At 61.9% G+C, this 57671-nt stretch carries 52 protein-coding genes and 1 pseudogene (1 of these 53 running past the window's edge); 20 read left to right on the top strand and 33 right to left on the bottom strand.

Annotated elements, in window-relative coordinates; translation table 11 throughout:
• The 11 genes from VNX23_RS13365 to VNX23_RS13415 all read right to left on the bottom strand — a co-directional run.
• The coding region (locus VNX23_RS13365; RefSeq protein ID WP_325630816.1) for a response regulator at positions 1 to 178 on the bottom strand (178 nt) is incomplete at its 3' end.
• A 75-nt stretch (positions 179 to 253) separates the two neighbouring features.
• Positions 254 to 970: a phosphate signaling complex protein PhoU gene (phoU, locus tag VNX23_RS13370; protein WP_325630693.1), complete on the bottom strand. Its 717-nt coding sequence runs from the start codon at positions 968 to 970 to the stop codon at positions 254 to 256.
• An 11-nt stretch (positions 971 to 981) separates the two neighbouring features.
• Positions 982 to 1803 (bottom strand): phosphate ABC transporter ATP-binding protein PstB, encoded by an 822-nt coding sequence (gene pstB / locus VNX23_RS13375; protein ID WP_325630694.1) that lies wholly within the window; start codon positions 1801 to 1803, stop codon positions 982 to 984.
• The gene (pstA, locus tag VNX23_RS13380; protein ID WP_325630696.1) at positions 1800 to 2645 is read right to left on the bottom strand and encodes a phosphate ABC transporter permease PstA; all 846 of its coding nucleotides are present in this window, start codon (positions 2643 to 2645) and stop codon (positions 1800 to 1802) included. The genes pstB and pstA overlap by 4 nt, the downstream gene beginning before the upstream one ends.
• 1 nt (position 2646) lies before the next feature.
• Positions 2647 to 3636, bottom strand: a complete 990-nt coding sequence (gene pstC, locus VNX23_RS13385) for a phosphate ABC transporter permease subunit PstC (protein ID WP_325630817.1) — start codon at positions 3634 to 3636, stop codon at positions 2647 to 2649.
• 227 nt (positions 3637 to 3863) lie between these two features.
• Positions 3864 to 4874, bottom strand: a complete 1011-nt coding sequence (pstS, locus tag VNX23_RS13390) for a phosphate ABC transporter substrate-binding protein PstS (RefSeq protein ID WP_325630698.1) — start codon at positions 4872 to 4874, stop codon at positions 3864 to 3866.
• A gap of 121 nt (positions 4875 to 4995) precedes the next feature.
• A complete protein-coding gene (locus VNX23_RS13395) occupies positions 4996 to 6294 on the bottom strand; it encodes an ATP-binding protein (RefSeq protein WP_325630700.1) in 1299 nt (432 codons plus the stop codon).
• 53 nt (positions 6295 to 6347) lie between these two features.
• Positions 6348 to 7403: a lysylphosphatidylglycerol synthase domain-containing protein gene (locus VNX23_RS13400; RefSeq protein WP_325630702.1), complete on the bottom strand. Its 1056-nt coding sequence runs from the start codon at positions 7401 to 7403 to the stop codon at positions 6348 to 6350.
• Between the two features lie 255 nt (positions 7404 to 7658).
• Entirely contained in the window at positions 7659 to 8150 is a 492-nt protein-coding gene (locus tag VNX23_RS13405) for a DinB family protein (RefSeq protein WP_325630703.1), read from the bottom strand.
• A 26-nt stretch (positions 8151 to 8176) separates the two neighbouring features.
• The gene (locus VNX23_RS13410) at positions 8177 to 8503 is read right to left on the bottom strand and encodes a hypothetical protein (RefSeq protein ID WP_325630704.1); all 327 of its coding nucleotides are present in this window, start codon (positions 8501 to 8503) and stop codon (positions 8177 to 8179) included.
• Between the two features lie 2 nt (positions 8504 to 8505).
• Entirely contained in the window at positions 8506 to 9903 is a 1398-nt protein-coding gene (locus VNX23_RS13415) for an OmpA family protein (RefSeq protein ID WP_325630706.1), read from the bottom strand.
• 330 nt (positions 9904 to 10233) lie between these two features.
• On the opposite strand from VNX23_RS13415, the pseudogene VNX23_RS13420 reads away from it, so the two are divergent.
• Together VNX23_RS13420 and VNX23_RS13425 are read left to right on the top strand one after the other, a co-directional pair.
• Positions 10234 to 10640, top strand: a pseudogene (locus tag VNX23_RS13420) (polysaccharide deacetylase); the annotation flags it as partial.
• Between the two features lie 149 nt (positions 10641 to 10789).
• Positions 10790 to 11599, top strand: coding sequence for an SDR family oxidoreductase (locus VNX23_RS13425; protein WP_325630708.1), 810 nt, complete (start codon positions 10790 to 10792; stop codon positions 11597 to 11599).
• A 198-nt stretch (positions 11600 to 11797) separates the two neighbouring features.
• On the opposite strand, the gene boxB is transcribed toward VNX23_RS13425, so the two are convergent.
• The 5 genes from boxB to VNX23_RS13450 form a co-directional block, all read right to left on the bottom strand.
• A complete protein-coding gene (boxB, locus tag VNX23_RS13430; protein ID WP_325630710.1) occupies positions 11798 to 13249 on the bottom strand; it encodes a benzoyl-CoA 2,3-epoxidase subunit BoxB in 1452 nt (483 codons plus the stop codon).
• 84 nt (positions 13250 to 13333) lie between these two features.
• Complete coding sequence (gene boxC, locus VNX23_RS13435) at positions 13334 to 15022, bottom strand: 2,3-epoxybenzoyl-CoA dihydrolase (RefSeq protein WP_325630712.1); 1689 nt, start codon at positions 15020 to 15022, stop codon at positions 13334 to 13336.
• Positions 15023 to 15126: 104 nt separating this feature from the next.
• Complete coding sequence (locus VNX23_RS13440) at positions 15127 to 15633, bottom strand: DUF309 domain-containing protein (RefSeq protein WP_325630714.1); 507 nt, start codon at positions 15631 to 15633, stop codon at positions 15127 to 15129.
• A 21-nt stretch (positions 15634 to 15654) separates the two neighbouring features.
• Entirely contained in the window at positions 15655 to 16473 is an 819-nt protein-coding gene (locus tag VNX23_RS13445) for an alpha/beta hydrolase (RefSeq protein ID WP_325630716.1), read from the bottom strand.
• 206 nt (positions 16474 to 16679) lie between these two features.
• A complete protein-coding gene (locus VNX23_RS13450) occupies positions 16680 to 18236 on the bottom strand; it encodes a benzoate-CoA ligase family protein (RefSeq protein WP_325630718.1) in 1557 nt (518 codons plus the stop codon).
• A gap of 199 nt (positions 18237 to 18435) precedes the next feature.
• On the opposite strand from VNX23_RS13450, the gene VNX23_RS13455 reads away from it, so the two are divergent.
• The 3 genes from VNX23_RS13455 to VNX23_RS13465 all read left to right on the top strand — a co-directional run bounded on the left by VNX23_RS13455 (position 18436) and on the right by VNX23_RS13465 (position 22135).
• Positions 18436 to 19338: a helix-turn-helix transcriptional regulator gene (locus VNX23_RS13455; RefSeq protein WP_325630720.1), complete on the top strand. Its 903-nt coding sequence runs from the start codon at positions 18436 to 18438 to the stop codon at positions 19336 to 19338.
• A gap of 435 nt (positions 19339 to 19773) precedes the next feature.
• Positions 19774 to 20643, top strand: coding sequence for an AraC family transcriptional regulator (locus VNX23_RS13460; protein WP_325630721.1), 870 nt, complete (start codon positions 19774 to 19776; stop codon positions 20641 to 20643).
• Positions 20644 to 20749: 106 nt separating this feature from the next.
• Positions 20750 to 22135, top strand: coding sequence for an FAD-binding oxidoreductase (locus tag VNX23_RS13465; protein WP_325630723.1), 1386 nt, complete (start codon positions 20750 to 20752; stop codon positions 22133 to 22135).
• Positions 22136 to 22602: 467 nt separating this feature from the next.
• On the opposite strand, the gene VNX23_RS13470 is transcribed toward VNX23_RS13465, so the two are convergent.
• From VNX23_RS13470 to VNX23_RS13500, 7 genes are all read right to left on the bottom strand, one after another.
• A complete protein-coding gene (locus tag VNX23_RS13470) occupies positions 22603 to 23322 on the bottom strand; it encodes an ABC transporter ATP-binding protein (RefSeq protein WP_325630725.1) in 720 nt (239 codons plus the stop codon).
• A complete protein-coding gene (locus VNX23_RS13475) occupies positions 23315 to 24082 on the bottom strand; it encodes an ABC transporter ATP-binding protein (protein ID WP_325630819.1) in 768 nt (255 codons plus the stop codon). Before VNX23_RS13475 ends, VNX23_RS13470 begins: the two co-directional genes overlap by 8 nt.
• A 4-nt stretch (positions 24083 to 24086) precedes the next feature.
• Positions 24087 to 25034: a branched-chain amino acid ABC transporter permease gene (locus VNX23_RS13480; RefSeq protein WP_325630727.1), complete on the bottom strand. Its 948-nt coding sequence runs from the start codon at positions 25032 to 25034 to the stop codon at positions 24087 to 24089.
• The gene (locus tag VNX23_RS13485; RefSeq protein WP_325630728.1) at positions 25031 to 25948 is read right to left on the bottom strand and encodes a branched-chain amino acid ABC transporter permease; all 918 of its coding nucleotides are present in this window, start codon (positions 25946 to 25948) and stop codon (positions 25031 to 25033) included. Before VNX23_RS13485 ends, VNX23_RS13480 begins: the two co-directional genes overlap by 4 nt.
• Positions 25949 to 26072: 124 nt before the next feature.
• Positions 26073 to 27266: an ABC transporter substrate-binding protein gene (locus VNX23_RS13490; RefSeq protein ID WP_414642992.1), complete on the bottom strand. Its 1194-nt coding sequence runs from the start codon at positions 27264 to 27266 to the stop codon at positions 26073 to 26075.
• A 451-nt stretch (positions 27267 to 27717) separates the two neighbouring features.
• Positions 27718 to 28890 carry an ABC transporter substrate-binding protein gene (locus VNX23_RS13495; RefSeq protein WP_325630730.1) on the bottom strand — a complete coding sequence of 391 codons (1173 nt, stop codon included), beginning with the start codon at positions 28888 to 28890 and terminating at the stop codon, positions 27718 to 27720.
• A 295-nt stretch (positions 28891 to 29185) separates the two neighbouring features.
• Positions 29186 to 29764, bottom strand: coding sequence for a hypothetical protein (locus tag VNX23_RS13500; protein ID WP_325630732.1), 579 nt, complete (start codon positions 29762 to 29764; stop codon positions 29186 to 29188).
• 106 nt (positions 29765 to 29870) lie between these two features.
• Between VNX23_RS13500 and VNX23_RS13505 the strand changes: the two genes are divergently transcribed.
• Together VNX23_RS13505 and atzF are read left to right on the top strand one after the other, a co-directional pair.
• The gene (locus VNX23_RS13505) at positions 29871 to 31154 is read left to right on the top strand and encodes an NAD(P)/FAD-dependent oxidoreductase (RefSeq protein ID WP_325630733.1); all 1284 of its coding nucleotides are present in this window, start codon (positions 29871 to 29873) and stop codon (positions 31152 to 31154) included.
• Positions 31155 to 31544: 390 nt separating this feature from the next.
• On the top strand, positions 31545 to 33335 hold the full coding sequence (gene atzF, locus VNX23_RS13510; RefSeq protein WP_325630735.1) for an allophanate hydrolase: 1791 nt from the start codon (positions 31545 to 31547) through the stop codon (positions 33333 to 33335).
• A gap of 241 nt (positions 33336 to 33576) precedes the next feature.
• On the opposite strand, the gene VNX23_RS13515 is transcribed toward atzF, so the two are convergent.
• The 8 genes from VNX23_RS13515 to VNX23_RS13550 form a co-directional block, all read right to left on the bottom strand.
• Entirely contained in the window at positions 33577 to 34311 is a 735-nt protein-coding gene (locus VNX23_RS13515; RefSeq protein WP_325630737.1) for a GntR family transcriptional regulator, read from the bottom strand.
• Positions 34308 to 34706 (bottom strand): oxalurate catabolism protein HpxZ, encoded by a 399-nt coding sequence (gene hpxZ, locus VNX23_RS13520; protein ID WP_325630738.1) that lies wholly within the window; start codon positions 34704 to 34706, stop codon positions 34308 to 34310. The genes VNX23_RS13515 and hpxZ overlap by 4 nt, the downstream gene beginning before the upstream one ends.
• 3 nt (positions 34707 to 34709) lie before the next feature.
• Positions 34710 to 36113, bottom strand: coding sequence for an AtzE family amidohydrolase (locus VNX23_RS13525; RefSeq protein WP_325630823.1), 1404 nt, complete (start codon positions 36111 to 36113; stop codon positions 34710 to 34712).
• A 1-nt stretch (position 36114) separates the two neighbouring features.
• Complete coding sequence (locus tag VNX23_RS13530; RefSeq protein ID WP_325630825.1) at positions 36115 to 36294, bottom strand: DUF4089 domain-containing protein; 180 nt, start codon at positions 36292 to 36294, stop codon at positions 36115 to 36117.
• Positions 36295 to 36327: 33 nt separating this feature from the next.
• Positions 36328 to 38190 (bottom strand): ABC transporter ATP-binding protein, encoded by a 1863-nt coding sequence (locus tag VNX23_RS13535; RefSeq protein ID WP_325630740.1) that lies wholly within the window; start codon positions 38188 to 38190, stop codon positions 36328 to 36330.
• A gap of 200 nt (positions 38191 to 38390) precedes the next feature.
• Positions 38391 to 39290 carry an ABC transporter permease gene (locus VNX23_RS13540; protein ID WP_325630742.1) on the bottom strand — a complete coding sequence of 300 codons (900 nt, stop codon included), beginning with the start codon at positions 39288 to 39290 and terminating at the stop codon, positions 38391 to 38393.
• Positions 39287 to 40300 carry an ABC transporter permease gene (locus VNX23_RS13545; protein ID WP_325630743.1) on the bottom strand — a complete coding sequence of 338 codons (1014 nt, stop codon included), beginning with the start codon at positions 40298 to 40300 and terminating at the stop codon, positions 39287 to 39289. Before VNX23_RS13545 ends, VNX23_RS13540 begins: the two co-directional genes overlap by 4 nt.
• A 214-nt stretch (positions 40301 to 40514) precedes the next feature.
• Positions 40515 to 42131 (bottom strand): ABC transporter substrate-binding protein, encoded by a 1617-nt coding sequence (locus VNX23_RS13550; RefSeq protein ID WP_325630745.1) that lies wholly within the window; start codon positions 42129 to 42131, stop codon positions 40515 to 40517.
• Between the two features lie 379 nt (positions 42132 to 42510).
• On the opposite strand from VNX23_RS13550, the gene VNX23_RS13555 reads away from it, so the two are divergent.
• The 12 genes from VNX23_RS13555 to VNX23_RS13610 all read left to right on the top strand — a co-directional run bounded on the left by VNX23_RS13555 (position 42511) and on the right by VNX23_RS13610 (position 55015).
• A complete protein-coding gene (locus VNX23_RS13555) occupies positions 42511 to 43506 on the top strand; it encodes a TRAP transporter substrate-binding protein (protein WP_325630746.1) in 996 nt (331 codons plus the stop codon).
• A gap of 84 nt (positions 43507 to 43590) precedes the next feature.
• Entirely contained in the window at positions 43591 to 45585 is a 1995-nt protein-coding gene (locus VNX23_RS13560; protein ID WP_414642993.1) for a sensor histidine kinase, read from the top strand.
• Positions 45555 to 47297: a DUF3369 domain-containing protein gene (locus VNX23_RS13565; RefSeq protein ID WP_325630748.1), complete on the top strand. Its 1743-nt coding sequence runs from the start codon at positions 45555 to 45557 to the stop codon at positions 47295 to 47297. Before VNX23_RS13560 ends, VNX23_RS13565 begins: the two co-directional genes overlap by 31 nt.
• A 4-nt stretch (positions 47298 to 47301) precedes the next feature.
• A complete protein-coding gene (locus tag VNX23_RS13570; RefSeq protein ID WP_325630750.1) occupies positions 47302 to 48042 on the top strand; it encodes a response regulator in 741 nt (246 codons plus the stop codon).
• Between the two features lie 372 nt (positions 48043 to 48414).
• On the top strand, positions 48415 to 49023 hold the full coding sequence (locus tag VNX23_RS13575) for a sigma-70 family RNA polymerase sigma factor (protein WP_325630751.1): 609 nt from the start codon (positions 48415 to 48417) through the stop codon (positions 49021 to 49023).
• Between the two features lie 230 nt (positions 49024 to 49253).
• On the top strand, positions 49254 to 49949 hold the full coding sequence (locus tag VNX23_RS13580; protein WP_325630752.1) for a cytochrome c biogenesis CcdA family protein: 696 nt from the start codon (positions 49254 to 49256) through the stop codon (positions 49947 to 49949).
• 23 nt (positions 49950 to 49972) lie between these two features.
• A complete protein-coding gene (locus tag VNX23_RS13585) occupies positions 49973 to 50539 on the top strand; it encodes a thioredoxin family protein (RefSeq protein ID WP_325630754.1) in 567 nt (188 codons plus the stop codon).
• Between the two features lie 90 nt (positions 50540 to 50629).
• The gene (locus VNX23_RS13590) at positions 50630 to 52042 is read left to right on the top strand and encodes a cytochrome ubiquinol oxidase subunit I (RefSeq protein WP_325630756.1); all 1413 of its coding nucleotides are present in this window, start codon (positions 50630 to 50632) and stop codon (positions 52040 to 52042) included.
• Positions 52039 to 53052, top strand: a complete 1014-nt coding sequence (gene cydB, locus VNX23_RS13595) for a cytochrome d ubiquinol oxidase subunit II (RefSeq protein ID WP_325630758.1) — start codon at positions 52039 to 52041, stop codon at positions 53050 to 53052. Before VNX23_RS13590 ends, cydB begins: the two co-directional genes overlap by 4 nt.
• Positions 53052 to 53180 (top strand): DUF2474 domain-containing protein, encoded by a 129-nt coding sequence (locus VNX23_RS13600; protein WP_325630760.1) that lies wholly within the window; start codon positions 53052 to 53054, stop codon positions 53178 to 53180. The genes cydB and VNX23_RS13600 overlap by 1 nt, the downstream gene beginning before the upstream one ends.
• A 165-nt stretch (positions 53181 to 53345) precedes the next feature.
• Positions 53346 to 53939 (top strand): L,D-transpeptidase, encoded by a 594-nt coding sequence (locus VNX23_RS13605; RefSeq protein ID WP_325630762.1) that lies wholly within the window; start codon positions 53346 to 53348, stop codon positions 53937 to 53939.
• 38 nt (positions 53940 to 53977) lie between these two features.
• Positions 53978 to 55015: an amino acid ABC transporter substrate-binding protein gene (locus VNX23_RS13610; RefSeq protein ID WP_325630764.1), complete on the top strand. Its 1038-nt coding sequence runs from the start codon at positions 53978 to 53980 to the stop codon at positions 55013 to 55015.
• Positions 55016 to 55060: 45 nt separating this feature from the next.
• Here the strand turns inward: VNX23_RS13610 and VNX23_RS13615 are convergent, their stop codons facing one another.
• Both VNX23_RS13615 and VNX23_RS13620 read right to left on the bottom strand, forming a co-directional pair.
• On the bottom strand, positions 55061 to 56200 hold the full coding sequence (locus VNX23_RS13615) for an acyl-CoA dehydrogenase family protein (protein WP_325630766.1): 1140 nt from the start codon (positions 56198 to 56200) through the stop codon (positions 55061 to 55063).
• Between the two features lie 44 nt (positions 56201 to 56244).
• Positions 56245 to 57429, bottom strand: a complete 1185-nt coding sequence (locus VNX23_RS13620; protein ID WP_325630767.1) for an acyl-CoA dehydrogenase family protein — start codon at positions 57427 to 57429, stop codon at positions 56245 to 56247.
• A 171-nt stretch (positions 57430 to 57600) separates the two neighbouring features.
• Between VNX23_RS13620 and VNX23_RS13625 the strand changes: the two genes are divergently transcribed.
• Positions 57601 to 57671: the beginning of a carboxymuconolactone decarboxylase family protein gene (locus tag VNX23_RS13625; protein WP_325630769.1), read on the top strand. It continues 475 nt past the right edge of the window; the window shows 71 of its 546 coding nt (coding positions 1–71); its start codon is at positions 57601 to 57603; its stop codon lies beyond the right edge, outside the window.

Genomic DNA, 57671 nt, shown 5'->3' on the forward strand with positions numbered 1-57671 from the left:
ACAGGCCGGGCAGCATCCAGTCCAGCACGATCAGATCGGGAACCCGTTCCTTCAAACGGGTGTCGGCGTCATCGCCGCGTCCGACGGTTTCGACGTCGTAGCCTTCGGCGTCGAGGTTGTAGCGCAACAGCGTCGTAAGCGCCTCCTCGTCTTCAACCACCAGAATGCGCGCGCTCATGTCAGTAGCCTTCTTTCGTTGTGTTTTGACGCAGTGTGTTCACGCGAACCGGCTCCCACTTCGTTCAAACCCTGGTCAGTTCCCAGGTACAGTCGTGGCAAAGGTCGTCATGTCGCCCTTGGGGCGCTTGTCGGGTATTTGCTGGCCTTCGATCATGTAAAATACGGTTTCCGCGATGTTGGTGGCATGATCGCCGATCCGCTCGATGTTCTTGGCGCAGAACATCAGATGGATGCAAAAGCTGATATTGCGCGGATCTTCCATCATGTAGGTCAGAAGCTCGCGGAACAGCGAGGTGCAGATGGCGTCGACCTCCTCGTCGCCCTTCCACACCGACATCGCCGCCGGCAGGTCGTGCGCGGCGTAGGCATCGAGCACGGATTTTACCTGGGACTGCACCAGATCGGTCATGTGCTCCAGCCCGCGGATCAGTTTGAGCGGCTGGAAATCGCTTTCCAGCGCCGCGACGCGCTTGCCCATGTTCTTGGCGAGATCGCCGATCCGCTCGAGATCGATGGCGACCCGCATCGCGCCGACGATTTCGCGCAAGTCCACCGCCATCGGCTGGCGCCGCGCGATGGTCAAAACCGCGCGCTCCTCGATCAGCCGCTGCAAATTGTCGATCTCGACATCGGCTTCCACCACACGATTGCCTAGCGCAATGTCGCGGCGGATCAGCGCGTCGACGGAGTCCACGATCATGCGCTCGGCGAGACCGCCCATTTCCGCAACCAGCCGGGTCAGCTCCTGGAGATCGCTGTCGAACGCTTTGGCGGTATGTTCTGAAGCCATCCTTTTTCTCCTTAGCCGAAGCGGCCGGTAATGTAGTCCTGGGTGCGTCGATCGTTCGGCGATGTAAAGATCTTGTTGGTATCGTCGAATTCGATCAATTCACCGAGGTACATGAACGCGGTCTTGTCCGAGACGCGCGCCGCCTGCTGCATGTTGTGGGTGACGATGGCGATGGTGTAATTCTCGGCCAGTTCCTGGATCAGTTCCTCGACCTTGGCGGTGGAGATCGGGTCGAGCGCCGAGCACGGCTCGTCGAACAGGATCACCTCCGGCCGCACCGCCACGGTGCGGGCGATGCAAAGCCGTTGCTGCTGGCCACCGGACAGGCTCAGGCCGCTGGCATTGAGCTTGTCCTTGACCTCGTTCCAGAGCGCGCCGCCGCGCAGCGCCTTCTCGACGCGGTCATCCATTTCCGAGCGGGAAATCTTCTCATAGAGGCGGATGCCGAAGGCGATATTCTCGTAGATCGTCATCGGGAACGGCGTCGGCTTCTGGAACACCATGCCGACCCGCGCCCGCAGCAGATTAAGGTCGAGCTTGGGATCGAGAATATTGGTCTGGTCGAGCATCAGCTGCCCGGTGGCGCGCTGCCCCGGATAGAGATCGTACATGCGGTTGAAGATCCGCAGCAAGGTCGACTTGCCGCAACCGGACGGGCCGATGAAGGCGGTGACGCGATTGGTGCCGAGCGTGATGCTGATGTTCTTCAGCGCGTGGTGCTCGCCGTAGTAAAAATTCAGGCCGCGCGCCGTGACCTTGGCCGGCGGTTCCGTGCTTGGCATCGACGGCACCGGTGCGTTGGGAACACTCACGGATACGGAAACGTTGTTCATTTTGCGGTCCTCTCGGCGCCGAGAATGCGCGCGCCAATGTTGAGAGCAAGTACGGTGAGCGTGATGAGCAGGGCCCCGCTCCAGGCGAGCTGCTTCCAATAGGCGTAGGGGCTCTGCACGAAATTGTTGATGGTCACCGGCAAGTTGGCCATCGTCTTGGTCAGGTTGAGGCTGAAGAACTGGTTGGACAGCGCGGTGAACAGCAAGGGGGCGGTTTCGCCGGCGACGCGGGCGGTCGCCAGCAGCACGCCGGTGATCAGGCCGGAGCGCGCCGCGCGGTAGGCGATGCGCTTGATGACCAGCGAGCGCGGCAGGCCGAGAGCGGAGGCCGCCTCGCGCAGCGGGTTGGGGACCAGCAGCAGCATGTCCTCGGTGGTCCGCAGCACGACCGGGATCACGATCACGGCGAGCGCCAGCGATCCCGCCAGCGCCGAGAACCCGCCCATCGGCACCACGATCGCGCCATAGATGAACAGGCCGATGATGATCGACGGCGCGCTCAAGAGGATGTCGTTGATGAAGCGGATCACCGAGGTAAGGCGGTCGTTGCGGCCGTATTCGGCCAGATAGGTTCCGGCGAACAGGCCAAGCGGCGCGCCGATGCCGACCCCGATGAAGGTCATGATGACCGAGCCGATGATCGCGTTCTTGAGGCCGCCTTCGTTCGATCCGGGCGGCGGCGTATTCTGGGTGAAGACGTCAAGGTTGAGGCCGGCGAGACCGTTATAGAACAGCGTGAACAGGATCAGCGCCAGCCAGGTGACGCCGAACAGCGCGGCGCCGAAGCAAAGCGCGCGGATGATGATATCGTTGCGGCGGCGGCGGACATAGATCGGGTTCATGTCACTTGCCCGCCTTCTGTTCCAAATGCAGCAGCATCAGCCGCGCCGCGGAGAGCACCATGAAGGTCAGCACGAACAGCAACAGGCCAAGCAGGATAAGCGCGGATTGGTGCAGGCCGTCGCTTTCGGCAAATTCGCTGGCGATCGCCGCCGATATCGTGGTGCCGGGCGCGAAGATCGAGGACGAGATGCGGAAGGAATTTCCGATGATGAAGGTCACCGCCATGGTCTCGCCGAGCGCGCGGCCGAGCGCCAGCATGATGCCGCCGATGACGCCGACGCGGGTATAGGGGATCACCACGTTGCGGACGACCTCCCAGGTGGTGCAGCCGACGCCGTAGGCGGCCTCTTTCAGGACCGGAGGCACCGTCTTGAAGACGTCGACCGAGATCGCGGTGATGAAGGGAAGCACCATGATCGCCAAAATCAACGCGGCATTGAACAGGCTGAGATAGGACGGCGGGCCTCCGAAGATCGAACCGAGAACCGGGACGCCGTCGAACAATCCGATCATGAACGGCTGGAACGTATAGGCCAGGAACGGACCCAGCACGAAGAAACCCCACATGCCGTAGATGATCGAGGGGATGCCGGCGAGCAATTCGATGGCGATGCCGATCGGCCGGCGCAGCCATTGCGGACAAAGCTCGGTCAGGAAAATCGCGATGCCAAGACCGACCGGAATGGCGATCAGCATCGCGATAAAGGAGGTCACCAGCGTGCCATACATCGGGCCGAGCGCGCCGAGCACCGGAGGATCGGCCGACGGCGCCCAGCGCTGCGTCCACAGGAAGGCGATGCCGTATTGTTGAATCGCCGGCCATGCGCCGACGATCAGGGAGAGGATGATGCCGCCGAGGATGAGCAGAACCGAGATCGCGCAGGCGCGGGTGATCCAGTAGAAGGTGGCGTCCCCGAACTTGAAAGCATTAAGTGCCTTGGCGCGATCGTAAGGCCCGGTAGCTTCCATCGCATCGCTTTGAACGGCCATGTCTGCCACGCCATTTCCCTCTGTCTGGTTCAAAGCCTGGTGACCATTTGGTCCCGGAGCGTCTTTTGCCGAACGGTTTAACCGCGTCATTCGGACCCGCGTTTTTGGGGGCGCGGTCCCGGAATCCGGCCTCACTACCGCGGTACTGGGGATTCCGGGCCTTGGGTTGTTCATCTTACCCGCCGGCCCGGACGCGATGCATCCAGGCAGGCAGGTTATGCAACGCTTTAGCTCTTGATGTCGGCCGACCAGGTCTTCTCGATCAGCTTGACCACAGGCTCCGGCATCGGGATGTAGTCGAGTTCCTCGGCCATCTTGCCGCCGTTTGCGAAAGCCCATTTGAAGAATTTGACGGCTTCGGCGGAGGCCGCCTTATCGGCTGGTTCCCTGTGCATCAGGATGAAGGTCGACGCCGTGATCGGCCAGGACTGCTCGCCCGGCTGATCGGTGAGGATCACGTAGTAACCGGGAGCGTGCGCCCAGTCGGCGTTGGAGGCGGCGGCCTGGAACGCGGCCACCGTGGGCTCAACGGTCTTGCCGGCCTTGTTGACGAGCGCCGTATAGGTCAGCTTGTTCTGCTTGGCATAGGCGTATTCAACATAGCCGATCGAATTCTTGGTCTGGCTGATATTGCCCGAGACGCCTTCGTTGCCCTTGGCGCCAACGCCCGCCGGCCATTCCACCGCGGTGCCGGCACCGACCTTGGTCTTCCACTCCGGACTCACCTTGGAGAGATAGTCGGTGAAGTTGAACGTGGTGCCCGATCCGTCGGAACGGCGAACCACGGTGATGGCATCGCTCGGCAGCTTCACTGTCGCATTGAGCTTCTTGATCGCCGGATCGTCCCATTTGGTGATCTTGCCGAGATAGATATCGGCAAGCGTCGCTCCGTCGAACACCAACTCGCCGGGCTTCACGCCCTCGAGATTGACCACCGGAACGATCGCGCCCATCACCATCGGCCACTGCACCAGGCCGTCCTTTTCGAGCTGCTCGACCTTGAGCGGCATGTCGGTCGCGCCGAAGGTCACGGTCTTGGCCTCGATCTGCTTGATACCGCCGCCCGAGCCGATCGACTGATAGTTCAGCCCGTTGCCGGTCTCCTTCTTGTAGGCGTCAGCCCATTTTGAATAGATCGGGAACGGGAAGGTCGCGCCCGCTCCGGTAATATCGGCGGCGAATGCCGACGTCGACGCGGCGACCAGACCGGCTGCCACGATCGTTTTCATCAAATTCATTGCTGGTCTCCATCTCGTAAGCCAAGCGCTCACGAGGATCGTTTAGAAGCGGTCAATGCTGCTTTTACGAAGCTTTGATGACAGTCGGATGACACCACCAAGCTATTGAAAATGCTTGGCTTCAGGTCAAAACCGGAGTCCTGGCGTGGGGAAAACAGGTGGTGAAGGTGGCGCCGTTTTTCAGCGCGCTTTCGATCAAAAGCCGGCCGCGATGGCGATTAACAATATGTTTGACCAGCGATAATCCGAGCCCGGTTCCACCCTGGGAACGGCTGTCGCCGACATCCACCCGATAGAACCGCTCGGTGAGCCGCGGCAAGTGTTCGGGCGCGATACCGGGGCCGAAATCGCGCACCATCACGCGCACCTCGGGCACGCCCTCGCCGGAAACCGCCATGGAGAGCGAGACGATGACCCTGCCGCCCGAGGCGCCATATTTCAGCGCGTTTTCGATCAGGTTCTCGAACACCCGCAGCAATTCCTCGCGGTCGCCCGCGATCCAGACCGGTGCTTCCGGCAGATCGACATCGATGACGACCTGTCGCTCGCGGGCCAGCGGCTCCAGCCCGTCTGCGACGGTACGGATGATCGGAACGATATCCACCAGCGTATCGGGGCGAACATGCGCGGAAAGCTCGACCCGCGACAGCGACAACAGGTCGTCGATCAAACGCGCCATCCGCGTCGCCTGGATATGCATGATGCCGAGGAATCGCTCGCGCGCCCTCGGATCGTCCCGGGCGGGTCCTTGCAGCGTATCGATAAAACCGGACAGCGCCGCCAGGGGCGTGCGCAGTTCGTGACTGGCATTGGCGACGAAATCGGCGCGCATTTCCTCGACCCGGCGCAGCGGTGTCAGGTCGTGAAAGGTCATCAGCATGCATTTGTCGGTGCCGCCGAACAGCGTCGGCACCGGAACCGGGGTGATGATCAGTTCCATCCAGCGATCGACCGGCACGTGATCGAGGTAGGTCGCGCGGCGAGCCTCCGTGGTTGCGATCGCTTCGCGCAACGCGCTGATGATCTCGGGCGAACGCAACGCAAACTGGGCGAGCTCATTCTTGCGTAACGCCGGAGCCAGCTGCGCCGCAGCCGCGTTGAGATGAACGACGCGACCGGCCCGATCGAGCAACACGGCGGGATCCGGCATGCCGGAGACGATGGCGCTGACGGCAGCGGTCTCGATCGGGTTGACGCCCCTGACGTCCTCGCGAGATGTCGCGGCATCGTGCAGGCGCCACGGCACCAGAGCGGCGGCGGCGATGCAGATGAAAATGGCGGCGGCGCGGACCGGCGACAATTCACCGAATATGACCACCACCGCAAGCGCCAGGCCGGCGGCGAGCAGAATGATGGCCGCATGCCTCAGCCGGTCCGGCCACGGCGAAAAAAAGAAAGAGGGAGAATCGTCTATTGCCATCAGACCGGAGCTCCGATTCCGAAGTGCCTCTTCGTCCCATCCGGGTCGCGACCTCAGGAGCCGGTGTCCTTCCGCTCCCGAACGTAGACGGCTTTACGCTGCGGCTCCGCCGGGGCTGCCGGCGCCGCCTGCTGCAACCGCTTGAGCCGCGCACCCAGGATAACCTCCCGAAACGTCAATAAGATTACAGATATGACGAACGGCGCAATATAGTAGAGGACGCGGAACAGCAGCATTCCCGCCAGCAGGTCTTCCCGGTCCATCTGCCACAGACCGACCAGCATGGCGGCATCGAACACGCCGAGCCCGCCCGGCGAGTGGCTGGCAAAGCCCAGCAAGGTCGCCGAGACGAAAATCACCGCCACGACGACGAAACCGAGGTTGGGGTCATCCGGCACGAGCACGTACATCGCAAGCGCACAGAAGCCGAGATCGACGATGCCGATCATGATCTGCAGCAGCGTCAGCGGTCCGCCAGGCAGGACCACCGACCAGGGGCCGCGGCCGACTTGGCGCGGTTTCACCCAGACCCAGGCTACATATGTCAGCAACGCGAAGATGGTGGCGACCGCGGCCGTGCGGTTCAGCCACGGCGGAAGCTGATCGATCGAGGCGGCGGCTTCCGGATGGTAGGCAATGCCCAGCCCCAGGACCGCGGCGTTGCCGAGCCAGAAGGTGAGACCGGCGAGAAAGCAGATCTTGGCGACGTCGATCGCGTTCAATCCCCAGGCCGAATAGATGCGATAGCGCACCGCGCCGCCGGTAAAGACGCTGGCCCCGACATTATGGCCGATCGAGTAGCTGGTGAAAGCTGCCAGCGCGTTGATACGATAGGGGATGTCTTTTCGGCCGATCGCGCGGACCGCAAACAGGTCATAGAAGGTCAGCGTGAAATAGCCGGCCGCCACGAACACCGCCGCCAGTGCGATCGAGCGCGGCTCGGTGCTCTTGATGGCCTCGACGACCTCGTTGACGTCGATGCCGCGGAGCATGTGGTAAAGCACGTAGCAAGCGATCCCGATGACCGTGACGCTGATCGCAACGCCCATCTTGTGCAGGATTTGCCTATGGCGCAGAAACGAGATCGCTCTGCGTAGTGATTCCAGCATCTGGACCTCGAATGACGATCCTTCGATCATGGCGCCGGCGCGGTCATTGCCGCCGACGGAACTAGGCTCGCGCTCCGGCCTCCTGTGGTAGCTTGTTTTGAGGCTGAGTGGAATTCGGTTGATAGGGATAAGGCACGCTCCTTCAATATATTAGAGGGATCGGCAATGGCGGAATGCGCCCTTTTGCTGCATTCGCTCCGGCAATGGCGAATTCCACCTCCGCGAGCGCTTGTTGAAAGGAAGGTGCTCACGATTTCACGCCGCCGGTTTTGAGGTCAGACGCTGGAAAAACAGCAGGTCAAGCGCCGGCGCCTCGCCGACGAGGCCAGTCAGCAAGGCATGGACCTGGCCACGGTGATGGGTCTGGTGATTGAACCAATGCGCCAGTGCCGGGGCCAGTTGCTGCTCGAACCACTCGGGCGCGGAGACGCGTCGGTATTTGATCGTGCCCGAGATGCGCGCATCATCGAGGCGATCGACAAAATCGACGATCCGTCGGTCCTCGACCTGGCGCGCGGCGCGCAGTTGGTCAAATGTCTCGAACAGGATTGCGTCCAGCCGGTCCGGCGCGTCGCCCTCGCCGGTGAACCGCCGCATCCAGATCCGGTCGGTTGCGAGCAGATGGTTGAGGGTACCGTGGACAGATTTGAAAAAGGCGCCGCGATCGGCGCGGTACTGCTCGGGCGTGAGCCGCGCCACGGCCGCGTATAGCTGCAGGTTGGCCCACTCGTTGTACCGGCCGAACATGCGGTAGTGAGCTGTCGCAGTGATGGTCATGTCAGTTGCCCGCGATCATCCGAAATTCCGGCTCCCTTCGCATGGCCGGAAAGCACCCGATCACGCAGCCACGATCCCGCCGAACAGCCGACCAGGTAAAGTGCGAACATGATCAGGCCGAGGTCGAGCCAATAGCCGGGGCGGCCGGGGACGATGCGCCCCAGCGCCGCTCCGATCAGCGCCGCCACCAGGACCGCCAGCAGACGCGCGATCCGTTGCGATACGCCCTGGCCACGATGGACCACCGCGATCCAGCCCATAGCAAAACCCAGCAACAGCGATCCCACGAGCCAGCCCCAAAAAAATGTCGCCAGGTAGACCATCGCTATTCCTTCACCACGAATTCGATGCGGCGGTTCTGCGCCTTGCCCTCTTCGGTGTCGTTGCTCGTGACGGGCTGCGTGCTGCCATAGCCGACCGCGGTGAACCTGCTCGCGGGCAATCCGGCCTTCACCAGATAGTCCACGACCGCCTGGGCCCGCTTTTCGGACAGCGACTGGTTGGCCGCGGCGTCGCCCGCGGCGTCGGTGTGTCCCTCCACCTCGATATTTGCGGTCGGACAACGCAGCGCGGTCTCGATCAGGCGATCGAGCAATCCGCCGGAATCCGGGTCGAGGGTGGAGCGCCCGGTCTCGAACCGGATGGTTCCCTTCCCGAGCAGTTCCGAAAACAGCTGCTGGCAAACGGTCGCATCGACCGGGGCAGCCGCAGGCTTCACCGAAATGTCCGCCTTCACCTGCCAGCCCTGCGGAAAATCCTTGAGCAGATTGTTGCGTATCTGGGCCGGCGCGGCATCGTAGAGTGCATCGCCTGCAAGTTTCACTTCGCGATCCGAGACGACCAGAGTGCCGGTCGACAGGCGCGACAGCGCGGCGAGCGCCGGCACCACGGCGCCGGCGAAACCGGAAGGCGCCCCGACGCTGGTCTTGAGACTGTCGACGACTTTTTCGCTGAAGAATTTGCGGCCCGCCGCCGCGACGATGGTGCCATGGGCATTGTTGTCGGGCACGTAACCCGTGAGCGTCAGCGTTACCGCGACCGGGTCCTTGTAGGCCTGGAAGATGTAAGGGGGCGCCTTGATGTCGTTGGCGGCGACCGAATATCCCTCGGGGAGATTTTTCAGCGCCGCCGCAATCGCTTCCCGCCCTCCGAGGTCGCGTGCCATCCCGGAAAGGCTGACCTTGTCGTCGGAAATCGTGATCTTGCCGTCCTTCAGCTTGCTGACCTGATCGACCAACAGCAGAGCCGCATTGTCAAAACTTTTCGGCGCCCCGCGGGCAAGGTTCATCTGATCGACAACCTCGACGCCGCCAAGGGATACGCGCGCGGCCTCCATCAACCTGCCTCTGGTTGCGGGCAGCGGTGAACTGCCCGACAGCGTCACTCTTGCGACGTCACGTTCGGCCGACCAGACGAACGGCGTGGCTTCGGGAACAAGACGGGTCTCATCATTGACGAACCGTACACCGGGCACGGCCTGCACCGAAGCCACCGCGCCGCGCCGGCCCTGTTCGGAGAAGGCATCCGCGGCAAGGGTGACGTCACGTCCCTCGACCGCGATCCTGCCCTTGTCGAGTACGGTATCCTTAAGGGCGGCGATGGAACGGGCGGCGAGGTCGGTTTCCAGCGGGGCGGTGCTCGACCATGCCGCGAGAGCCCAAAGGATGAACAGCGGAATGAGGCCCGGCCACCATTTGCTGCTCCACCTGAAAAGTCCGCCCATTCGATGTCCCGCGGAGCCTTAACGCCCCATTTTCCGAAGTTTTAGCGAAGACATCCCCGACCAGAACTTCGTAAAACGGGGGCGCTGGCAACACTATGATCCCGTGCCGTTTTTCCGGTCCGAAGCACCACGCTATTCGGCGAAAAGGACGCCCAAGGACTTCCGACCGGCAGCACCGGAAACAGAGAGAAAACAAACCCTTGGGGGGCTGTCAAACCCGAAATCACCGGGAATGGTAAAGCAAGGCGATAGCGCAAATCGGCGTTTGTTACGGGACACCGGCAACTCCATGATTCGAGTGTCCTGCCCAAACCGGCAAAACCCTCACCGATGAAGCAGTTACGCAACAACGTCATCCGCGCCGGGCTGGAAGCATTTTATCTCACCGGTGCGCATCATCTGCGTGGCCCGATCTTTGCCGGCGTCGGCACCATCTTCACGCTGCACCATGTCCGGCCGCCCCGGGACGGCGAATTCCAGCCCAATCGGCATCTCGACGTTGCGCCGGAATTTTTCCGCGCGCGCTGCTTGCGCATCTTCACGCGCGCGACATCGACATCATCACGATGGACGAATTGCACGCGCGACTTTGCCAACGCAATTTCGCGCGGCGCTTTGCCTGTTTCACCTTCGACGACGGCTATCGCGACAACAGGGATTTCGCGCTTTCGATCATGAGGGAATTCAAGGCTCCGTTTACGGTGCATGTTGCGAGCGATTGTCTCGGCCCCTTATGGTGAGGAGCCGCGTGCGCGGCGTCTCGAACCATGAGGCCTGGATCCGATCTTGGTCGGTCGACCTCTGCATATCCCTTCGCCTCGCAGCGATTCTTGACTTGACGTCTCCGCGCGCTCAGAACCAGAGGCCGAATGCAAGGGAGGAGTGCATGTTCAAGGATCTGTTTTCGCTTCACGGCCGCGTCGCGCTGGTGACCGGCGGATCGCGGGGCATCGGCAGGATGATCGCCGCGGGATTTCTCAGCGAGGGTGCAGCCAGGGTCTATATCACGGCGCGGAAGGCGGGGCCTTGCGAGGCCACCGCGAAAGAACTTGCGGCCGAATATGGCGGCGAATGCATCGCGCTGGGAATCGACATCTCCACCATGGCCGGAATCGATATGCTCGCAGGCGAAATCAAAAAGCGCGAAGCAAAACTCGACATTCTCGTCAACAATGCGGGTGCCGCATGGGGTGCGGATTTCGACGAGTTCCCGGAAGGCGGCTGGGACAAGGTGATGAACCTCAACGTGAAGACGCCGTTCTTCCTGACCAAGGCGCTCGCAGGACCCTTGCGCGCTGCCGCCAGCGCCGAAAAGCCCGCCAAGGTGATCAACATCGCCTCGATCGACGGCATTTTCGTCAATCCGCTGGAGACCTATTCCTACGCCGCCAGCAAATCGGGGCTGATCCATCTGACGCGCAGAATGGCCGCCAAATTGATCGGCGACCACGTCGTGGTGTCGGCGATTGCGCCCGGGCCGTTCAAGTCGGACATGAACCGCGCAGCCCGCGACCACGCCGAGCAGGTGGCACAGAACGTGCCCGCCGGGCGCATCGGCACCGACGAGGACATGGCGGGGGCTGCGATCTTTCTTGCCTCCCGCGCCGGAGATTACGTGGTCGGCGCCACCATCGCGGTCGATGGCGGCATCGTCTATGCAAATCCCGGTATCAAGGGGGAGGGATGGGATAGTTGATGTAGGCGCGATGTAGACCGGCTGCTCATCTTTGGGCCCTCTCCCCTTGCGGGAGAGGGCAACGCAACTAGCAAACACGGTTACTTTCGGGTGAGGGGTTCGGCTCCAGGGCCAAATCACTCGCGGAAAGAAATCCTCATGCGTCACGCTTCGCGCGACACCTTCTCCCGCAAGGGGAGAACGCAGGCGGCCGGCACCTCAACTCTCGATCTTCACATATTCGAAATCGCCCGGCTTGTTGTCGATCCCGACCTTGGGTGGCGAAATCCAGGGCGCGAATTCGCCGACGTCCCGCACCGGCTTCATCAATGAGGCAATGAAGTCGCCGTCACCGATGGAGGGCAACCACTCGTTCCTTCGCCCGTTCCAGGTCGCATCGTCGACCAGCACGCCATCCGGCGAGGCGTGGACGTCCTTGAATTCGCCGATGGCGCGGTGGAACGCCACGTTCGGCAGCGTCAGCTTGAAGTCGTAACCGGCCAGCGAAATGATCTTGTTCCAGCGCAGCAATCCCTTGACGCAATCCTGCGTGTAATCGTCGCGCAGGCGCATGTTGAGCGCGGTGAGCGCCGGTTCGTCGACCCGCGTGATCTTGCCGTCCACGAGCTTGAGCACCGGATAGGTGTCGTGCTGCAGGCGGTGATCGTCCTTGATCTGGGTCTCGTGGTAGCGGCCTTTGATGCCCGCATTGAAGGAATTTGCCGCATTGGTGGAGACTTCCGAGCCGAACAAATCGAGCGAAAGCGAATAGTGCAGGTTCAATTTCTTCTGGATGGTCGGAAGATCGATCACGCCCAGCGCGCGGACCTTCGCGATATCGTCGGGATCACCGATGCCGGCGGCCTTCATCGCCTCGCAGGTTCGCTGCACCACGCGGCTGATGCCGGTCTCGCCGACGAACATGTGATGGGCTTCCTCCGTCAGCATGAAACGGCAGGTGCGCGACAACGGATCGAAGCCGGACTGCGCCAGCGAGTGCAACTGCATCTTGCCGTCGCGGTCGGTGAAATAGGTGAACATGAAGAACGACAGCCAGTCCGGCGTCGCCTCGTTGAAGGCCCCCAACATGCGGGGGCTATCGGCATCGCCGGAACGGCGACGCAACAATTCGTCGGCCTCCTCGCGGCCGTCGCGGCCGAAATATTTCTGCAGCAGGTAGACCATCGCCCAGAGATGACGGCCCTCCTCGACGTTGACCTGGAACAGGTTGCGCATGTCGTAAAGCGACGGCGCGGTCTTGCCGAGATGGCGCTGCTGTTCGACGGATGCGGGTTCGGTGTCGCCCTGGATCACGATCAGACGGCGGAGCATCGCGCGATATTCGCCGGGCACTTCCTGCCAGGCCGGCTCGCCACAATGTTCCCCGAACGGAACGACGCGATTCTCTTCCTGCGGCGCGAGCAGGATGCCCCAGCGGTATTCCGGCATTCTCACATAGTCGAACTTGGCCCAGCCGCGCGGATCGACCGAATAGGCAGTGCGCAAATAGACCAGCGACTGCTGGAAGCCGGCAGGCCCCATGTCGCTCCACCAGTTCATGTAACCGGGGTGCCAGCCCTCGAGCGCCTTGAGCACCTGCCGGTCCTCACTGAGATTCACGTTGTTGGGAATCTTGGTCGAATAATCGACATTCATGATGTTCACGTTCATGGCGGAACTCCTTGGATGGCGAATAGCGAATAGGGAATAGCGAATTGAACCACTCGCTACTCGCTATTCGCCACTCCCTATTCGCTACACTCGCGTCGTATCGAAATGCGCCTTCTGGCCGGTGCCGTAGCGGCGCAGCGCGCCGTCCTCACCGACCGCGTTGGGACGCTGGAAGATCCAGTTCTGCCATGCGGTCAGGCGCGAGAAGATCTTCGATTCCATGGTTTCGGGTCCGACAAAGCGCAGATTGGCTTCCATGCCGGTAAGGCCATCGGGCGAGAAGCTGGTGCGCTCCTCGAAGAACACCCTGATCTCGTCATCCCAGTCGATGTCATCGAGCGCAAAGGTGACAAGGCCTGCCGCCTCGGCCTCCTCGGCGTCGAGCGTCTCGCCGATCCGCGCTCGCGCGCGCTCCAGGTCAGACGGCTGCGCCTGGAAGCGCGATTGCAGCCGCGTCAGGCCGTGGCTCATCGGGTAGGGACCGAAATTCATCGCCGTGAGTTCGATGGTCGGCGGCGGGCGGTTGTCGCCCTGGCGCGAGCCGATCAGCATGTAGGAGCGGTCGGCCGCGAACACGAGTTCCGCCAGCGTGCCGACAAAGCACGAGCCCGGTTCGACCAGCGTCACCAGCGTGCGCGAGGTGACGTCGATACGCTTGAACACACGCTTGAGGTATTGCCTGATCTCGTTGACCAGCCAGTGCGACTTGTTGGCTTCGAGAAATGCGTCGCAGGCGAGCACGTTGGCGCGCTCGCCATGCGATTTGAACACCAGCATGCCGATCTCGAGCTCGTTGAGGCGCAAATGCAGGATGGCGTCGTCGAGTTCGCGCGCCACCTGCAGCGGCCAGAACGAGGCGCCTTGCGCGATCATGCCGTCAGTATCGGCCGGCGGCGGCGCGTCTTGCGCCTTGATCGAAACGGTGGCGATGCGCGCCGCACGGTCGATATCGACGCTAACGAAGCCATAGCGGATGCCGCTCTCGTCGACGCTGCGCGCGAGCGGCGTCAGCGAAATTCCCTCTCCCTCACCGTTGCGGCCGGAGGCGGCGGCGAATTCTTTTGCGCGTTCGGCGACTTTCGCCTCCAGTTTGCTGTTCGGTACGATCTCATCCACCAGCCGCCATGCGACAGCCCGCTTGCCCTTGATGCCTTCCTCGATGGTGCAGAAATAATCGGCGTGGTCGCGCCGGACCTTGCGTTTGTCGACCACGCGCGTCAGCCCGCCGGTACCAGGCAGCACCGCCAGCAGCGGCACTTCCGGCAAGGCGACCGCGGCCGAGCCGTCGTCGGCAAGGATGATGTGGTCGGTGGCAAGCGCCAGCTCGTAACCGCCGCCGGCCGCGGTGCCGTTGACCACGGTGATGAAGCGCTGCCCGGAATTTTCCGACGAATCCTCCAGACCATTGCGGGTCTCGTTGGTGAATTTGCAGAAATTGACCTTGTGGGCGTGGGTGGCGCCGGCCAGCATGCGGATGTTGGCGCCTGCACAGAAGACGCGGTTCTTGCCCGAGCGCAGGATCACCACCTTCACTTCAGGATGTTCAAAGCGCAGGCGCTGCACCGCATCCGCAAGTTCGATGTCGACGCCCAGATCGTAGGAATTGAGTTTTAGCTGATAGCCCTCGAACAGGCCGCCATTCTCGTCGACGTCCATGGTCAAGGTCGCAACCTCGCCGTCGACATCGAGCTTCCAATGCCGGTAGCGCGACGGATCCGTCTGAAAATCGATGAAGCTGGCGCCGCCAGCGAGAACGCGATCTTCACCGGCCATAGACCGTTCCCTGTGCACGGACTTGGGTTAAGAAATTTATGCACAATAATGCATATTAACCTCGGCGTCCAGAGCCTTTTGGCGCCAAAAATCTGCATTTTGCTTCATATTTTGGCCCCGAGCGCGATCCAGTCGGCTTTGGACAGCGATGGCTGCGCCAGTTTGGCTTTCAGATGCGCCGCCAGCGCGGGAAGCGGAAAGCTGTCGGCAAACCCGCCCCTGCCAGTGGCCGTGCGCGCCAGCAATGGTTCGACCTCGGCCAGCGCTTCACCGAAGTGCCGCGCTGCCGCGCGCGGCTTTTGCGTCCGCAGTTTCAGATTGGCGTTGGCGACCTGGATGCAGGCGCGCAGCAGGATCCGCTCGCGCCCGCCTTGAGGCGCTGCTGCCCACACCGCTTCCAGAACTTCCTTCGCTTCCCAGAAATAGCCGGCGTCGTTAAGCGCGATGCCGTAGCGCAGCGCCGGATGCCGCGCGGGGACGAAGTCGCAAAATCGCGACGGCACCAACGCCTTCGCGCGCCACAACGCATCGTGGTCGGCCTCGGTGGTTTCGCCAGGCACATGGGCCCAGCCGGGCAGCGGCAAATCGGCCGCACTCGCGGAAATGGCCATTGGCGAGAATGCCGAAAAAAATCAGGCGGCTCGGCCTTCCGAGCCTTCGTGCAAAAACAGAATATTTTTAGCAAATTCAGCGATGGAATCGAGAGTCACCTGTGGTGCCTCGCGATGCGGCGAATGTCCGGCGCGGGGAATCATCGTCACCTCGACGGGACAATAGCACTCCTCCTTCGCGATCTCGATCTGGCGAATTGTCCCATACTGATCGTCGGAGCCTTGCACGATGGCGACGGGAACGCGGATATAGGCGAGATAATCGGAGATGTCCCAGTGGCGAAACTCCGGATCGAGCCAGGCGCCGTTCCAGCCGTAGAAGGCGTTGTCGACGTCAGAATGCCAGCGCGAAAGCTTTGCCTTGAGGCCCAGGGTCTCGTAGGCCTTTCGGGCTTCTGCGATCGCCGCCAGCCCCATGTCTTCAACGACGAAATGCGGCGCGATCATCACCACGCCACGCACCCGGTGATCGGCCTTGCCGCCGGCATAGATCGCCGCAATCGATGCGCCATCGGAATGCCCGAGCAACAAGCCGCGGCGAAAACCGATTGCCTCGAGAACGGCGGGCAGAACCTCGAGCGCCTCGATGCTCATATAGTCAAGCGGGCGCGGCAACGGCACGGATGTCGAAGCGCCATAGCCGGCGCGCGAATAGACGAAAATGCCGGCGCCGGTCGCACCCTGCAGCCGGTCGGGAAAGTCCCCCCACAGCGCCGCCGAGCCGAGGCCCTCATGCAGCATGACGATGGTCGGCGCCTCAGAGGGCGCAGGCCCGATCATCCGGTATTCGAGCTCTGCGGTCCCGATGCGCAGGAAGCCCGAGGGCGAAAGCGTGGTCATTTCTCCCTCCGCACTTGCCGCACGATGTGGTGAGCTCCCTTCCGGCTCGCTCGACCGTTCCCTCCCCCTTGTGGGGGAGGGTCAGGGAGGGGGTAAGCCAAAAGCGCTGGAGTTCGTGATACCCCCCTCTCCACCTCTCCCCCACAAGGGGGGAGAGAGCCGAGCCTGGTTTGTGGTGAATCCTCGAACTTCAATCGACGAACGCATCACGACTTGGAGGAATGCTCCTCCCGCAACTTGAATCGCTGAATCTTTCCGGTTGCGGTTTTCGGCAAGGCATCGACGATTTCGATCCAGCGCGGATACTTCCAGACGCCGATCTTCTGCTTGACGTGCTCCTTGAGCGCGTCCTGCAAGCCGGAATTGTCGGCGTTGGCGCGCAGCACCACGAACGCCTTGGGCTTGAGCAGCCCTTCGCCATCGGCCTCGGGCACGACGGCTGCTTCCAGCACCGCCGGGTGGGTGATCAGCGCGCTCTCGACCTCGAACGGCGATACCCAGATGCCGCTTACCTTGAACATGTCGTCGCTGCGGCCGCAGAAGGTGTAGCGGCCTTCCGCATCGCGCACATATTTGTCGCCGGTGCGGGTCCAGTGTCCCTCGAAGGTCCGGCGGCTTTTGCTGCGCTGGTTCCAGTAACCTTCGCCGGCCGAAGGCGCATCGACCAGAAGCTCGCCGACCTCGCCATCGGCAACGTCCGCGCCGGCCTCGTTGACGAGCCGGACCTTGTAACCCGGGACCGGGCGTCCGGATGTGCCGTATTTGATGTCGTCGGGCGCATTCGACAGAAAGATATGCAACAGCTCGGTCGAGCCGACGCCATCGAGGATATCGACGCCGAAACGCGCCTTCCAGGCGTTGCCGACCGACTCCGGCAGCGCTTCGCCGGCCGACGTGCAGATCCGCAAGTGGCTGCCGGCGCGTTCGGCCTTCAGCGTCTCGTCATGGAGCATCGCGGCGAACAGCGTCGGCACGCCGTAGAAGATCGTCGGATTGTACTTGTTCATCAGCGCGAACATGGTCGCGGGCGTCGGCCGTTCGGGATTGAGAATGGTGGTGGCGCCGACCGACATCGGGAATGTCAGCGCGTTACCGAGCCCATAGGCGAAAAACAGTTTTGCGGCCGAAAGACACACATCGTCCTCGCGAATGCCGAGCACCTGCCTGGCGTAGGTGTCCGCGGTTGCCGCGAGACTGGAATGCAGATGACGCACGCCCTTGGGCATTCCGGTCGAACCCGAGGAATAGAGCCAGAACGCCGGCTCGTCGGGATGCGTCGGCGCGGTCGCAAACGCATCGCTCTCGCCCTTGAGTTCGTCGGACAGTTTTCTGTGGCCGTGCGCATCATGGCCGGAAACGACGACGTGATCGAGATCGGACATCCGCCCGACCATGTCCTTGACCACGGGCAACAGCGCTTCGGAAATAAACAGCACCCGCGCGCGGCAGTCCGCCAGCACATAGGCGTATTGGTCCGGGGTCAGAAGCGTGTTCAGCGGCACCGGCACGATGCCGGCGCGGATCGCACCGAGAAACACCGCCGGGAAGTCGACCGTGTCGAGCATGATCATCGCCACGCGCTCTTCGCGGCGGACGCCGAGGCGGCGCAGCATGTTGGCGACGCGGCGGGTCTGTTTCTGCAGTTCGCCATAACTGACTTCGGAAACAGTGTCGTGATAGGCGAGCTTTCCGCCGCGGCCTTCATCGACATTGCGGTCGAGCAGAACGGTCACCGCGTTGTAGGAACCGGATGTGTCGCTCATGCCGTATTCCCCAGGCCACTTCCCTCACGCGAACGCATGCTACGACGTTTCTCCCGATTATCAAGAATTATAATGCATAGAGAGCCATCGACCGCGCTTGCTGTCAATCCTCATCGGCATTATGTTTCCTCCGAGGCGTTTTCTGCACCATCCATTTTGCCCAAAAAAGCTTTGGACGCGCGCTCTTCAAACGAGGACCATGACCAGAGATAGCGAAGCCGGCTTTCTCGAACAGCTCGGCCAACGTGTTCGGACCATGCGCGCGCTTCGCGGCATGTCGCGAAAGGTGCTCGCCAAGGTCTCCGGCATTTCCGAACGCTACATTGCCCAGCTTGAAGGCGGCAAGGGCAACGTCTCGATCGTGCTGTTGCGGCGGGTCTCGAACGCGATGGGCGCGCATCTGGAAGATTTGATCCCTTCAACCGAACCCTCGCCCGACTGGGCTGTGATCCGCGATCTCCTGCGCAAGGCTTCGCCGGGCCAGATCGTGCAGGCCAAGGACATTCTCGCGGGACAATCGGGCCTCGTACATCGACGCAAGTCGTTTGCCGGCATCGCCCTGATCGGCTTGCGCGGCGCCGGCAAGTCGACGCTCGGCAAGATGCTGGCCAATAAAATCGGCTGGAAATTCGTCGAGCTCAACAAGGAGATCGAGGCCGAGAACGGGCTGTCGGTCGCCGAGATCATCGCGCTCTACGGCCAGGAAGGTTTCCGCCGCATGGAACAGGCGGCACTCGGACAATTGCTGGCTGACAACGGCCTGACGGTGCTCGCCACCGGCGGCGGTATCGTTTCCGAACCGCTGACCTTCGACCTCGTCCTGTCGTCGTTCTACACGATCTGGCTCAAGGCCGAGCCGGAAGAACACATGGCGCGGGTGCGCGGCCAGGGCGACCTGCGGCCGATGGCGGATGACCGTTCGGCGATGACGGAATTGCGCAACATCCTGGTGAGCCGCGAACCGCTCTACGCGCGCGCCAACGCGGTGGTCGATACCGCGGGTCTTTCGGTGGAGGATGCTGGTGCGCGCTTGATCGAAGCTGTTGCGCCGGTGCTGCACAACGAGGCGCAGGCGTTTGGCTTGCGCAGCGCGGCGCGTTGATCGGACCTTCTTGTTCCAGACTTACCGTCACCGGCGGATGGCGTCGAGCGAAGCCGCATGATCAGTGCAACGTGATGCCGGCGTAACTTACCCGGAAGAGACATCGCGAGGCTACGGAGATTCCCTTTTCCCGCTTGCGTTCGAGATGGCAAATTGTTGAGCAAGGTACGTCTGGAGAGCCGCAACGGTCGCGCGTGACGATCGTGCGAGGACGCGGCCAAGTTTAGTGTTGTGCCCCTGGTCGCCGATGTCCAGCATCTGCTTGGACGTGCAGGAGTCGGCGCCATTCGCATTGTGCGGCGTCAATTTCGTGTGATCGCCTGCCGCACGCGAAGGCCGATCGACCAGCATCGCACCTTGCGTCTCGGAACGATCGGCACCATCTAGCCCGCTGGCGCAAACTTGGCCCCTTCCTTGCGCGGAGGTTCAGAAGTTATGTTCAAGGAAGTATCGGAGCTTTGCCTGACGCAGATGGACGATGGTTCGCCGACGGCTTTGGCTGCCGGCAGCGCGCCAGGCGAGAGCGGCGTCTTTGTGCTTAGCGCGCGGTTCAAAGGTGGCGCACATATCAGCGCGACGCCGCGAAGGCATCATGTCTGCTTTCAGCTCACCCCTAGTGCTCATTTTGAATGCCGCATCGCCGGTAAGGCGCTTTCGCACAAGCCGGAGGCAGGGTCGCTTGCCATCTGTCCCGCAGGAGCCGACTACGCGGCAGATGCGGAAGTCAGCGTCGATGCAATCCTTGTGGCAATCGAGCCCGGCCAGTTTGCGCTCGCCGCTGCCGAGGGCTCAGCGCTTGACGCACAGTTGATCGCGCGTTTTTCCGGTTGCGATCATGAACTGCTCGAACTTGCGCGCGGCCTGGCTCATGAAAGTGCCGACGGTTATCCTAACGGCCCGCTTTTCTGGAACGGAATGGCAGGCGCCTTCGTTGACGGCCTACTCGTTCGTCACACTTCAAAATTCGAAAAGGTGGTGCGCGGCAAGCTGGGCAAGGACGTACTCGGTCGGCTCAGGGACTATGTCATTGCCCATCTCGACGAGCCAATCGAGGTTGGCGCGCTTGCTAGAATTGCCAGCCGCAGCCCGTTCCACTTTACGCGCGTGTTCACCCGATCGGTCGGCATGACTCCATACCGCTATGTCGTGCATCTGCGCTTGCAGCGCGCCCTCGAGCTTGTGCGCGACGGTCGCCATGGACTGGCGGAAATCGCGGCCACCACAGGCTTCGCCGACCAGAGCCACCTCTCGCGCTGGATTCGGCGCGTCCACGGTGTTCCGCCGACACACCTTGCTGCCTCGTAGGTAAAAAGCAGGAATCTTCACGACCAGCTGCAGCCCTCTCCCCTAAACCACGGTCGAGACATCGTGGAATCGCGATGTTCCCATCGCGACATCGGAAGAGGCAAACATGACGGATCCGATTGGTAGACGGTTGCAGCGCCTTGGTGAGCAAGTGCAATGCCGCGTCTCGTTACCGGGTGATGACGGATACGCCGCGGCAACGGCAATCTGGGCGAAGCCGGCGGGCCGAATGCCCAATGCCGTCGTGCACTGCCTCAAGGCCGAACATGTTCGATGGGCCATTCGAACCGCACGCGATCGTGATCTTCCGATCTCGGTGCGAGGAGGCGGCCATGATTGGGCCTGTCGCTCCCTATGCAACGGAATCGTGCTCGATCTGAGCGCGATGAACGGCGTGATCGCCGATCCTCATGAACAAGTGGCGCAAATTTCGGGGGGTGCGCTGATCGCCGACGTTCTCAATGTGACGGAGCCACACGGCCTGGTTGCCGTGACGGGCTCGGTCGGCAGCGTTGGCATGGCCGGCATCACCTTGGGCGGTGGTTATGGGCCGTTGATCGGTCGCTTCGGGCTGACCCTCGATAATCTTGTTGGTGCAGAGGTTGTTCTTGCGGACGGACGCGTCGTTGCAACGGACGACCACAACGAAGCCGACCTGTTCTGGGCATTGCGAGGCGGCGGCGGAAACTTCGGCGTCGTGACCATCATGCGGCACCGTCTTCACGAAATGTTCGCTGTCTGCTCGGGCATGCTCATTTATCCGTTCGTCGAAGCGAGGACGGTTCTCCGCGGCTGCGCCGAGCTTGCGGATCTGATGCCCGATGAATTTTCGGTCCAGGTTGGCATCGTCGGCGGCCCGGACGGCATGCCTGCTGTGATGGTCGTGCCGACGTGGTGCGGTGCGCCGGCAGAGGGCGAAGCGCGAGTCGCGCCCTTTCTCAAACTTGGAACGCTGCTTGCCGGCACGGTTAGTGCGATGCCTTATAGGGCATTGCTGACCGCGTTCGACCCATACATTGTGAATGGACGAAGAACTTTCATGGAGACGTGCTGGCTGCCCGAGCTTGGAAGCACGGCCATCGATATTTTCATCCATGCTATGGAGGCTGCAGTCTCGCCGGGCTGCGCCATCTTCACCCACGAGTTCAAGGGCGCGGCTTCCCGCGTGCCTGAGGAGGCGACCGCGTTCGGTCTGCGTCGCGATCACCTGCTCGTCGAAATTCTCGCCGCGTGCGACGGCCGGGCTGACAAGTCAGAGGAGGAGCATCATTGGCAATGGGCTCGCGCCACACGTCACGCCTTCGATGCTCTGGCTCTTCCTGGCGCGTATCCCAATTTGCTCGCCGCGGGCGAAGAGTCGGACCGTGTGATGCAAAGCTACGGCCGCAATGCGCGACGGCTCATCAGGGCCAAGCGCCACTACGATCCTGACAATATCTTTCAATCGGCCATTCCGTTGCCGGTCAGCCGTGCGTTGGCCGACATCGCGTGACCCTCAAGCCTCACAGAGACACCGGGGCGGCACTGCCTGACCGTCCGGCAGCGGTATCGGACCGGTATCCGAGAGGCTGCCGGTTGCCCGGGAAGCGGAGCGATCGAACATGATCATAATCTTTTTCCTAGTTTTTCTCAGGGCGGTTCACCGTCGCAAACGAGCTCCCGGGCCGTTCGTCGCAGGCGTGCGCAACACCGCTCGTCCACCACGCCTCCAAGAATGTGAAGGAGCAAGCAGCCATGATTGCGCCCGACTTCGAGTGAGGAACTGCCGATAAGGTTGTAGCGATATGAAGAACGAAGAAACAGAAATTGGCTTTTCAGAGCAGATTCGCGTCAACCAGCGGAAGCTCTCTTGCTCATGCGCATCTCGGATGTCCGCTTTCGGATAGCAGCGCTCGCGAATGGCTCGGTCAGGGTTTTCATTCCGCTCCCTTGATTTTGTTGCGCAATAGACAAGAAAATTCAAATCCCGAGATATTTGTGCTGCAAATCGGGCTCGGCGATCAACTGCTCGGACGTGCCGCTCCAAACCGCGCGGCCGCGCTCGATGATGAAGTGGCGATCGGCGATGCGGGTAAGATGTTCGACGTTCTTGTCGATTACCAGCACCGACTGGCCCTGAGCCTTGAGCATCGACAGGCAGTTCCAGATTTCCACGCGGATCAACGGCGCCAGCCCCTCGGTGGCCTCGTCCAGGATCAACAGCCGCGGATTGGTCATCAGCGCGCGGCCGATGGCGAGCATCTGCTGTTCACCGCCGGAGAGCTGGTTGCCCATGTTGGCGCGGCGCTCGGCGAGCCGCGGAAACAGGGCATGGATCCTGTCGATGGTCCAGGGATTGGCGCCGCCAAGCCGGTTGGCAGAAGCCGCCACCAGATTTTCGTGGACAGTGAGATTGGGGAAAATCTGTCGTCCCTCGGGGACGAGGCCAATTCCGAGCTGCGCAATCCGGAACGGAGGCATACCACGAACCTCCTTTCCACCGAGGCGGATTTGGCCGGCTCGCGCCGGCGTCAATCCCATGATGGAGCGGATGGTCGTGGTCTTGCCCATGCCGTTGCGGCCCATCAGCGCCACCATCTCGCCGGCGCGAACTTTGAGCGACATGCCGAACAGCACCTGGCTCAAGCCGTAGCAGGTCTCGATTGCCTCGACCTCGAGCAGCAGCGATCCTTCAGCCATGGCGCGTCACCACATGCTGATCGCCGAGATAGGCGCGCTTGACCTCTTCGTTCAGGCGGATCGCCGCAGGCAGGCCGGAGGCGATGACGCGCCCGTAGACCAGCACGGTGATGCGGTCGGCGAGCGCGAACACCGCGTTCATGTCGTGCTCGACCAGGATGATGGTGACCTCGCGCCGCAAATCGGCGAGAAGTTTTACCATGCGCGCCGACTCCGTTGCGCCAAGGCCCGCCATCGGCTCATCCAGCAACAGCAATTGCGGTTGGCTAGCGAGCGCAACCGCGAGTTCAAGCTCGCGCTGTTCGCCGTGGCTCAATTCCGACACCAGCGCCTCGGCGCGATGGCCGAGCCCGACCCTGGCGAGCGCCGAATGCGCCGCGTCGCGGAGCGGTTTTTCCTTGCGCGCATTGCCCCAGAAGCGAAACGAGTGGCCTTCGCGGGCCTGTACGGCGAGCGCGACATTGTCCGCGGCGGTGAAGTCCCGCAACAGCGAGGTGATCTGGAACGAACGCGCCAGGCCAAGACGGCTGCGCCGCCACGCCGGCACGAAGGTGATGTCCTCGCCGGCAAAACGAATGCTGCCCCCGCTCGGGCGCAATTGCCCGATCAACTGGCTGATCAGCGTGGTCTTGCCGGCGCCGTTCGGACCGATGATCGCGTGCAGTTCGCCAGCCGCGAACTCGAGCGAGAGATTGTCGGTCGCGATAATGCCGCCAAACCTGCGGACCAGATTTTCGACACTTAGTAGGGGTTTTGGCAACGGTTCAGGCACGCGAAAGCCTCCCGACCAGGCCCATGATGCCGCCACGCCCGAACAGCACAACCAACAGCAAGAGCGGGCCCATGATCATCGCCCAGTATTCCGTGAACTGCGACAGGAATTCTTCCAGCACGAGATAGAAGATCGCACCGACCACGGGCCCAAACAGCGTGCCCATGCCGCCGAGGATGACCATCACCATCAGGTCGCCCGAGCGCGTCCAGTACATCACGGCCGGGCTGATGAAATCGGTATTGTTGGCGAGCAGCGCGCCGGCGAGCCCGCACATCGTGCCCGCAATGACAAAGCAAACCAGCTTGTAGCGGTTGGCGGGAAAGCCGATGGCTTGCATGCGCTGTTCGTTGGAGCGCAGCCCCTGCACGACCATGCCAAAGCGTGAATTGATGATGCGCCAGACCAGGTAAATTCCGCCGAGCAAACAGCCGAGGCAGAGATAATAGAACTGCACGCGGCTCGACAGGTTGATCAGGCCGCCGAAATCGCTCCGCTTGTAGATGGTCAGGCCATCGTCGCCGCCATAGCGGGAAAGGCCTGAAGCGACGTAATAGGCCATCTGCGCAAAGGCGAGCGTGATCATGATGAAATAGACGCCGCGGGTGCGCAAGGAAAGCGTGCCGATGGCGAGCGCAAACAGCGCGGATGCCAGCAGTGCCACCGGCCATTGAACGAAACCGGAGCCGATGCCTTCGGCCGCGAGGATGCCGACCGCATAGCCGCCGATGCCGAGATAGGCGGCGTGACCGAAGCTCATCATGCCGCCATAGCCCATGATGAGATTGAGGCTGACGGCAGCGAGCGCGAAGATGACGATCCGGGTGAACAGGGTCAGGACGAAGACGTTTCCGGTCGCATGGGAAAATAGCGGAAGCAACAAGAGACCGGCAACGACCAGGCCTGCGACGACGTTGCGGGAATTGAGCAAGGCGATCATCGGCGGCTGGCCGGGAACAGCCCCTCCGGCCTTGCCACCAGCACGATCGCCATCAGCAGATAGATGAGCATCGAGGACAGCGCAGGCGCGGCGGTAGACGCCGCGGACGAACTCAACACCTGCCGCAACAGGTCGGGCAGGAAGGCGCGGCCGAGCGTGTCGATCATCCCGACCAGGATGGCGGCGACGAAGGCGCCGCGGATCGAACCGATCCCGCCAATCACGATGATGACGAAGGCAAGAATGAGGATGTTTTCGCCCATCCCGATCTGGACGGTGAGGATCGGCGCCTGCATCAACCCGGCGAGGCCCGCGAGCGCGGCGCCGAGCCCGAATACCAGAGTGTAGAGCAGCTGGATGTTGATGCCGAGCGCGCCGATCATTTCCCTATTGGATGCGCCGGCGCGTATCAACATGCCGATGCGCGTTCGCATCACAACGACATACAGCATCAACGCGACCGCGAGCGCCACCGCGATGATCGCCAGCCGGTATGCAGGATAAAACACGCCGGGCAGGATCTGCACCGGCACGGTGAGCCAGGCGGGCAGCGGCAGCGATAGCCCTGCCGGTCCCCAGACCAGGCGCACCATGTCATTGAAAAACAGGATCAGCCCGAACGTGGCCAGCACGTGATCGAGATGATCGCGGCCGTAAAGATGCCGCAGCGCGACCAGTTCCAGCACAATGCCGAGCAGGAGCGTCGCGCCGAGCGCCATCACTATGCCGAGGATGAAATTGCCGCTTGCTGCCACGAACGTCGCCGCGAAATAGGCGCCCATCATGTAGAGCGAGCCATGCGCGAGATTGACGAGGTCCATGATGCCGAAAACCAGCGTCAAACCCGCTGCGAGCAGAAACAGCAGGAGACCGAACTGCAACCCGTTCAAGAATTGTTCGACGACAAGCAGCATCTGTGTTCGAGACGATCCTCGTTTGTCGGTCTTGTCGACCTATCCCCACCCTCCCCCTCCAGGGGAGGGTAAGAAAAAGCGGCGGCCTTTTAGCGCCGCCGCATTCCCCAAGCAAAATCCGTGCTCATTTCATCGGACACTTCTCGTGAAAACGATCCTGGTTGTCTTCGATGATCGTGGCGACGGTTTTCAGCGAAAGCTCTCCGTTTGTATCCTTCACCACGTCGATAAGATAGAAGTTCTGGATCGGAACGTGGTTATTGCCGTACTTGTAAGAGCCGCGAACGGATTTGAAATTTGCCCTTTCCATCTCCGCTTTCATGGCGTCCTTCTGGCTCAAATCGCCCTTCACCGCAACCACCGCGCTATTGATCAACTGCATTGCGTCATAAGCTTGCGCGCCATAGAAGCTCGGACGCAAGCCGGGGTGTTTCTTGCGGTAGTCGGCGACAAACCGCCTGTTTTGCTCGTTGGGGAGGTCGTTCACCCATTCCAGTGCGCCGAGAATGCCGAGCGCGTTCTCTTTCTGCGTCGGCAGCGACAATTCGTCGATCATACCATCCGTATAGAGCGGAATCTGCTGCCTCATCCCTGCTTGCACATATTGATTGAGGAATTGAACGCCCGCTGCACCGGGAAAGAATGCGAAGATCGACTCCGCCTTCGAGTTGCGCGCCTTGGTCAATTCGGCCGAGAAATCGAGCTGGGTCGGCCATACCGTGTATTCCTCGCCGAAAACCTCGCCTTTGAACGTGCTCTTGAAGCCAGCCAGCCGATCCTTTCCGGCGGCATAGTTGGGACCGATCAGGAACGCCGATTTGATGCCCTTCTGGTTCATGTAGAGGCCCATCACCGCCGGCGTCTGGTCGTTCTGCCACGAGGTCAAGAACACGTAAGGGGAGCACAATTCGCCGGCGAGCTGCGACGGCCCGGCATTGATACCGATCAGGAAGGTCTTCGAATCGACGGCAGGCTTGAGCGAGGCGAGCAGCACATTCGACCAGTTATAGCCGGCGAGGAAATCCACATGATCGGACTGAATCAGCTTTTCGGTCTTCTGCTTGCCGACATCCGGCTTCTGCTGGTCGTCCTCGTAGATCACCTCGACCGGTCTGCCATTCATTTTGCGACCGATGTGGTCGAGCGCGAGTTCAAAGCCGTTGCGCGCGTCGTTGCCGATCGCCGCGCTGGGACCGCTGAAAGTGTTGACGAATCCGATTCTAATGGTGTCCGCCGCGATGGCCGACCCGGCAAACGCGACGGCCATCGCTGCCGCCAGTGCCGCCGCTTTGAAGTTCCTGCGGTGCAAGCGGCACATTCGATCCAGGAACTTCAAATCGAAAAGCGGCACTGGAATCATGAATTTGCTAGTGCCCATGACTTTCCGAAGTTCGTGAAAGGTGGGCGCTGAGGTGGAGCACGAACTTCGGAAAGTCGGCACTAGTGCCGCCGATTTGAAGTTCCTGCGGTGCAAGCGGCACATTCGATCCAGGAACTTCAAATCGAAAAGCGGCACTGGAATCATGAATTTGCTGGTGCCCATGGCTTTCCGAAGTTCGTATCACTATGCGGCATACTCATCTACGAGCTTCGGAATCGAAAGGACACCAGGAAATCCATAGTTCTAGTGTGGCTTTTTGGCTCAGAAGTCCGCATGACGAATGCGCGGTAATAATCATGCGGACTTCTGGAATGCCGTTCTCATATGGACCCCCTCGACAAAGCAGCGGCGAGGCCAGCGCCACCGCTGCCGTGGGTAATGCCCGCGATCACTTCATCGAGCATTTGTCGTGGAAGCGGTCCTGATCGTCCTTGACGATGGTGGCGACCGTCTTCAGCGACAGCGTCCCGTCGGCATCCTTGACCACGTCCTGCAGGTAAAAATTCTGGATCGGGATGTGGTTGTTGCCGTATTTGTACGCGCCGCGCACCGATTTGAAGTTGACCTTCTCCATCTCGGCCTTCATCGCGTCCTTCTTGCTGGTGTCGCCTTTGACCGCCACCACCGCGCTGTCGATCAATTGCGCGGCGTCATAGGATTGCGCGCCATAGAAGCTCGGGCGAAGGCTCGGATATTTCTTGCGGTAATCTTCGACAAAACGCTTGTTCTGCTCGTTCGGCAGGTCGTTCACCCATTCCTGCGCCCCGGGGACTGAAAGCGCGTTGTCCTTCTGCAGCGGCAGCGACAATTCGTCGATGGTAAAGGCCGTGTAGAGCGGGATCTGCTGCTTGAGGCCGGCCTGGGTATATTGATTGAGGAACTGCACCCCGGCCGCGCCCGGATAGAACACGAACACGGCTTCCGCCTTCGAATTGCGCGCCTTGGAGAGTTCGGCCGAGAAGTCGAGCTGACTCGGCCAGACCGTATATTCCTCGCCCATCACCTGGCCCTTGAACGTCATCTTGACGCCGGCCAGCATGTCCTTGCCTGCCGCGTAGTTCGGGCCGATCAAAAACACCGACTTGACGCCCTTCTGATTCATGTAAAGGCCCACCGCCTGCGGCGTCTGGTCGTTCTGCCAGGAGGTCGAGAACACGTAAGGCGAACACAATTCGCCGGCGAGCTGCGAGGGACCGGCATTGGCGCTGATCAGGAAGGTCTGTGAATCGACGGCGGTCTTGAGCGAGGCGAGCAGCACATTCGACCAGATATAACCGGCGATGAAGTCCACATGATCGGACTGCACCAGCTTCTCGGTCTTCTGCTTGCCGACATCAGGCTTTTGCTGGTCGTCCTCGTAAATCACCTCGACCGGCTTGCCATCCATTTTGCGGCCAAGATGATCGAGCGCAAGCTCGAAGGAATTTCGCATGTCGTTGCCGATCACGGCGGTCGGCCCGCTGAAGGTGGAGACGAAGCCGATTTTGATGGTATCGCCCGCATGCGCCGGGCCTGCCAGCGCCAGAGCGGTCGCGCCCGCAAGCCAGAATGCCGTTTTCATATTCGTGTCCCTCCTCTTGCATTTTCTTGATCCCGCCGACCGATCGGCGCACGCCGTTTCAAAATGCGCCTGGGCGTTGGATGCCTCGTTTTGTGCGCGAAACGGCGCTTGCCCAGCAAGCGCGAACCGAAGGCCTCCTCTTAGAACCTTCGGCTCAATGCCCATGGAGCTGCACCATAATTCGTATGCCTTGCGCATGGCAAGAATTATAGTGCCGAATTACGTTCGAGAAGCGCCTCAGCAAGACCGGCGAGATGTACCGCCGAACGCCTTTCCAAGCTGAGCTAATCGAACGTCATTCGCCTCTGTGAATCAGCGATTCACCACTGGCAACCGCCTTGCCCACGTCACAAAGCGTGACGTTGGGATTTGTCATGTAAGCGGCTTTTGCGGTGTTGAGAACGACGAACGCATCGTCGAACTTCCTGTAGTCGGCGCCGGGCGAAAGCGTGGTGTTCACACCCCCGGCAACCGTCGCAAGGATCGCCGCCATGGTTTTCCATCTTGCCCACCAAGCCTCGCCATCCTGCAGCGCTGTAGCCAATGCGCCAAACAGGATGACGGCAATCGAGACGCCAAAATACAAGCCCTTGTACCACTTCGAGTAGCTGAGCCAGGCTTCCAAGAGCTCCTGTATCGGCATCGGAATTTCCCGCTTGAAATTTTTAACGTCCGTTGCCACGTCACTTGCTTCGGCGGTTGTAGCTTCTGGACAACTCCTCGACGTAATCTGCACAAGGATGGGTGTGAGTACCTCTTTAGATTGCTGTTCGGCCGCGGTCGTTTTCGGGTTATCGGCGAACGCGACAGCGCCAAAATTGACCACACCAATAAATGCAACAACCAGCACAAAACGGACAAAGGAATGCATCATTTTGCGCGCTCCCGTAAAAATTGTATCTCAACTTGAGGACCACCCGCCTGTCAACGAAAACTCTTGAATGGTGTTGCGCAGCGAACATTCCAAGACGAGAGGCTCGATGACGATGGAAGCGCCCAGACCAGTAACGGCCCATCGCGTGGTGATCGTCGGCGCCGGCTTCGGCGGGCTGGAATGCGCATATCGGCTCAAGGGCGCGCCGGTCGCGATCACGGTGATCGATCGCCGCAACCATCATCTGTTTCAGCCGCTGCTCTATCAGGTCGCCACCGCTTCGCTGGCGACCTCCGAGATCGCCTGGCCGATCCGCTATCTCCTGCGCGACCGGAGCGAGGTCACGACCTTGTTCGCCAACGTCAACGGCGTGGACGCCACCAACAAACGCGTGGTGCTCGAGGACGGCGACACAGTGCCCTACGACACCCTGGTGCTCGCAACCGGCGTGCGTCACGCCTATTTCGGCCACGACGAATGGGAGCCCTTCGCGCCTGGCCTGAAGACGCTGGAAGATGCCACCACGTTACGGCGCCGTATCCTGGTCGCCTTCGAACGGGCCGAAAAAGAGACAGATCCGGAGCGGCGCGCGGCGCTTTTGACCTTTGTGATCATCGGCGCCGGACCGACCGGCGTCGAACTCGCCGGCACCATTGCCGAGCTTGCAAAGGACACGCTCGCGCCCGACTTCCGCAATATCGATACCCACAAGACCCGCGTCGTCCTGGTCGAGGCGGGACCGCGCGTGCTTGCGGGCTTTGCCGATGATCTTTCGGCCTACGCGCAGGCCTCGCTGGAAAACATCGGCGTCGAGGTCATCTTGAACCAGGCCGTCACGGAGTGTTCGGCCGACGGCGTCGTCTATAACGGCACACGGCTGCAGGCGAAGACCTTGATCTGGGCCGCCGGCGTGCGCGCCTCACGCGCGGCCGAATGGCTGGATGCGCCCGCCGACCGCGCCAGCCGCCTGCAAGTGTTGCCCGACCTCACCGTGCCCGGTCATCCCGACATCTTCGCGATCGGCGATACCGTCACCGTCGCGGCTCCGGACGGAACGCCGGTGCCCGGGATTGCGCCGGCGGCCAAGCAGCAGGGCCGGTACGTCGCCGCATCGATCAAGGCGCGGTTGCAAGGCAAAGCGCCGGCGCCGTTCCGCTATCATCATTCCGGCAGCCTTGCGCAGATCGGCAAGCGCAAGGCGGTGATCGATTTCGGAACCATCAAACTGCGCGGCACCATCGCATGGTGGATCTGGGGCGTAGCCCACATCTACTTCCTGATCGGTCTGCGCAACCGGCTCAGCGTCGCCATCAGCTGGCTCTGGAATTACATTCGCGACCAGCGCGCTGCGCGGCTGATCACGCAAGGCTCAAGCAAGGTCGCGCGCTGACGAGAGGGCCGGAAAAGGCTGCCCAGATCATGATGCGAGCTAAGTGGAATCGCATCATGATCTCATCTCTTTGTTTGAGCATGATCTTTTCGGAAAACCGGTTTCCACTTTTCCGGATCATGCTCCAGGGAAACGGCAACGCGGCGCCTGCGATTTCGCAAATACGCCGTCCTTGACGCTCCAAACCATTGATAAGTTGATGCGATTTTCCCAATTGAAGATCGCGCAAGCGATGTACACAATGGCACACTGCTTGCTTCAAAAAGAACAGGAATTCCGCTGCTTCGGAGTGCAGTCAGTCATGGCGAACCCACCCTCCCGGTTCAGAGTTCAAGCGCCGCCTCGGCCGCAATTGCCGAGCGAGCGGTGTCTTCTCAAGCGGGGCGGCGCGTGACCGAAACCATTGCTGCGATTGTCGCCGCACATCGTGCCGGCGAGCTTTCGCCAGCGCAAACGATCGCGCGGAGTTTTCGGCGGATTCGCGATCACGCCGATCCCGCCATTTTCATCACGCTGCGCGACGAAAAGGATGCGATCGCGGAGGCCGAGGCATTGGCTGCGAAAGACGCGACGCAGCTTCCGCTTTACGGCATTCCGGTCGCGGTCAAGGACAATATCGACGTCGCCTGCCTGCCCACCACGGCCGCGTGCCCGGCCTATGCCTACACGCCATCGCTCGACGCCACGGCGGTCGCGCGGCTGCGAGCCGCCGGCGCGATCGTGATCGGCAAGACCAACCTCGACCAGTTCGCAACCGGGCTCGTCGGCGTGCGCTCGCCTTACGGCATTCCCAGGAATCCGATGCGCGGCGATCTTGTTCCGGGCGGATCGAGCTCGGGCTCGGCGGTCGCGGTGTCGGCAGGGCTGGTACCGCTCGCACTTGGCACCGATACTGCTGGTTCCGGCCGCGTGCCGGCAATGCTCAACAACATCGTCGGCCTGAAGCCGAGTCTCGGCCTTGTTTCGACCGCGGGCGTGGTGCCGGCGTGCCGTACGCTGGATTGTGTTTCGGTGTTCGCGCTCACCGTCGACGATGCGGCAACCGCGCTCCAAGCCATGGCCGGTCCCGACGGGGCCGATCCGTTTTCGCGCAACCGCACCTTCGCGGGTGCCGGTGCTTTTCCGGCCGACTTGCGGCTCGGCGTGCCGCGCGACGGGCAATTGATCTTTTTCGGCGACAAGGCGCAGGAGGCCGCTTACGAGGCGGCACTGAAGCGCTGGAGCGGGCTCGGTGCGACGCTGGTCGGATTCGATCTCGAGCCGCTCTACGAAACCGCGCGACTGCTTTACGAAGGTCCGTGGGTCACGGAGCGTTATCTCGTGATCCGAAACCTTCTGGCTTCCTCGCCCGACGCCATCCATCCCGTCACCCGCGAGATCACGATCGCTGGCAGCAGGATTTCCGCCACTGAGACTTTCGCCGCACTCTACCGCTTGCAGGCTCTGCGCCGGATCGCCGAGCGCGCCTTCAATGGCATCGATGCGATGGTGCTGCCGACCACGCCGACCGTGTACACGACGGCACAGGTGCTCGCCAATCCGATCGAGCTCAACGCCAGGCTTGGGACCTACACCAATTTCGTCAACCTGCTCGATCTTTGCGCCCTTGCGTTGCCCTCCGCGATCAGAGGCGACGGCGTGCCATTCGGCATCACGCTCGTGGCGCCCGCCGGCCACGACGCGCAGCTCGCCGGCATGGGGCGGGTTTTCCACGCCGAAACCAGGCTGACGCTCGGCGCCAAAGGCGTGGCGCAAACGCCGCTGCGAGAGACGGCGTCAGGCCTGAGTGGTGACGAAATCCCGATCGCGGTGGTCGGCGCGCACCTCTCGGGCATGGCGCTCAATGGCGAGTTGAAGGCGCTGGGCGGACGTTTACTGGAAGCGACCGTCACCGCGCCGGACTACCGGCTTTATGCGCTCAAGACCACGCCACCGAAGCCGGGCATGTTGCGCGTGGAGACGGGAGCCGGTGCGTCGATCGAGCTGGAAATCTGGGCGCTGCCGGCAGCCTCATTCGGGAAGTTCGTCGCCGCTATACCGCCGCCGCTGTCGATCGGCACGGTGCGCCTCAAGGACGGTCGTGGGGTGAAGGGCTTTCTGGTCGAAGCGGCCGACATCAACGGCGCGCGCGAAATTTCTGCATTCGGCGGCTGGCGCGCGTTTGTGGCGAAGGCGGGGTAATTACCCTCCGTCATTCCGGGGCGAAGCGAAGCTTCGAACTATGATGTGCAATTGCGCATCAGAGAATCTCGAGATTCCCCGATGCGCAATTGCGCATCTGAGGTCTGGTGCTAGAGCCTATTCGGTTTTGATAGAATCAAAACCGGGCTCTACTCTTTTGTTTTGACGCGTTTTCTTCACGCGAACCGGTCTCCACTTCGCTCGAAAACGCTATAACGCACCATCCCGGAATGACTGGCATCTACACCGACACCGCGTAGAGTTCGTATTCGTCGCGCACGAGCTCGATATGGGCGCGCATCGCGGCCGCAGCGCCTGCGCGGTCGCCGCGCAGGATCGCCACCACGACGCGGTCGTGCTCGGCATGCGATTTCGCGAGCCTGCCAAGATTGCGGAACTGGGCGCGGCGGAACGGTTGCACGCGCACCCGCGTGGCCAGGGTGATCTCGGCGATGTAGCCGTTGCGCGAGCCGGCATAGATCGAGTTGTGAAAACGTTCGTTGACCTCGTGAAACCGCTCGGGATTGCCGGCATAACTGAGAAGTCGCAGCTCTTCGTGGACGGCCTCGAGCCGGTAGCGCTCCGCCGGCGCCATTCGTTCGGCGGCAAGACCTGCGCACAGCGCTTCCAGCTCCGCCATCGCCTCGAACATCCCGGTCAACCGCTCGATCGAGGGCTGCGCCACCACCGCGCCGCGATGCGCGCGCGCCTCGACCAGGCCTGACGCCACGAGCTGCCGCAACGCCTCGCGCACCGGCGTACGTGACACGTTGAAGCGGCGCGCAATATCGGTCTCATCAAGCGCGGTTCCCGGCTTGAGGCCCCCGCGCACGATCTCGTCCGCCAGTTGCAGGCGCAGCTCCTCGGCGCGCGTGACCTTGTCCCGAAAGGGCGAAGGGCGGTCGACGCGGCGAACCAGCGGCACGTTCCCGCCGGGACTTAAGGGCGTCTCGGTCGGAAGATCGTCAAGACTCATGTCTTTTGATCTTTCGGTTCGTCGATGACGCTGACATGCGCGGCGACGATCTTCCATCCTTGCGGAAATCGCACCCATGTCTGCATCTGCCGCCCGACCTTGCCGGGCGCTGTATCGCGGTAAAACAGCGTAGATGCTACCGCCGTGTCGCGGCCATAGGCCGTGATCACGGTCTTCTCAGTCCTGCGCATCAGGCCAGCCGGCGAGCGCGCCGCGCGAAACGCCATGATGGCGTCATAGCCGTAGAGATTTTCGCCCACGCCATAGCGCAGGGTGCGGGAATCGGCGCGGAACAACTCGTCGAGCACGGCGACGTCGTTCGTCACCAGCGCCTTTTCATAGCGCGCGAACTGCTGCTTCACCTCGGCCACCACGTCGGGAAGATCGATCTCCATCTCTCAAATTCCTCTCGGTCGCGGCGCGGCCACCGCGCCAAGGCGCTCGAGCGCGTGAGCCACGCGAAAAACCATGTCCTCCCGCCACGGCGCAGCAATGATCTGCACTCCGATCGGCATCGGCTCGAGCGGAACGGGAACGGCGATCACCGGAAGTCCGACAAAGGAAATTGGCTGGGTGTGGATGCCGATATTGGCGCGCACCGGCAGCTCGACGCCGTCGAGCACGAAGTTCACCTGTCCGAGTTTCGGCGCGATACAGGGCGTCGCCGGGGCGATGATGACGTCGACCGAGCTGAACAATTCCAGCACCCGCTCGCGATACCAGCGGCGGAATTTTTGCGCGCGAACGACGAGCGGCGCCGGAATCATGGCGCCCGCGATCAGGCGATCGCGCACTGCCGGGTCGTAGTCGTTCGGCTGCTTGCGAAGGCGGTCGAGATGAAGCGCCGCGCCCTCGCAGGTGGAAATCACATAGGCGGCTGCGCGGGCGCGCCCGGCTTGCGGAATCTCCACCGTCCGCGTCACGCCAAGCGCCTCGGCGATGTGATCAACCGCTTGCGTCGCTTCCGGGAAGAGGTTGTTCTGGAAATATCCGCCAGCTATGGCGATCCTCAAATTGTCGGCGCCCTGCGCCAGCAGCGGCGAGACCGGTTCGCTCGGCCTCATCGTACACACCGGATCGTCCGGATCATGTCCCTGCATCGCATCGTAGGCGAGCGCGAGATCGGTGACGTTGCGCGCCAGCGGGCCGACATGGTCGAAGCTCGAGACGAAAGGAAACGATCGCGCACGGGACAGCCGTCCGTAGGTCGGTTTCAGTCCGAAGATTCCGCAAAACGAGGACGGCACCCGGATCGAACCGTTGGTATCCGATCCCAATGCCAGCGGCACGAGCGCGCCGCCGACCGCGCTGCCGGAGCCGCCAGAGGAGCCGCCGGTCATGCGCGTGACGTCGTGCGGATTGCGGCTTGGGCCGTCGTGAATATTCTCGCCGGTGAAGTCGTAGGCGTATTCGCCCATATTGAGCGCACCGACCAGCACGGCGCCGGCCGCCTCCAGCCGCTCGATCAGCGTGGCATCGCGAGAAGCCGGCGGACAATCGCGGTTGATCTTCGATCCCGCGCGGGTAGGCAATCCCCTCACGTCGAACAGGTTCTTCACCGCGAACGGCACGCCGGCAAGCGGTCCGGGATTTTTGCCGGCGGCGACGGCCGCGTCGACCTTGCGGGCGCTTTCGCGCGCACGTTCCGCCGTGATGTCGGTGAACGAGTTCAGGATGGAATCGTATCTTCCGATTCGCGACAGCGCCGCCTCGACCGCGCCGAGCGCGGAGAGCTTTCCGCTCTTGACGGCTTGCGCGATCTCGGAGGCCGAGCGACCGTCGTGCCCTGGGCTTGCTCCCATGTCAGGCTGTGAAGACACTGGCCGGCTCGGCTTCGTCGGGTAATGCAAACTCGTCCACCAGGCGTGCCAGCCTCAGCGACACTTCGAGGTTGGCCCGGATGGCAGGCCGCCAGGCGTCTTCGACCGGCAGGCCCAAGGCTTTGGCGACGGCATCGATATAGTCATCAAGCGGATCAGGCAGCATGGCTATTCCAGAATTTCTTGTTCTTCCAAATCAATGTACCGGCAGCGGCGGATGAGGAATCGCCGTCAAGAGCTCCCTTGTATAGGCATCCTGCGGATCGCCCAAGACCCGTTCGGAGCAACCTTGTTCGACGATTCGCCCCGCCCGCATCACAATGACACGATCGCACAACAGCCGCACCACGTTCAGATCGTGGGAAACGAACAAATAGCTCATTCCCAGCGATCGCTTGAGGTCCTGCAGCAAATTGAGCACCACCGCCTGCACGGAAACGTCGAGCGCCGCCGTCGGCTCGTCGAGAATCACGAGCTTGGGGCGCAGCGCAATCGCACGCGCAATACCGACGCGCGCCTTTTGTCCTCCCGACAATTGATGCGGAAACCGATCGAGCAGATTGACGGGCAGGCCGACCTCACCGGCGAGTTCCTCGCACCGGGCGCGCAACGCGTCGCGTCCCTTGAGGCCGCCGAGTTGAGAGAGCGGATCGGCAATCGCGCGAGCGGCAGTGAAGCGCGGATTGAGGCTGTCGGTCGGATCCTGGAACACCATCTGGATGCTTTTGCGCAGCGGCAGTCGCGCGAAGGCGCTCGGCAGGACGCTGCCGATCTCCTCGCCGTCGAACATGATGCGGCCCGATGTCTGGTCCAAAAGCCGCATCACCATCATCGAGGTGGTGGATTTACCGCAGCCGGATTCGCCGACGAGGCCGACGCTCTCGCCCTCGCTCACCGCAAAGCTGATGCCGTCCACCGCGCGGAACATCTCCGGTACGACCGGCGGCTTGCGGCCGAACAATTTGGCGAGCGTTCCGCCTGCGCCCTGTCGCGGATATTCCTTCACCAGCTTTTCGACGAGAAGAATTGGTTTAGTGCCCTTCTCCCTCTCCCCGCTTGCGGAGAGAGGGTCGGAGTGAGGGGCAGTCTTTACAAACCGAACTTGCGACGAATCCCCCTCACCCGGCGCGCTTTGCGCCGTAGCCGAGGCTCCGCCTCGGCGTTCTTGTTCAAGAACGGCCGCCGAAGGCGGCCTATGCTCTCCCCGCAAGCGGGGAGAGGTTGAAGGGAGAGCTTCCTCCTCCGGCAACAGATCGCGCAAGGCGATGCCGAGGCGCGGCGTCGCCCGCATCAATTTCCTGGTGTAAGGGTGTGCCGGCCTCGCGAAGATATCGACGGAGGAGGCGGTCTCGACCACGCGGCCTTTCTCCATGACCACGATGCGGTCGCAATAGGTCGCGGCAAGGCCCAGATCGTGTGTGATCAGGATCGTCGACATGCTCCGCCGCCTGGTCAGTTCGACGACCAGGTCCATCACCGCCTTCTGCGTCGTCACGTCGAGGCCGGTCGTGGGTTCGTCGGCGATCAGAAGCCGCGGATTGCAGGCCAGCGCCAGCGCGATCACGACCCGCTGGCACATGCCGCCGGACAATTCGAACGGATAGGCATGATAGCGCTCACGCGGACGCGCGATTCTGACCTGCTCCAGCGCTTCGATCGCCTTCTCGCTGACCTGCGAGCGGTCGACCTGGACATGCTGCAGCAGCACATCCTCGATCTGGTGACCGATCTTGCGGATGGGATTGAGCGCAAGGCGCGGGCTCTGGAAAATCATCGACATTTCGCGGCCGCGCAGGTCCCGCATCTCCACTTCGCTGGCGGCCTTGACGTCGATGCCGGAGAATAACACGGAACCTTCCGCGATCTTGCCCGCGCGATCCAGAATCCGCATCACCGCATACGACATCACCGACTTTCCGGAGCCGGATTCGCCGACGATGCCGAGCGTCTCGCCTTTCGCCACGGCGATATTGACGCGCTGCACCGCTCTTACGATGCCGCGGCGGGTGGCAAATTCCACCGTGAGGTCGCTGACCTCGAGCAGCGGCAGCGCGGTCATCTTTGTCTCCGCGGGATCGCTGCGCTCCCTCGCCCCGCTTTTGCGGGGAGAGGGCAGGGGTGAAGGGCAGCTATTGGCGCATCGAGGAGATCGAGGACTGCGCAAAGCCTCCCCATCACCCGGATCGCCGGCGATCCGACCTCTCCCCGCAAGCGGGACGAGGTGAAGTGAGAATAACAGCCTGGCGCCGTAACCATCGCTCACGTCCTCCGCTGCGGATCGACCAGATCGCGCAGGCCGTCGCCGAGCAGGTTGAAGCAGAACACGGCGATCATCAGCGCGCCGCCGGGAAAGAAGGCCACCCACCATTCGCCCGAAATGATATTGGTCGCGCCTTCCGCCACCATGATGCCCCACTCCGGCGTCGGCGGCTTGACGCCGAGCCCTATGAAGGACAGGCCGGCGGCGTTGAGGATGGCGTAACCCATGGTCAGCGAAATCTGCACCATCATGATCGGCATGATGTTCGGCAGGATATGCACCAGCAGAATCCGCAAGTCGCCATTGCCCGACAGTCGCGCCGCCTGCACGAAGCCCGCCTCGCGCCGCACATTGGCTTCGGCACGCGCGACGCGAACGTAAAGCGGAAAATTGATGATTGCGGTGGCAATGACGATGTTGGTCACGGTATTGCCGAGCGCGGCGACGATGCCCATCGCGAGCACGAACAACGGAAACGCCATGATGGTGTCGGAGATGCGTCCGACGATGCGGTCGGTCCATCCGCCGAAGAAGCCTGCGGCAATTCCGGCGAGCCCGCCGACCACGAGCACGAGCGCGACCGAGGCGACCGCGATCGCAAAGTCGAGGCGGGTCGCCGCCACCACGCGGCTGAAGATGTCGCGGCCGAGCAGATCGGTGCCGAACCAATGCTGCAGCGAAGGCGGCTGCAGCGTTGCCGAGGTGTTGCTGGCGAGCGGGTCGTAGGGCACGATCAAAGGGCCGAACAATGCGCCAAGCGCGATCAGGACAAAGAGAGCGAACGCCAGTCCCGTGACCGGATTATCCCCCACCACATAAACGGCGTGGCGGAAAATCGAATTGGTCGGGGGCTTCGGCTGAAGCTCGGCTACTGGCGCGCTCAGGCTGGCTTCGGTCATGCCTCCAGCCTCACGCGCGGATCGATGACGCCATAAAGCATATCGATGAAGAGATTGAGCGCCACATACATCACGGCCATGGTCAGTACGAAACCCTGCACTGGCGCGAAGTCCGATTGCAGCAGCGCCTCAACCGCGTAGGAGCCGATGCCCGGCCAGGCAAAGACTTTTTCCACCAGCACGTTGGCGCCGAGCAGGAACGAGAACACCATGCCCAGGGTCGTCACCACCGGCAGCATCGCGTTCCGAAACGCGTAGGTGAGGATGACGGTGCGGCCGTCGAGGCCGCTGGCGCGCGCGGTTCGAATGAATTCCGACGCAAGTACCGCCAGCATCGAGGCGCGGGTCATGCGTGTGATCGGGGCCAGCGAGAAGATCGCAAGCGTCACCGCCGGCAGGATCAACTGGCTGAGCGCGGCGCGAAAGGTTTCGAAATTCCCGGCAAGGAGGCTGTCGATCAGATAAAAGCCGGTGATATCGGGTGGGGTGCTCGCAAAGGCATCAAGCCGACCGAGCGGCGCGGGCGCCCAGCCAAGCCTGAAATAGAAGAGATAGACCGAGAGAAGACCGGTGAAGAACACCGGAAGCGAAACTCCTGCGGTTGCGATGATGCGACACAAATGATCGATGAGCGAACCCTGCTTGACTGCAGCGAAGATGCCAAGCGGCACCGCGATCACGATCGACAGAAGTAAACCGGAGAGCGTGAGCTCGGCCGAGGCCGGCAGGCGGCTGGAAATTTCGGTAGCTACCGGGCGGCCGGTGGACAGCGAATTGCCGAAATTGCCGTGCGCGAGATCGTTCACATAGCGCACGAACTGATCCGGCAGCGGGCGATCGAGCCCGAGCGATTTTCGGATTTCCGCGATCGATTGCGGCGTGGCGGCGGGGCCTGCGAAATACACCGCCGGATCACCCGGCAGGACTCGGGTGAGCAGAAAGGTGACGATCACAACCCCGATCAGCGTCGGGATCACGGTCATCAGCCGCCTGGCGATCGTCAGCATCATCCCAGTGCCCTCAGATCATGATGCGATTAAGTCGAATCGCATCATGATCTCATCTCTTTGTTTGAGCATGATTTCCACGCAAACGCGTTCCGCGTTTGTCGCGAGGGAAAACCGGTTTCCATTTTTCCGGATCATGCTCTGGAATTCTCCGAGCCGCGTTTCGGTTTTGAAGCCTGAAAGCTTCAGCAGGCGGCAAGCCTGCCTGCCTCTCGCTTCAGGCCTTGACGATCGAGCGGTAGTCGAGCTGCCGGTGGAACCAGTAGACGTAGCCCGAGATGTTTTTCTGCGTGGCGACGTTGAGATACGGCTGAAACAACGGAATGCGCGGGACTTCGTTGTAAGCCTTGGAGATGAAGCCTTCGACGTCTCTGGCGTATTTTTCCTTGTCGCCGATCGCAGCGGCGGCACGCGCCCCGTCGATCAGGGCGTCCATGTCCGCGTTCACGTAGCTCGGCGTATTGAAGATGGCATTCTGCCCGGAATAGCACCAGAAGAAGAAATATTCGGGATAGTCGAGCCAGCCCGAGAAGAAGTTGAGCATCAAGGGCATCGTCTTCTTGGCCATCTCGCTGCGCCAGTTGGCGCCCGGCACCTTGTTGATCGTGGTCTTGATGCCGATCTGGGCGAGGCTCTCCTGCACCAGCACCGAAGTCGGCTCCGAGACGTCGCCGGCCCCGAGATCAAAGGACAGCGTCGTTTCGATTTCGGACACGCCGCTTTCGGCCATCAATTTCTTGGCCTTGGCCATGTCGTTGACGTAACCGGTCTTTGCCGGCCAGGTAAGATCGGCGACGTTGTTCGAGGGCCCGCCGTACAGCGGATTGGCGAGACCGAACATCGCCGCATCCATGATCTTCTGGTAGGGCAGCGCGTAGGCCACTGCCTGACGGACCTTCGGGTTGTCGAACGGCGGGTTCTTCACGTTCATATCGACGGAATACATGCCGTTGCCGATCGGGTGGGAAACGATGACGAGCTTGCCGTCCTTCTTCATCTCCGAGGTGTCCTTGCTCGAGAGATCGAAGGAAATGTCGGCATCGCCGCGTTCCATCAGGGCACGGCGGTTGCCTTGCGAGGGGACGGTGCGCCAGATGACTTTCTTCAGCTGGGGCAACTTGCCCCCGACCCAGTCGTCGTTTCGCTCATAGACCACTTCGACGCCGGGCTTCCAGCTCGTCACCTTGTAGGCGCCGCTGCCGGCCGTGTTGCTCTTGGTGTAATCCAGCGCCCAGGGATCTTTTTCCGTTGCCTTCTTCTTCAAAAGATCGGAATTGTAGATGCTCGGCACGATCACCGCGAGATCGGGAATCGTAAGCCGGTCCTTTTTCGCAAAATCGATGCGAACGGTACTGTCGTCGACAAGGACGAATTGCTCCTTGTCGGTGAGCGAGCCGGCCTTCATCTGCACGGTCGGGAAGCCGCCGACGGTCACTGCGCGATCAAGCGACCATTTGACATCTCTGGCGGTGACCGCTGCGCCATCATGGAATTTGGCATTCTTCTTCAGCCTGAACGTGACCGACATGTCGCCGATGTTCATGTCTTCGGCGAGTTCGGATTTGAACTTGTCGCGATCATACGACACCGTGCCGTCGGCCAGCGTTTTGGTCTCGTGGGTGATCAGCCGGTCGTAGCAATTCCACGAGGTCTCGTAGCCCGCCCGGTTGGTGCCGACGCCGTGAATGTCGAGATTGTTGGGGCCGTTTTCCGTGACGACGAGGAGCGTCTCCGAACGGGCATCGGCTTTCGCCGGGGACCAGATCGCAGGCGCCGGCATCATGGCGCCCGCAGCGATACCTGAGACGGATTTGAGAAAATCACGGCGCTTCATCGGACGCTCCAAACGCGGAAGAGGGTCGGCTTCGTGGGAAGCGCCGTCGCAAGGTTCGTGCCAGATCCTAATTGACCCTTACTCCGGCATTAAACCCATGATTTGGCTCTCGATATGCCACCCGCGCGGGTGAATTTGACGGCCACATCGCAAGACCTCTTGCATACATCAAACTAAAATTGCCTAATGAATGAGCATCAGCTCAAACCGCTTTTCATTGAGCCTGACCCCGGTCATCGGAAAGCCATTGGGAGGCATGAATTGAAACCCCTGTTCCCCAAGAAGGCGGCTGCAACCCCATACCTGCAGACCGAAGGCCTCACCCGGATTCGTTGAACCTTTTTTTCCACCCATAGACTCCATCACAGGGGGTATCAAATTGCCTGTGTTCAGCCGCGCCGACCTTTTGCGGACCGTAGCCGTTGTCGGTGCGCTGTTGGCGATGGCAGTGACGACGAATGCGTCCGCGCGCGAATTTCGTGCCGCCGATACACAGAGCGAAGATTATCCCACCGTCCAGGCGTTGCGTTATATGGGCCGCTTGATCGAGGAAAAGACCGACGGCCGCCTGCAGATCCGGGTGTTCCATTCGCGCCAGCTCGGCGAGGAAAAGGAAACGATCGAGCAAACCCGCGCCGGCGCCATCGATCTCAATCGCAGCAACGTGGCCCTGATCGGTACCTTCGTGCCGTCCATGAACGTTCTGGCGATGCCCTTTCTGTTCCGCTCGATCGAGCATTTGCAAAAGGTGCTGGACGGCCCGATCGGCGAGGAGATTCTCGACAGCTTCGAGTCGTATGGATTTGTCGGCCTTACTTTCTACGATTCCGGGGCGCGATCGATCTATAACTGTGTCAGGCCGATTCGCTCGATCGCGGACGTGAAAGGATTGCGGATCCGCGTGCAGCAATCCGAACTGATGTCCGACATGGTCAGGGCGCTCGGCGCTGAGCCGATCGAGTTGCCCTATGGACAGGTTCGAACCGGACTGGCCACAAGGCTGATCGACGGCGCGGAAAACAACTGGCCGTCCTTCGTCACCACCGACCACTACAGATATGCGAACTTCTATACGCTGACCGAACACACGATGAGCCCCGAAGTGCTGATCATGTCCTGGAAGGCCTGGGCTAGTCTGTCGCCCGAGGACCGCGTGATTTTTCGCGACGCAGCGCTGCAATCGAGCCGCTTCATGCGCGAAACGTGGCGCGATCTCGAGGAGAAATCGCGCCGACAGGCCGAAGGCGCGGGCGTGACGATCGTGACCGATTTCGACCGCAAGCCGTTCGAGGCGGCAATGGCACCGATTTACGAGAAGATCCGGCGCGACCCGGCGGCCGCGGCGCTGATCGAACGAATTCGCAAGGTGAATTGATTGATCTTCGCAACACGCCAGAGCGACGATGCTGCGGAACAGCCGGCGAGCCTGGCTTCGAGAATCGTTGCGCTTTTACGCGCGGTGCCGATCCGCTGGCGCATCCTTTCCATTGCAGCCCTCAATTCGGCGGTGGTCGTCGTGCTGGTTGCGTTGATCTGGAACGGCGTGCGGGTGCTCGGTTCCGCCTGGGAAGACGTGAGGCAGGTGCGCGAATCCGACAAGATCCTGGCGCGGCTGGAGAGCGAGACCGGCCACCTGCAAAACCTGATCCACCGCTACATCAATCAGCCGAGCCCGGAACTGTTCGGCGAGATATTGCATTTGCGCGAAGCCGTTCTTGAAACCCTGACCACGCGCGCCTCCACCGACCCGATGTTGTCAGGATCGGTGCAGCAGCTTGAACGCGTCACCGAACGCTTCCTCAGCGGCTTTGGCGAACTGCGCCGCGTTCAGGCCACCATCGCAAAGACCTATCAGGACGAGGTGCTTGCGCCCGCCAGGGACATGGCCGGGCTCTATTCGATCATTGAAGGCGCTACCGGACACCGCGATGCCCTGATCTGGCCTTCGCTCGGGAAATCCCGCGAGGCCTTTACCGCGATGCTGGTCGCTGCCAATGCCTATTATCTTTCGCTCGCGAGCGCGTCGGCCGAGGAAGCGCGCCGCAATACCGACACCATCGAAACGACGATTCCGGTGATGGCCGATCTTGCCGACAACGACCTGCAGCGCATGGCGCTGCAGCGCTTGAGTGCGCGGACCAAGGCACTGCGCAACGGCTTTGCGAAATTGTCCGAGCAACTCGCCAACCGGACCGAATTGCTGCACAACGCGATCGACGCCAACCAGGCCGAGGCCTCGAGCGCGATCGACGAATTGTCGGTCAAGATGCGGCAGCGCCAGCAAAAGGCGCAGGAGACGTTCGACCAGACGCTGGCGGACATTTCACGCAAGGTTTTGTCGATCGCGGTGATTTTTCTCGGCATCATCATCACCGCCGGCGTCCTGATCGCGCTCTCGATCCGCCTGCCCCTGCAGCAGATCATGGCGGCGATGCAGGCAATCACCTCAGGCGATCTCAACCGGAGCGTCCAGGGTACCGGCGCAAGCGACGAGGTCGGCGAAATGGCGCGCGCGGTCGAGGTGTTTCGCGAGAACGCCATCGCCAAGCGCAAGACCGAAGACGAACTTCGTGCTGCCAAGGAAAGGGCCGAGACCGCCTTGAACGAACTCAACGCCGCCCAGCAAAATCTGATCGATGCCGAGCGGCTGGCGGCGCTCGGTGGCCTCGTCGCCGGCGTTGCCCATGAGGTGAACAATCCGATCGGCATCAGCCTGACGGTCGCCTCGAGCTTCGCGCGCCGCACCGAGATGTTCGAGGCCGAGTTGAGATCGGAAACGGGATTGCGGCGCTCGCAGCTGGAGGATTTCGTCCGGACCTCGCAGGATGCCGCGCATCAACTGGTCGGGAACCTGCAGCGCGCGGGCGAGCTGATCCAATCCTTCAAGCAAGTCGCGGTGGACCGTTCGCACGCCGAGCGGCGGATCTTCAACCTGAGCGAGGCGACCGACCAGATCATCGCAAGCCTGCGGCCGGCGTTGAAGAAGGCATCCATCCTCCTGTCGGTCGAGGTGCCGGAAGGCCTGGTCATCGACGGCTATCCCGGCGTGTATGGTCAAATTCTGACCAATCTGTTCCTCAACGCTGCCAATCACGCGTTTCCCGACCGCCGTTCCGGCGCCATCGCGATCTCGGCAAAACACCGCGGCAGCGACGACGTCGAGATCATCTTCTCCGACAACGGTGTCGGGATGACGCCGGACGTGCAGCGTCAGGCCTTCGACCCGTTCTTTACCACGCGCCGGAACGAGGGTGGCACGGGGCTGGGCCTGCACATTGTCTATAATCTGGTGACCCAGCAACTGGGCGGCCGGATGATGCTGGATTCAAGGCTGGGACAAGGCACCACATTTCGCATTATCATGCCGAGGGCCGCCAGGGGCGGTAACACGACCATAGACCAAGATCGCGACGGGGCAGCTTCATGGCCGAACAGGACGATGTCCTCCACCTGATCGACGATACCGGTACTGCTCCGGATACGACGGCTGCGCGCAAGTGGAAGATCGCGGTCATCGACGACGATCATGCCGTGCACGAAGGCACCCGATTTGCGCTGAGCGACTACAGCCTCAACGGGCAGACGCTCGAAATACTTTCGGCCTATTCGGCCGCGGAGGGGCGGGCCTTGATGCGCGCCCATCCCGATGTCGCTGCCGTATTGCTCGACGTCATCATGGAAACCGATGCGGCCGGCCTCGACCTCGTCGAATATATCCGCAACAACTTGAGGAACGAGACCGTCCGCATCGTTCTTCGTACCGGACAGCCCGGACAGGCGCCGGAAAGACGCATCATCGTTCAATACGACATCAACGATTACAAGGCCAAGACCGAGCTTACGGCCGACAAGCTGTTCACGTCTCTGACGGCAGCGCTGCGAAGCTATCAGCAACTCGAACGCATGGTCCAGACCCGCCGCGGGCTCGAGATCATCATCGACGCCGCCTCGACGCTGTACGATTTCAGGTCCATGCAGCGCCTGGCCGAAGGCGTGCTGACGCAGATCGCCTCGCTCCTCAATGTCGACTGCGCCGGAATACTGGTGCTGCGCGACGGCGGCGCGGTCGGCGACGATTTCGCGGTGCTTGCCGGATCGGGCTGCTACAGCCGCTTCATCGGCGCTTCCGGTACGAGATCGCTCGACCCCGACCTGCGGGCGATGGTCGAGGCCGCGTTCAAGCGGCGCAAGAATGAATTCGCCGATCAGCGCACCGTCCTTTACATTCGCACCGGCAGCGGGCGCGAAGTGGTGGTGCTGCTGCAGGCCGAGCGCCCGCTTTCCGAGACCGACCGTTCGCTGGTCGAGATTTTCGGCAGCCGGCTTTCGATCGCGTTCGACAATGTCATTCTCTATCAGCAGCTCAACGAGGCCAACACGCAGCTGGAGGACCGCGTCGCCCAGCGCACCCGCGCGCTGATGCAGGCCAACCGCAGGCTGTCGGCCCAATGGCTGCGGCTGCAGCGCGCCAACGGCTTCAAGAACGAAATTCTCGGTACCGTCGCCCACGATCTCAAAAACCCGCTGGGCGTGATCCTCGGCCGCACCGAAATGCTCACCGAGCTCGTCGCCGCCGGTTCCTCCCGCGAGAGCATAACGGCCCAGGTGGAACACATCCGCGATGCCACCAAGCGCCTGACGACGATGGTCGATCATCTGATTTCGGACGCGATGGCCGACGCCTTCGACATTTCCATTCGCCGCGAGCCGGTTGACATCGCAGCGCTGGTCAGCGAAGTCGCCGATGCCAATCAACCGCTTGCAGTCAACAAGCAGCAGTCCATCGCGGTTTCGGCGCCGTCGAATTTCGTGATGATGTGCGACGCCGACCGGATGCGGGAAGCGATCGACAATCTCATCAGCAACGCCATCAAGTACAGCCCGATCGGCGGCAGGATTTCCGTATTGGTCAACGATGAAGACAGCAAGACCGTGATCCGCGTCGCCGATGAAGGCGCAGGGCTGTCGCCCGAGGATCTCAGCCGCCTGTTCGGGCGTTTCCAGCGCCTTTCCGCCAAACCCACCGCCGGCGAAAGCTCCACCGGCCTCGGCCTGTCGATCGTCAAGCGCATCGTCGACATGCATGGCGGCAAGGTGACCGCAAACAGTGCCGGGCCCGGACAGGGATCCACGTTCACCATCATCTTGCCCGCGGCGGACGCATGAACCCATGAGCCAAGGACCGCACATCATTATTGTCGATGACGAGGCGCCGGCCCGCGAGATGGTCGGCGACTATCTCAAGATGCACGGTTTCACCGTGACCCTCTGCGACGGCGGCAAGGCTTTGCGCGAGGCGATCGATGCCGGCGTGCCCGACCTTGTGGTTCTTGATCTCAACATGCCCGAGGAAGACGGGCTTTCGATCATTCGCGACCTCAAAGGCCGCACCAACGTTCCGGTGATCATGCTCACCGCCACCGCAAGTCCCATCGACCGCGTGGTCGGGCTCGAACTCGGCGCCGACGACTATGTCGCCAAGCCCTGCGAATTGCGTGAATTGATGGCGCGGATTCGCTCAGTTTTGCGGCGCAGTGCGCCGGCCCGGGCGCCGGCAGGCGCGACGGAAAGCAGTGCCGCCAAGGCGAAGGAAGCGCTGGTTCGCTTCGGCACAAAGTGGCTCGATCTCGAGGCCCAGGCGCTGCGCGACGATGAGGGCAACGAACATCCGTTGACGGCTTCCGAATTCGGACTGCTGAAGGTTTTCGCCGCCAATCCAAAGCGGGTGCTGTCGCGCGAGCGTCTGCTTGAGCTGGCGAACGCGCGCGACAGCGAAGCCTTCGATCGCGCGGTCGACCTGCGGATTATGCGCATTCGCCGCAAGATCGAGATCGACCCCACCAAACCCGCCGTGATCAGAACCGTGAGGGGCGGCGGATATTTGTTTGCGCCTGTCGGCGACAAGGCCTGACCTTCGCGTTCGGCGGGGGTTTCCCGTCAGGCTTTTGTCCTGCGATTGAAATTTAAAGGGCGCGCCGGAGCCGGGAACTTGTACAGGGCCGCAGCCAGCACGGCCGCGCGCGGAAGCGAAACCGCTAAAAACTCCGCAAGACCGCTTTTGTTCCTGCAATCGCCCCTTTGGGCGTCCGGTCCACCAGCTAAAATTCATCTCCTTCAAATTACTGGCTTTTCCTCCCCGAATGTTTCGTCGCGGGCGGCTCGACGAAACAATTCTCCCCGGCACGAAACCATTTTCCGGCTTTGGTGCAGACGTCCCGAAACCTTCCCTGACTAACAATTTCGTTAACGAAAACGCCGCACACGGCGACACTGGGAGATCGTCATGAACGTCGTTGCCATCAATGCCGCAGCTCGCGAGGGCATCATCGCCGCACAGGCGACTTCGGATGAAATGCTGCTCGAAAGTATCGCGGATGGCGGCCGGACCGCGATGCATATCCTTTACGCCCGCCACAACGTGCGGGTTTATCGTTTCATCCTGCGCATGGTTAGGGATGCCACCATGGCCGAGGATCTGACCAGCCAGGTCTTCCTCGATGTCTGGCGTACCGCCAACCAGTTCGAGGGACGTTCGCAGGTCTCCACGTGGCTTCTGTCGATCGCCCGCTTCAAGGCGCTGACTGCGCTGCGCCAGCGCCGGCACGAGGACATCGACCAGGAAGAGATGCTCGAGATCGCCGACGAGGCCGACACCCCCGAGGCTTCGCTCGACCGCTCCTCGACCAGCGCCATTCTGCGCGCCTGTGTCGCGAAATTATCGCCGGCGCACCGCGAGATCATCAATCTCGTCTACTACCACGAGAAGTCGGTGGAGGAAGTTGGCGAGATCATCGGAATTCCGCAAAGCACAGTGAAAACCCGGATGTTCTACGCCCGCAAGCAGCTCGCCGATCTGTTGAAGGTGGCCGGCGTGAACTCTCTTGCCGCATGAGGCGATGATCGATGTCTGAATTGTGAGGCTTCTTCCCCCCGAGGAGCCGTTCAAGCGACCCGGAGAGCCCCTCCGGGTCGCTTTCGTATTTGCGGCGCCTCACTACGAGACTAAAGCCTCACGAACACGTGACGCGGGCGGCGTAACGCCTCACCTCCAGGTCCCGAAGGACGATTGAGCACCAGACGTAGTGCGGCGCTGCGGTGCTGTCGTTCGAAGGGTTGCATTCGATGCTCGATCTCGTTCTTGCGTTGCTTGCCGGCGTGGTGACGGTGGCGGCACCCTGCACGCTTCCGGTATTGCCGATATTGCTCGGCGCCTCGGTAGGCCAAACCGGCGGCGCGCGTCCGGCGCTGATTGCGCTCGGCTTTGTGACTTCGTTTTCCGCCGCCGCCCTGTTCCTGAGCGCGATCGCCGGCATTTTCGATTTCGACCCCGAAGTGCTGCGAAGTGCCGGGGCGATCCTGCTGCTCGGATTTGGATTGCTGATGGTATGGCCGACGCCGTTCGAGTGGGTTTCGGCCCGGTTGGGTGGGCCGCTGACGGGCATTGGCAACACCGCGCTTCATCAAGGCAACCTCGGCGGATTTGTGCTCGGCACGACCCTTGGCCTGGTCTGGACCCCCTGCGCCGGCCCCGTGCTCGGCTCGATCCTGACTATCGTTGCGACCTCGAAGGACACCACATGGGCGAGTGCGCTGCTCGTGGTCTACGCGATCGGCGCCGCCATTCCGATGCTCGCGATCGCCTATGGCGGCCAGGCCGTCACCACCCGGGTGCGCGGCGTCGCCAGAATATCCGGCAGGCTTCAGCTCGGCTTCGGCATCGTCGTGATCGCGTTCGCCGTTGCGTCCTATTTCCAATACGACACGCTGATCGTGGCGTGGCTGACCGCATTCTATCCGACGAGCCAGATCGGTCTGTAACCATTCGCAACAAGGAGAGGCCAATGACGATACGATCGCTTGCCACATCTGTTTCGGTGATTGCACTTTGCCTGATCGGCGCGGCGCCCGCCGGGGTTGCCGGCGAGGTCGGACGCGAACAGGCCACACCCTTCGAAGTCGCCGCGCTGCAGGGTACCGCGCCGAATTTCGTCGGCATCACCAACTGGTTCAATTCCGCGCCGCTCAGCATGGCGAACCTGCGCGGCAAGGTGGTGCTGGTGGACTTCTGGACCTATGGATGCGTCAACTGCGTCAACACGCTGCCCCACGTCACCCAGCTCTATGCGAAATACAGGGATCGCGGCCTTGTCGTCGTCGGCGTCCACACGCCGGAGTTCCCGTTCGAGCGGTCGGCGGCCAATGTGCAGGCCGCGCTGAAGCGGCACGGCATCACCTATCCCGTCGCCCAGGACAACGATTCGCAGACCTGGAACGCCTATGGCAACCAGTATTGGCCATCGCAGTACATTGTCGATCAGAATGGAAGAATCGTTTTCCATCATGATGGCGAAGGCCGCTATGAGGAAATCGACCGCGTCATTGGTCGCCTGCTGAACGTCAATAGCTGAGACGCATAGCGCGCACCCCACAGGGCGGTACCACCGCCAGCCTTGCCGTGATAAGTTCCGTCCCGCAGCGGTCGAGGACGGGCGTTTGTCATGTTCCAGGGCTGGGATGCGGTGGTACTGGCGCGGGCGCAATTTGCGTTCACGATGTCGTTCCACATCGTGTTTCCCGCCTTTTCGATCGGGCTTGCCAGCTATCTCGCCGTCCTCGAAGCGTTGTGGCTGTGGACCGGGCGGGATGTTTTCATCAATCTTTTCCAGTACTGGCTGAAGATCTTCGCCGTCGCCTTCGGTATGGGCGTGGTGTCGGGCATCGTGATGTCCTATCAGTTCGGCACCAATTGGTCGGCGTTCTCCGACAAGACCGGCCCCCTGGTCGGCCCCCTGATGGCCTATGAAGTCCTGACCGCGTTTTTTCTCGAAGCGGGCTTTCTCGGCGTCATGCTGTTCGGCCTGAAGCGGGTGGGCCACCGGCTGCACTTCTTGGCAACCCTGATGGTCGCCATCGGAACGCTGATTTCGGCGTTCTGGATTCTGTCCGCCAATTCCTGGATGCAGACGCCGACCGGCTACGTCGTCAATGCCGAAGGGCAGTTCGTCGCCGCCAACTGGCTGAACGTGGTCTTCAACCCGTCATTTCCCTATCGCCTGGTGCACATGGTGCTGGCGGCCTACCTCACCACGGCGCTCGTGGTCGGCGCGGTCGGCGCGTTTCACCTCCGGCACGATTCCCATCTCGCCGCTCCGCGCGTGATGTTTTCGATGGCGATGTGGATGGCGACGCTGGTGGCGCCGATCCAGATTCTCGCCGGCGACCAGCATGGCCTCAATACGCTGGAACATCAGCCCGCCAAGGTGATGGCAATGGAAGGCCATTACCAAAGCCACAAGGACGGCGCGCCGCTGATCCTGTTCGGCTTGCCGGACCAGGCCGCGGGCAAGGTCAAGTTTCCGATCGAAATCCCGAAACTGTCGTCGCTGATCCTCAAGCATTCGCTCGATGCGCCCCTTGCCGGCCTCGACACGGTGCCGCGCGAAAACTGGCCGCCGGTACCGATCACATTCTGGTCGTTCCGGATCATGGTCGGGATCGGCTTTCTGATCATGGGGCTTGGCCTGTTCAGCCTGCTCGAGCGATTGCGCGGCAAGCTCTACCAATCCCGACTGCTGCATGCTTGCGCAACAGCCATGGGTCCGGCGGGCTTTGTCGCGGTGCTTGCGGGCTGGATCACGACCGAGACCGGCCGCCAGCCGTTCACGGTTTATGGATTGTTGCGAACAGCCGACTCTGCCTCGCCGCTGGCCTCGCCAGCGGTCGGTTCCTCGCTGCTCGCCTTCATCATTGTCTATTTCGCGGTGTTCTCGGCCGGCATCATCTACATTCTGCGCCTGATGGCGCAGCCACCCCAGCCGGGCGAGCATGGGCCGCCGTCCGACGTGCCGGCACGCGCCGCCGGGATCACCCCCGCTGCCGCCGCGGCTTCTGCGGAAGGAGCCGTCAGATGAGCGTTGCCATCGACCTCACCGTGATCTGGGCGTTCATCATTGCCTTTGCGGTGTTTGTCTATGTCGTGATGGACGGCTTCGATCTCGGTCTTGGCATCTTGTTTCCGCTGTTTCCGAACAAGAGCGATCGCGACGTTATCATGAACAGCGTCGCGCCGGTTTGGGACGGTAACGAAACCTGGCTGGTGCTGGGCGGCGGCGGCCTGATGGCCGCGTTTCCACTGGCCTATGCGGTGCTGATGCCGGCGCTGTACACGCCCATGATCGCGATGCTCGTCGGCCTGATCTTTCGCGGTGTTGCGTTCGAATTTCGCTGGCGCACCACGCAAAGCGGGCGAAACCGCTGGGACCTTGCCTTCGCCGGCGGATCGGTGCTTGCAGCGCTGGCGCAGGGCATTGCGCTTGGCGCCATCCTGCAGGGCATCCATGTCGAGGGCCGACACTATGGCGGCGGATGGTGGGACTGGTTGACGCCGTTCAGCATCCTCACCGGGCTCTGCCTTCTCGTCGGCTATGCGCTGCTCGGCGCAACGTGGCTGGTGATGAAGACGGAGGGCGAGGTTCGCGACAGGGCCTATCGCCTGAGCTGGGCCCTGGTGTTCGCGATGTTGGGCGCGATCGGCGCGGTCAGCATCGCCACGCCGTTTCTCAGCCTTCAATATGCGCAGCGCTGGTTCACCTGGCCGAACGTCATCCTGACGGCGCCGGTGCCGATCGCGGTCGCCGTTGTGACCGCGATGTTGCTGCGCAGCCTCGCCAACAGGCAGGATTACCGGCCGTTCTTTCTGGCGCTCGCCTTGTTCGCGCTCTCCTATGCGGGGCTCGGCATCAGCATGTATCCCTATATCGTCCCCCAGAGCATCACCATCTGGCAGGCGGCATCGCCCAGGATCAGCCAGATCTTCATGCTGTTCGGCGTCTCCGTGCTGATACCGCTTATTCTTGCCTACACCGCGTGGGCCTACTGGGTATTCCGCGGCAAGGTCAGACCCGAAAGCGGTTATCATTGATGTCCCGGAAACCCGAAAGACGGCAGCTTGCGCAACGTCTTCTGTGGTTTGCCGCGCTTTGGCTCGCCGGCGTCAGCACGGTCGCTGCCATATCGTTCATCCTGAGGCTGTGGCTCGCGCCGAAATAGGCCGATGATCGTTCCTACCTTCTTACCAGCAAAACCCGTCGATATTTCAGCCGGATGTTTGGTTGCTTGCCATTATTTCGCCCGTTGTATTGTATGGAACCGTGATTGGAGCGGCGGTCGTCACCCTTGCCGCCAACGCGTCGCGCTTAGCGGGGAGAAGCTCGAATGACGAAATTTCGGCACCTGATCTGGACGGTGATTGCGGCAGCCGGCCTGATGCTCTCAAGCTCGCATGGTTTTGCGCAGCAACCTGATATCGGCGACCAGCCCGGTCTGTTGCCCGACGATTCCGTCCAGCTTGATCCGGAATGGCGCAAGCAGATGGTGTTGTATCGCACGACGGAAGCGCCAGGCACCATCATCGTCGCGACCGCGGAACGCCATCTTTATCTCGTGCAGCCCGGCGGCCGGGCGATCCGCTATGGCATCGGCGTCGGCCGCGACGGTTTCCAGTGGCAGGGATTGCTCAACATCACGCGCAAGGCGGAATGGCCCGACTGGGTGCCCCCGCCGGAGATGATCGAGCGTCAGCCTTATTTGCCGCGCTTCATGGCGGGCGGGCCGGGTAATCCGCTGGGAGCGCGGGCGATGTATCTCGGCACCACCGTCTACCGCATCCACGGCACCAACCGGCCCGATACGATCGGCACCAAGGTTTCGTCCGGCTGCTTCCGGTTGGTCAATGCGGATGTGGCCGATCTCTACGATCGCGTGTTGGTGGGCACCAAGGTGATCGTGCGGCAGAAGCCGGAATTGTAACCTGGTGGTCCCTTCCAGACATTGCTGAGAGACACATCATGCGGACATTCCGAGGCGGCCTGCTGATCGGGCTGGCGGTCGCAGTCGTGGTCGCGGCCATCGCGGTGGCTTACGAGATCTACGACACGCGAACCCTGAAACGGACGATCCGCCGCGGCGAGGTGCTGTGCGGCGTCAACAAGGGCCTGCCTGGCTTCTCGATTCCGGACGACAAGGGCAACTGGACCGGCTTCGATGTCGACTTCTGCCGCGCGGTGGCCGCCGCCATTTTCGACGATCCGAAAAAGGCGAAATTTGTCCCTCTCGAAGCGAACGAGCGATTCAAGGAATTGCAGAACCGGAAAGTGGATATCCTGTCGCGCAACACGACCTGGAGCATGTCGCGCGAAACTTCCTATGATCTCTATTTCCCGGCGGTCGCCTATTATGACGGCCAAGGCTTCATGGTCCCGAGATCGCGAAACATCGATTCCGCGCTCGATCTTAACGGCAGCAAGGTCTGCGTGCAGGGAGACACCACGACGGTGCTCAATCTCGCCGACTATTTCCGCGCCAACAACATGAAATATGAGGAGATGAAGTTCGGAAAACTCGAGGACGTGGTCAAAGCCTATGATTCCGGGCAATGCGACACGCTTACCGCCGATGCCTCCCAGCTCTATGCGCTGCGTCTGAACCTCGGCAAGCCGGACGATCACGTCATCCTGCCCGATGTCATTTCCAAGGAGCCGCTGGCGCCCGTCGTTCGGCAGCGCGACGACGACTGGATGATGATCGTGAAATGGACGCTGTATGCGATGCTCAATGCCGAAGAGCTCGGCGTCACCTCACAGAACATCGACGAGGCGCTGAAATCGAAGAAGCCGGACGTGATGCGGCTGGTCGGAACCGAAGGCAATTACGGCGAGAATCTCGGGCTTAGCAAGGATTGGGCCGCGCGCATCATCCGCCATGTCGGCAATTACGGCGAAGTCTATGAGCGCAATGTCGGCTCGGAATCCAGGCTGAAGATTCCGCGTGGGCTCAACCAGCTCTGGAACGCCGGCGGCATTCAATACGCCCCGCCGATCAGGTAGAGGTTCGAGACGCCGCCATTGCGGCTCCTCGCCGCGAAGGATGGCTCAATACCCCCGCATCCGCGCCAGCTGGTCGGCGTGGAAATTGGCATCACCGAACAGTTCCTGGCAGACCCTTGCGCGCTTCATGAAGAAGCCGATGTCAAACGCATCGGTCATGCCCATGCCGCCATGCATCTGCACGCCTTCCTGGACCGCGAGCGTCGCCGTCGAACCTGCGCGCGCCTTGGCTACCGCCACCGCGCTCGCGGCGTTTGCAATATCCGTATCCAGCGCCTGCAGCGCCTTTAGCACCGCCGCGCGCGTGATCTCGATCTCGATATAGAGCTGTGCCGCGCGGTGCTGCAGCGCCTGGAATTCTCCGATCGCCTTGCCGAACTGCCTGCGCTCCCTGAGATAGCTCACCGTTCGCCCAAAAGCGCCCTCGGCGACGCCAACCATTTCGCAGGCGACCGCGCCGCGGCCGATGTTGAGAACGCCTTCCAATACGCCGCCTCCCTGATCGACTTCCCCGAGCACGCCATCGGCGTTGACTTCGACATTGTCGAACCTGATCCGCGCGGCGTTATGCGAATCGACCATCACCGTGCGTTCGATCTCGATGCCCCTGCTTTTGGGATCGACGAGGAACAACGTCAGCCCGTCGACCTCGCCGGGAGAGCCCGCCGTGCGCGCCGCCACGATCAACAGATCGGCGGTGTGGCCGTCAACCACAAAAGCCTTGTCTCCATCAAGTCTGAAGCCGTTGCCGGATCGCACGGCCCGCATTTTCGTCATCAGCGGGCGATGTTTGGTGCCCTCATCGACCGCGAGCGCGGCAAGCCGGGAGCCATCGGCAATCTTCGGCAGGTGCTCCGACTGCTGCGCGGCACTGCCGGCACGAGCGAGCGCGCAAGCCGCCAGCACGGCGGTAGCAAGAAACGGTGACGGCACAAGATTGCGGCCGATTTCCTCCATCACGACGCCCGCCTCGACGCAGCCCAAACCGCTGCCGCCGAATTGTTCTCCCACCAGCAGCCCGCAAAATCCCATTTCGGCGAAGGTCTGCCAGAGCTCGCGGGAAAAGCCGGTCGCGTCACTGCTGTCGCGGAGATGGCGCAGATGCGAGACCGGCGCCTTGTCGCCGATCAAGCCGCGCGCGCTGTCGCGCAGCATTGCCTGTTCTTCGGTGAGGACGAGAGCCATGAGAGATGTCCCGCTGATAGTTTTTCGGGTTGACGGCGATAGTGTCAGGCCCCCGGCAGATCGAGAATCCGCTTGGCGACGATGCCGAGCATGATTTCCGAGGTGCCGCCTTCGATCGAGTTCGCCTTGGTCCGCAGCCAGGCGCGCGCCCGCATGCCGCCCCTGGAACGCTCGCTCTCCCACTCCAGCGCATCGATGCCGCCGGCGGACATCAGCACCTCGTAGCGGCGCTTGTTGAGCTCGGTGCCGTAATACTTCATCGCCGAGGAAAACGCCGGATGCCCCTGCCCGGCCTTGGCAAGATCGATCGCTCGCTCTGCGGCGCAAGCGAGCGCCGCCTCGTCGATCTCGAAACTGGCGATCTGCCCGCGCAAGATCGGATCCTCCAGGCGGCCCTGCTCGTCGGCGCCGATGGAATCGGCGGCGATCTGCCCGATCGGCCGCCCGACGCCGCGCTCGCCCATGCCTGAAATCATCGCGCGCTCGTGCTGCAGCAGATATTTGGCGACGTCCCAGCCGCGGTTGACGGTGCCGACCACGTTGGACTTCGGCACCCGGACATTGTCGAAAAACGTCTCGCAAAACGGCGACCGACCCGAAATCAGGAGAATGGGCCTGGTCGAGACACCCTTCGAGGCCATATCGAAAAGAATGAAACTGATGCCGTCATGCTTTTTGGCCGTTTGATCCGTCCGCACCAGACAGAAGATCCAGTCGGCGTAGTTGGCATAGGAGGTCCAGATCTTCTGGCCATTGATGATAAACTCATCGCCGTCGCTTTCCGCGCGGGTTTGCAGCGATGCAAGGTCGGAACCCGCGTTCGGCTCCGAATAGCCCTGGCACCAGCGGATCAGGCCGGCGGTGATCTTCGGCAGATACTCCTTCTTCTGTGCGTCCGTGCCGTATTTCAGCAGCGCCGGCCCGAGCATCGAAATGCCAAAGGACACCAGCGGTGGGCGGGCGCCGATCGCCGCCATCTCCTGCAAAACGACCTTGGCTTGCTCCCCATCGAGACCGCCGCCGCCATACTCCGTTGGCCAGTGCGGAACGGTCCAACCCTTGTCGCGCATGCGCTCGAACCAGATGCGCTGCGGCTCGGACGAAAAGGTCGCGTTGCGGCCGCCCCAAAACGTGTCTTCCTCCGAGGTCATCGGCCGCCGCATCTCCGGCGGACAATTGGCCTGAAGCCAGGCACGGGTCTCGCGGCGAAAATTTTCCAGATCGGACATCTTGCGTTTCCCGTGATGTTTTTGCCTCACGACCTTAGCTGCCACATGGCGGAATTCAAGCTGGCGTCCTCTCAACTGTGCAGCCTTGGGATGTGGCCTTGGGATGTGGCCTTGGCTCGTGATCCCGTGTATTCGCAAAGCCGGCAACGGAAAAACACGAGGAAACCTGACATGCGGCTGAAGTTGCTTTCGCCAGGCGAAATGAGCGCCGACCAGAAGGAAACCTACGACGAGGCGATCGC

Source organism: Bradyrhizobium sp. (assembly GCF_035570375.1).
In the GTDB taxonomy this organism is placed as follows: domain Bacteria; phylum Pseudomonadota; class Alphaproteobacteria; order Rhizobiales; family Xanthobacteraceae; genus Bradyrhizobium.

Excerpts from the sequence above, each read along its gene's own strand:
- hpxZ (WP_325630738.1), bottom strand. The coding sequence starts at position 34,706 with ATGGAGATCGATCTTCCCGACGTGGTGGCCGAGGTGAAGCAGCAGTTC.
- pstC (WP_325630817.1), bottom strand. The coding sequence starts at position 3,636 with ATGGCCGTTCAAAGCGATGCGATGGAAGCTACCGGGCCTTACGATCGC.
- VNX23_RS13550 (WP_325630745.1), bottom strand. The coding sequence starts at position 42,131 with ATGAAGCGCCGTGATTTTCTCAAATCCGTCTCAGGTATCGCTGCGGGC.
- VNX23_RS13545 (WP_325630743.1), bottom strand. The coding sequence starts at position 40,300 with ATGATGCTGACGATCGCCAGGCGGCTGATGACCGTGATCCCGACGCTG.
- boxB (WP_325630710.1), bottom strand. The coding sequence starts at position 13,249 with ATGAACGTGAACATCATGAATGTCGATTATTCGACCAAGATTCCCAAC.
- VNX23_RS13405 (WP_325630703.1), bottom strand. The coding sequence starts at position 8,150 with ATGTTCGGCCGGTACAACGAGTGGGCCAACCTGCAGCTATACGCGGCC.
- VNX23_RS13460 (WP_325630721.1), top strand. The coding sequence starts at position 19,774 with ATGTTCAAGGAAGTATCGGAGCTTTGCCTGACGCAGATGGACGATGGT.
- boxC (WP_325630712.1), bottom strand. The coding sequence starts at position 15,022 with ATGGCCGGTGAAGATCGCGTTCTCGCTGGCGGCGCCAGCTTCATCGAT.
- VNX23_RS13610 (WP_325630764.1), top strand. The coding sequence starts at position 53,978 with ATGCGGACATTCCGAGGCGGCCTGCTGATCGGGCTGGCGGTCGCAGTC.
- VNX23_RS13515 (WP_325630737.1), bottom strand. The coding sequence starts at position 34,311 with ATGAGTCTTGACGATCTTCCGACCGAGACGCCCTTAAGTCCCGGCGGG.
- VNX23_RS13575 (WP_325630751.1), top strand. The coding sequence starts at position 48,415 with ATGAACGTCGTTGCCATCAATGCCGCAGCTCGCGAGGGCATCATCGCC.
- VNX23_RS13445 (WP_325630716.1), bottom strand. The coding sequence starts at position 16,473 with ATGACCACGCTTTCGCCCTCGGGCTTCCTGCGCATCGGGACCGCAGAG.
- pstS (WP_325630698.1), bottom strand. The coding sequence starts at position 4,874 with ATGAATTTGATGAAAACGATCGTGGCAGCCGGTCTGGTCGCCGCGTCG.
- VNX23_RS13485 (WP_325630728.1), bottom strand. The coding sequence starts at position 25,948 with ATGCTGCTTGTCGTCGAACAATTCTTGAACGGGTTGCAGTTCGGTCTC.
- VNX23_RS13580 (WP_325630752.1), top strand. The coding sequence starts at position 49,254 with ATGCTCGATCTCGTTCTTGCGTTGCTTGCCGGCGTGGTGACGGTGGCG.
- VNX23_RS13565 (WP_325630748.1), top strand. The coding sequence starts at position 45,555 with ATGGCCGAACAGGACGATGTCCTCCACCTGATCGACGATACCGGTACT.
- cydB (WP_325630758.1), top strand. The coding sequence starts at position 52,039 with ATGAGCGTTGCCATCGACCTCACCGTGATCTGGGCGTTCATCATTGCC.
- VNX23_RS13505 (WP_325630733.1), top strand. The coding sequence starts at position 29,871 with ATGACGATGGAAGCGCCCAGACCAGTAACGGCCCATCGCGTGGTGATC.
- VNX23_RS13410 (WP_325630704.1), bottom strand. The coding sequence starts at position 8,503 with ATGGTCTACCTGGCGACATTTTTTTGGGGCTGGCTCGTGGGATCGCTG.
- VNX23_RS13495 (WP_325630730.1), bottom strand. The coding sequence starts at position 28,890 with ATGAAAACGGCATTCTGGCTTGCGGGCGCGACCGCTCTGGCGCTGGCA.
- VNX23_RS13600 (WP_325630760.1), top strand. The coding sequence starts at position 53,052 with ATGTCCCGGAAACCCGAAAGACGGCAGCTTGCGCAACGTCTTCTGTGG.
- VNX23_RS13450 (WP_325630718.1), bottom strand. The coding sequence starts at position 18,236 with ATGAGCGACACATCCGGTTCCTACAACGCGGTGACCGTTCTGCTCGAC.
- pstA (WP_325630696.1), bottom strand. The coding sequence starts at position 2,645 with ATGAACCCGATCTATGTCCGCCGCCGCCGCAACGATATCATCATCCGC.
- VNX23_RS13620 (WP_325630767.1), bottom strand. The coding sequence starts at position 57,429 with ATGTCCGATCTGGAAAATTTTCGCCGCGAGACCCGTGCCTGGCTTCAG.
- VNX23_RS13470 (WP_325630725.1), bottom strand. The coding sequence starts at position 23,322 with ATGGCTGAAGGATCGCTGCTGCTCGAGGTCGAGGCAATCGAGACCTGC.
- VNX23_RS13570 (WP_325630750.1), top strand. The coding sequence starts at position 47,302 with ATGAGCCAAGGACCGCACATCATTATTGTCGATGACGAGGCGCCGGCC.
- pstB (WP_325630694.1), bottom strand. The coding sequence starts at position 1,803 with ATGAACAACGTTTCCGTATCCGTGAGTGTTCCCAACGCACCGGTGCCG.
- VNX23_RS13615 (WP_325630766.1), bottom strand. The coding sequence starts at position 56,200 with ATGGCTCTCGTCCTCACCGAAGAACAGGCAATGCTGCGCGACAGCGCG.
- VNX23_RS13535 (WP_325630740.1), bottom strand. The coding sequence starts at position 38,190 with ATGACCGCGCTGCCGCTGCTCGAGGTCAGCGACCTCACGGTGGAATTT.
- VNX23_RS13465 (WP_325630723.1), top strand. The coding sequence starts at position 20,750 with ATGACGGATCCGATTGGTAGACGGTTGCAGCGCCTTGGTGAGCAAGTG.
- VNX23_RS13400 (WP_325630702.1), bottom strand. The coding sequence starts at position 7,403 with ATGCTGGAATCACTACGCAGAGCGATCTCGTTTCTGCGCCATAGGCAA.
- VNX23_RS13415 (WP_325630706.1), bottom strand. The coding sequence starts at position 9,903 with ATGGGCGGACTTTTCAGGTGGAGCAGCAAATGGTGGCCGGGCCTCATT.
- VNX23_RS13490 (WP_414642992.1), bottom strand. The coding sequence starts at position 27,266 with ATGTGCCGCTTGCACCGCAGGAACTTCAAAGCGGCGGCACTGGCGGCA.
- VNX23_RS13455 (WP_325630720.1), top strand. The coding sequence starts at position 18,436 with ATGACCAGAGATAGCGAAGCCGGCTTTCTCGAACAGCTCGGCCAACGT.
- VNX23_RS13585 (WP_325630754.1), top strand. The coding sequence starts at position 49,973 with ATGACGATACGATCGCTTGCCACATCTGTTTCGGTGATTGCACTTTGC.
- VNX23_RS13540 (WP_325630742.1), bottom strand. The coding sequence starts at position 39,290 with ATGACCGAAGCCAGCCTGAGCGCGCCAGTAGCCGAGCTTCAGCCGAAG.
- VNX23_RS13500 (WP_325630732.1), bottom strand. The coding sequence starts at position 29,764 with ATGATGCATTCCTTTGTCCGTTTTGTGCTGGTTGTTGCATTTATTGGT.
- VNX23_RS13590 (WP_325630756.1), top strand. The coding sequence starts at position 50,630 with ATGTTCCAGGGCTGGGATGCGGTGGTACTGGCGCGGGCGCAATTTGCG.
- VNX23_RS13525 (WP_325630823.1), bottom strand. The coding sequence starts at position 36,113 with ATGGGAGCAAGCCCAGGGCACGACGGTCGCTCGGCCTCCGAGATCGCG.
- VNX23_RS13395 (WP_325630700.1), bottom strand. The coding sequence starts at position 6,294 with ATGGCAATAGACGATTCTCCCTCTTTCTTTTTTTCGCCGTGGCCGGAC.
- VNX23_RS13440 (WP_325630714.1), bottom strand. The coding sequence starts at position 15,633 with ATGGCCATTTCCGCGAGTGCGGCCGATTTGCCGCTGCCCGGCTGGGCC.
- phoU (WP_325630693.1), bottom strand. The coding sequence starts at position 970 with ATGGCTTCAGAACATACCGCCAAAGCGTTCGACAGCGATCTCCAGGAG.
- VNX23_RS13425 (WP_325630708.1), top strand. The coding sequence starts at position 10,790 with ATGTTCAAGGATCTGTTTTCGCTTCACGGCCGCGTCGCGCTGGTGACC.
- VNX23_RS13480 (WP_325630727.1), bottom strand. The coding sequence starts at position 25,034 with ATGATCGCCTTGCTCAATTCCCGCAACGTCGTCGCAGGCCTGGTCGTT.
- VNX23_RS13605 (WP_325630762.1), top strand. The coding sequence starts at position 53,346 with ATGACGAAATTTCGGCACCTGATCTGGACGGTGATTGCGGCAGCCGGC.